Annotated in this window: 51 protein-coding genes and 1 pseudogene; 36 read left to right on the forward strand and 16 right to left on the reverse strand. The window is 55.6% G+C overall.

The annotated features are described in order from the left end of the window. Positions 1 to 137: 137 nt before the first annotated feature. The 8 genes and pseudogenes from ABU178_RS04585 to fhuB all read left to right on the forward strand — a co-directional run. Positions 138 to 311: pseudogene (locus ABU178_RS04585) on the forward strand (tyrosine-type recombinase/integrase); the annotation flags it as partial. A gap of 50 nt (positions 312 to 361) precedes the next feature. Continuing rightward, positions 362 to 640 (forward strand): CopG family ribbon-helix-helix protein, encoded by a 279-nt coding sequence (locus ABU178_RS04590; RefSeq protein WP_397212408.1) that lies wholly within the window; start codon positions 362 to 364, stop codon positions 638 to 640. Continuing rightward, positions 637 to 936 (forward strand): type II toxin-antitoxin system RelE/ParE family toxin, encoded by a 300-nt coding sequence (locus ABU178_RS04595; RefSeq protein ID WP_397212410.1) that lies wholly within the window; start codon positions 637 to 639, stop codon positions 934 to 936. Before ABU178_RS04590 ends, ABU178_RS04595 begins: the two co-directional genes overlap by 4 nt. Positions 937 to 1,370: 434 nt before the next feature. After that, positions 1,371 to 1,934, forward strand: a complete 564-nt coding sequence (locus ABU178_RS04600; RefSeq protein ID WP_397212531.1) for an Ail/Lom family outer membrane beta-barrel protein — start codon at positions 1,371 to 1,373, stop codon at positions 1,932 to 1,934. Between the two features lie 340 nt (positions 1,935 to 2,274). Further along, a complete protein-coding gene (gene fhuA / locus ABU178_RS04605) occupies positions 2,275 to 4,482 on the forward strand; it encodes a ferrichrome porin FhuA (protein WP_397212412.1) in 2,208 nt (735 codons plus the stop codon). Between the two features lie 42 nt (positions 4,483 to 4,524). After that, positions 4,525 to 5,319 (forward strand): Fe3+-hydroxamate ABC transporter ATP-binding protein FhuC, encoded by a 795-nt coding sequence (gene fhuC / locus ABU178_RS04610; protein WP_397212414.1) that lies wholly within the window; start codon positions 4,525 to 4,527, stop codon positions 5,317 to 5,319. Positions 5,320 to 5,329: 10 nt separating this feature from the next. After that, positions 5,330 to 6,208, forward strand: a complete 879-nt coding sequence (gene fhuD, locus ABU178_RS04615; RefSeq protein ID WP_397212416.1) for a Fe(3+)-hydroxamate ABC transporter substrate-binding protein FhuD — start codon at positions 5,330 to 5,332, stop codon at positions 6,206 to 6,208. Continuing rightward, positions 6,205 to 8,187, forward strand: a complete 1,983-nt coding sequence (fhuB, locus tag ABU178_RS04620; RefSeq protein WP_397212418.1) for a Fe(3+)-hydroxamate ABC transporter permease FhuB — start codon at positions 6,205 to 6,207, stop codon at positions 8,185 to 8,187. The genes fhuD and fhuB overlap by 4 nt, the downstream gene beginning before the upstream one ends. Positions 8,188 to 8,223: 36 nt before the next feature. Here fhuB and hemL read toward each other — a convergent pair whose 3' ends face one another. Beyond that, positions 8,224 to 9,504 carry a glutamate-1-semialdehyde 2,1-aminomutase gene (gene hemL / locus ABU178_RS04625; protein WP_397212420.1) on the reverse strand — a complete coding sequence of 427 codons (1,281 nt, stop codon included), beginning with the start codon at positions 9,502 to 9,504 and terminating at the stop codon, positions 8,224 to 8,226. A gap of 168 nt (positions 9,505 to 9,672) precedes the next feature. Here hemL and clcA point away from each other — a divergent pair, with 168 nt between their 5' ends. Then, positions 9,673 to 11,091, forward strand: coding sequence for a H(+)/Cl(-) exchange transporter ClcA (gene clcA / locus ABU178_RS04630; protein WP_397212422.1), 1,419 nt, complete (start codon positions 9,673 to 9,675; stop codon positions 11,089 to 11,091). 73 nt (positions 11,092 to 11,164) lie between these two features. Beyond that, positions 11,165 to 11,512, forward strand: a complete 348-nt coding sequence (gene erpA / locus ABU178_RS04635) for an iron-sulfur cluster insertion protein ErpA (protein WP_397212424.1) — start codon at positions 11,165 to 11,167, stop codon at positions 11,510 to 11,512. 30 nt (positions 11,513 to 11,542) lie between these two features. Here the strand turns inward: erpA and ABU178_RS04640 are convergent, their stop codons facing one another. The 3 genes from ABU178_RS04640 to mtnN form a co-directional block, all read right to left on the reverse strand. After that, a complete protein-coding gene (locus tag ABU178_RS04640; protein WP_397212426.1) occupies positions 11,543 to 11,800 on the reverse strand; it encodes a hypothetical protein in 258 nt (85 codons plus the stop codon). 130 nt (positions 11,801 to 11,930) lie between these two features. Next, positions 11,931 to 12,728 (reverse strand): vitamin B12 ABC transporter substrate-binding protein BtuF, encoded by a 798-nt coding sequence (gene btuF, locus ABU178_RS04645; RefSeq protein ID WP_397212428.1) that lies wholly within the window; start codon positions 12,726 to 12,728, stop codon positions 11,931 to 11,933. Then, the gene (mtnN, locus tag ABU178_RS04650; protein ID WP_397212430.1) at positions 12,721 to 13,419 is read right to left on the reverse strand and encodes a 5'-methylthioadenosine/S-adenosylhomocysteine nucleosidase; all 699 of its coding nucleotides are present in this window, start codon (positions 13,417 to 13,419) and stop codon (positions 12,721 to 12,723) included. The genes btuF and mtnN overlap by 8 nt, the downstream gene beginning before the upstream one ends. 98 nt (positions 13,420 to 13,517) lie before the next feature. Between mtnN and dgt the strand changes: the two genes are divergently transcribed. The 3 genes from dgt (at position 13,518) to ABU178_RS04665 (ending at position 17,937) form a co-directional block, all read left to right on the forward strand. Continuing rightward, positions 13,518 to 15,008 (forward strand): dGTPase, encoded by a 1,491-nt coding sequence (gene dgt / locus ABU178_RS04655; RefSeq protein ID WP_397212432.1) that lies wholly within the window; start codon positions 13,518 to 13,520, stop codon positions 15,006 to 15,008. A gap of 137 nt (positions 15,009 to 15,145) precedes the next feature. Further along, a complete protein-coding gene (gene degP, locus ABU178_RS04660) occupies positions 15,146 to 16,576 on the forward strand; it encodes a serine endoprotease DegP (RefSeq protein ID WP_397212434.1) in 1,431 nt (476 codons plus the stop codon). A 203-nt stretch (positions 16,577 to 16,779) separates the two neighbouring features. Then, positions 16,780 to 17,937: a CdaR family transcriptional regulator gene (locus ABU178_RS04665; protein WP_397212436.1), complete on the forward strand. Its 1,158-nt coding sequence runs from the start codon at positions 16,780 to 16,782 to the stop codon at positions 17,935 to 17,937. A gap of 37 nt (positions 17,938 to 17,974) precedes the next feature. Here the strand turns inward: ABU178_RS04665 and ABU178_RS04670 are convergent, their stop codons facing one another. The 4 genes from ABU178_RS04670 to map all read right to left on the reverse strand — a co-directional run bounded on the left by ABU178_RS04670 (position 17,975) and on the right by map (position 23,084). Further along, the gene (locus ABU178_RS04670; RefSeq protein WP_397212438.1) at positions 17,975 to 18,367 is read right to left on the reverse strand and encodes a DUF3461 family protein; all 393 of its coding nucleotides are present in this window, start codon (positions 18,365 to 18,367) and stop codon (positions 17,975 to 17,977) included. 257 nt (positions 18,368 to 18,624) lie between these two features. After that, entirely contained in the window at positions 18,625 to 19,449 is an 825-nt protein-coding gene (gene dapD, locus ABU178_RS04675; RefSeq protein ID WP_397212439.1) for a 2,3,4,5-tetrahydropyridine-2,6-dicarboxylate N-succinyltransferase, read from the reverse strand. A 117-nt stretch (positions 19,450 to 19,566) separates the two neighbouring features. Beyond that, positions 19,567 to 22,221 carry a bifunctional uridylyltransferase/uridylyl-removing protein GlnD gene (gene glnD / locus ABU178_RS04680; RefSeq protein WP_397212441.1) on the reverse strand — a complete coding sequence of 885 codons (2,655 nt, stop codon included), beginning with the start codon at positions 22,219 to 22,221 and terminating at the stop codon, positions 19,567 to 19,569. A 68-nt stretch (positions 22,222 to 22,289) separates the two neighbouring features. After that, positions 22,290 to 23,084: a type I methionyl aminopeptidase gene (gene map / locus ABU178_RS04685; RefSeq protein WP_397212443.1), complete on the reverse strand. Its 795-nt coding sequence runs from the start codon at positions 23,082 to 23,084 to the stop codon at positions 22,290 to 22,292. A gap of 314 nt (positions 23,085 to 23,398) precedes the next feature. On the opposite strand from map, the gene rpsB reads away from it, so the two are divergent. From rpsB to ABU178_RS04790, 21 genes are all read left to right on the forward strand, one after another. Beyond that, positions 23,399 to 24,124, forward strand: a complete 726-nt coding sequence (rpsB, locus tag ABU178_RS04690; RefSeq protein WP_397212445.1) for a 30S ribosomal protein S2 — start codon at positions 23,399 to 23,401, stop codon at positions 24,122 to 24,124. A gap of 181 nt (positions 24,125 to 24,305) precedes the next feature. Beyond that, a complete protein-coding gene (tsf, locus tag ABU178_RS04695) occupies positions 24,306 to 25,157 on the forward strand; it encodes a translation elongation factor Ts (RefSeq protein ID WP_397212447.1) in 852 nt (283 codons plus the stop codon). Positions 25,158 to 25,313: 156 nt separating this feature from the next. Beyond that, entirely contained in the window at positions 25,314 to 26,039 is a 726-nt protein-coding gene (gene pyrH, locus ABU178_RS04700; protein ID WP_397212449.1) for a UMP kinase, read from the forward strand. 143 nt (positions 26,040 to 26,182) lie between these two features. Beyond that, on the forward strand, positions 26,183 to 26,740 hold the full coding sequence (frr, locus tag ABU178_RS04705) for a ribosome recycling factor (RefSeq protein WP_397212451.1): 558 nt from the start codon (positions 26,183 to 26,185) through the stop codon (positions 26,738 to 26,740). Positions 26,741 to 26,878: 138 nt separating this feature from the next. Beyond that, complete coding sequence (gene ispC, locus ABU178_RS04710) at positions 26,879 to 28,081, forward strand: 1-deoxy-D-xylulose-5-phosphate reductoisomerase (protein WP_397212453.1); 1,203 nt, start codon at positions 26,879 to 26,881, stop codon at positions 28,079 to 28,081. A gap of 165 nt (positions 28,082 to 28,246) precedes the next feature. Further along, complete coding sequence (ispU, locus tag ABU178_RS04715) at positions 28,247 to 28,999, forward strand: (2E,6E)-farnesyl-diphosphate-specific ditrans,polycis-undecaprenyl-diphosphate synthase (protein ID WP_397212455.1); 753 nt, start codon at positions 28,247 to 28,249, stop codon at positions 28,997 to 28,999. An 18-nt stretch (positions 29,000 to 29,017) separates the two neighbouring features. Further along, positions 29,018 to 29,875, forward strand: a complete 858-nt coding sequence (gene cdsA, locus ABU178_RS04720) for a phosphatidate cytidylyltransferase (protein WP_397212457.1) — start codon at positions 29,018 to 29,020, stop codon at positions 29,873 to 29,875. A gap of 13 nt (positions 29,876 to 29,888) precedes the next feature. Continuing rightward, on the forward strand, positions 29,889 to 31,238 hold the full coding sequence (rseP, locus tag ABU178_RS04725) for a sigma E protease regulator RseP (RefSeq protein WP_397212459.1): 1,350 nt from the start codon (positions 29,889 to 29,891) through the stop codon (positions 31,236 to 31,238). A 51-nt stretch (positions 31,239 to 31,289) separates the two neighbouring features. Beyond that, a complete protein-coding gene (gene bamA, locus ABU178_RS04730; protein ID WP_397212461.1) occupies positions 31,290 to 33,695 on the forward strand; it encodes an outer membrane protein assembly factor BamA in 2,406 nt (801 codons plus the stop codon). A gap of 115 nt (positions 33,696 to 33,810) precedes the next feature. Further along, positions 33,811 to 34,308 carry a molecular chaperone Skp gene (gene skp, locus ABU178_RS04735; RefSeq protein ID WP_397212463.1) on the forward strand — a complete coding sequence of 166 codons (498 nt, stop codon included), beginning with the start codon at positions 33,811 to 33,813 and terminating at the stop codon, positions 34,306 to 34,308. A gap of 3 nt (positions 34,309 to 34,311) precedes the next feature. Continuing rightward, on the forward strand, positions 34,312 to 35,337 hold the full coding sequence (lpxD, locus tag ABU178_RS04740) for a UDP-3-O-(3-hydroxymyristoyl)glucosamine N-acyltransferase (protein WP_397212465.1): 1,026 nt from the start codon (positions 34,312 to 34,314) through the stop codon (positions 35,335 to 35,337). A 153-nt stretch (positions 35,338 to 35,490) separates the two neighbouring features. Next, positions 35,491 to 35,946, forward strand: a complete 456-nt coding sequence (gene fabZ / locus ABU178_RS04745) for a 3-hydroxyacyl-ACP dehydratase FabZ (protein ID WP_007893924.1) — start codon at positions 35,491 to 35,493, stop codon at positions 35,944 to 35,946. A 3-nt stretch (positions 35,947 to 35,949) separates the two neighbouring features. Continuing rightward, entirely contained in the window at positions 35,950 to 36,738 is a 789-nt protein-coding gene (lpxA, locus tag ABU178_RS04750; RefSeq protein ID WP_397212467.1) for an acyl-ACP--UDP-N-acetylglucosamine O-acyltransferase, read from the forward strand. Between the two features lie 3 nt (positions 36,739 to 36,741). Continuing rightward, on the forward strand, positions 36,742 to 37,890 hold the full coding sequence (lpxB, locus tag ABU178_RS04755; RefSeq protein WP_397212468.1) for a lipid-A-disaccharide synthase: 1,149 nt from the start codon (positions 36,742 to 36,744) through the stop codon (positions 37,888 to 37,890). After that, positions 37,883 to 38,509, forward strand: coding sequence for a ribonuclease HII (gene rnhB / locus ABU178_RS04760; RefSeq protein ID WP_397212470.1), 627 nt, complete (start codon positions 37,883 to 37,885; stop codon positions 38,507 to 38,509). Before lpxB ends, rnhB begins: the two co-directional genes overlap by 8 nt. 30 nt (positions 38,510 to 38,539) lie before the next feature. Continuing rightward, positions 38,540 to 42,022, forward strand: coding sequence for a DNA polymerase III subunit alpha (gene dnaE / locus ABU178_RS04765; RefSeq protein ID WP_397212472.1), 3,483 nt, complete (start codon positions 38,540 to 38,542; stop codon positions 42,020 to 42,022). A gap of 12 nt (positions 42,023 to 42,034) precedes the next feature. Further along, positions 42,035 to 42,994: an acetyl-CoA carboxylase carboxyl transferase subunit alpha gene (gene accA / locus ABU178_RS04770; RefSeq protein ID WP_397212474.1), complete on the forward strand. Its 960-nt coding sequence runs from the start codon at positions 42,035 to 42,037 to the stop codon at positions 42,992 to 42,994. 136 nt (positions 42,995 to 43,130) lie between these two features. After that, positions 43,131 to 45,287, forward strand: coding sequence for a lysine decarboxylase LdcC (locus ABU178_RS04775; RefSeq protein ID WP_397212476.1), 2,157 nt, complete (start codon positions 43,131 to 43,133; stop codon positions 45,285 to 45,287). 1,223 nt (positions 45,288 to 46,510) lie between these two features. Continuing rightward, positions 46,511 to 46,900, forward strand: a complete 390-nt coding sequence (locus tag ABU178_RS04780) for a VOC family protein (protein WP_397212478.1) — start codon at positions 46,511 to 46,513, stop codon at positions 46,898 to 46,900. Positions 46,901 to 46,953: 53 nt separating this feature from the next. Continuing rightward, complete coding sequence (tilS, locus tag ABU178_RS04785; protein ID WP_397212480.1) at positions 46,954 to 48,270, forward strand: tRNA lysidine(34) synthetase TilS; 1,317 nt, start codon at positions 46,954 to 46,956, stop codon at positions 48,268 to 48,270. Further along, a complete protein-coding gene (locus ABU178_RS04790; protein WP_397212533.1) occupies positions 48,270 to 48,578 on the forward strand; it encodes a c-type cytochrome in 309 nt (102 codons plus the stop codon). Before tilS ends, ABU178_RS04790 begins: the two co-directional genes overlap by 1 nt. Before the next feature lie 39 nt (positions 48,579 to 48,617). On the opposite strand, the gene rof is transcribed toward ABU178_RS04790, so the two are convergent. Both rof and ABU178_RS04800 read right to left on the reverse strand, forming a co-directional pair. Continuing rightward, positions 48,618 to 48,881 carry a Rho-binding antiterminator gene (gene rof, locus ABU178_RS04795; protein WP_397212482.1) on the reverse strand — a complete coding sequence of 88 codons (264 nt, stop codon included), beginning with the start codon at positions 48,879 to 48,881 and terminating at the stop codon, positions 48,618 to 48,620. After that, positions 48,868 to 49,068 carry a YaeP family protein gene (locus ABU178_RS04800; RefSeq protein WP_397212484.1) on the reverse strand — a complete coding sequence of 67 codons (201 nt, stop codon included), beginning with the start codon at positions 49,066 to 49,068 and terminating at the stop codon, positions 48,868 to 48,870. The genes rof and ABU178_RS04800 overlap by 14 nt, the downstream gene beginning before the upstream one ends. A gap of 217 nt (positions 49,069 to 49,285) precedes the next feature. Between ABU178_RS04800 and arfB the strand changes: the two genes are divergently transcribed. After that, positions 49,286 to 49,696, forward strand: coding sequence for an alternative ribosome rescue aminoacyl-tRNA hydrolase ArfB (gene arfB, locus ABU178_RS04805; protein WP_397212485.1), 411 nt, complete (start codon positions 49,286 to 49,288; stop codon positions 49,694 to 49,696). A gap of 48 nt (positions 49,697 to 49,744) precedes the next feature. Here the strand turns inward: arfB and proS are convergent, their stop codons facing one another. The 6 genes from proS to metN form a co-directional block, all read right to left on the reverse strand. Then, entirely contained in the window at positions 49,745 to 51,463 is a 1,719-nt protein-coding gene (gene proS / locus ABU178_RS04810; RefSeq protein ID WP_397212487.1) for a proline--tRNA ligase, read from the reverse strand. A 95-nt stretch (positions 51,464 to 51,558) separates the two neighbouring features. Further along, a complete protein-coding gene (gene tsaA, locus ABU178_RS04815) occupies positions 51,559 to 52,266 on the reverse strand; it encodes a tRNA (N6-threonylcarbamoyladenosine(37)-N6)-methyltransferase TrmO (protein WP_397212489.1) in 708 nt (235 codons plus the stop codon). Next, entirely contained in the window at positions 52,263 to 52,658 is a 396-nt protein-coding gene (rcsF, locus tag ABU178_RS04820) for an Rcs stress response system protein RcsF (RefSeq protein WP_397212491.1), read from the reverse strand. The genes tsaA and rcsF overlap by 4 nt, the downstream gene beginning before the upstream one ends. 129 nt (positions 52,659 to 52,787) lie before the next feature. Beyond that, positions 52,788 to 53,603 (reverse strand): MetQ/NlpA family lipoprotein, encoded by an 816-nt coding sequence (locus tag ABU178_RS04825; RefSeq protein ID WP_397212492.1) that lies wholly within the window; start codon positions 53,601 to 53,603, stop codon positions 52,788 to 52,790. Between the two features lie 30 nt (positions 53,604 to 53,633). Beyond that, positions 53,634 to 54,287 (reverse strand): methionine ABC transporter permease MetI, encoded by a 654-nt coding sequence (locus ABU178_RS04830; RefSeq protein ID WP_397212494.1) that lies wholly within the window; start codon positions 54,285 to 54,287, stop codon positions 53,634 to 53,636. After that, positions 54,280 to 55,311 (reverse strand): methionine ABC transporter ATP-binding protein MetN, encoded by a 1,032-nt coding sequence (gene metN, locus ABU178_RS04835; protein WP_397212496.1) that lies wholly within the window; start codon positions 55,309 to 55,311, stop codon positions 54,280 to 54,282. Before metN ends, ABU178_RS04830 begins: the two co-directional genes overlap by 8 nt. A 188-nt stretch (positions 55,312 to 55,499) precedes the next feature. On the opposite strand from metN, the gene gmhB reads away from it, so the two are divergent. After that, the gene (gene gmhB, locus ABU178_RS04840) at positions 55,500 to 56,060 is read left to right on the forward strand and encodes a D-glycero-beta-D-manno-heptose 1,7-bisphosphate 7-phosphatase (protein WP_397212498.1); all 561 of its coding nucleotides are present in this window, start codon (positions 55,500 to 55,502) and stop codon (positions 56,058 to 56,060) included. Positions 56,061 to 56,341 lie beyond the last annotated feature (281 nt).

The following is a 56,341-nucleotide window of genomic DNA, read 5'->3' on the forward strand; positions in this document are numbered from 1 at the left end:
CCCGTTCGCCAGCTTCCGCCCCCGCCCTGGCCTGTTACGGTCATGCAAAAGCAACCCCCGGTCAGGCAGGCGTGCCACAGGCGGGCTTCGCCAGCCCGCACCCGGCAGGCCCTTCGTCGGTCACAGTAAACTGTGACCTCCTGAACGGCGCAGACCTGCGCTGGATACAGGCGATGCTGGGGCACCGCAGCGTGGAGAGCACCCAGATATACACGCAGGTGAGTATCCGGGCGTTGCAGGCCGTGCATGCGTCAACCCATCCGGCGGAGCAGCGGGAGGAAAAGCACCCGGACAAAATGGAGAAAAAGTAATGATAAGGTATATACTTTGTCAGTACTCAGGCAGAAACGAGGAAATAATCATGCCGAAAGAAGCGGTGTTCACTATGAAACTGGAAAGCGCCCTGCGTGAGAGCTTTATCGCAGCGGCAAAAGCCAGCCACAGGCCAGCCTCTCAGGTAATGCGCGAACTAATGCGGGAGTATATCCAGCGCCAGGAGGACAGCCAGGCTTACGATGAATATGTTGCACAAAAAGTAGAGCGGGGTCGTCAGTCCATCCGTTCAGGTGCCGGAATGGATAATGAAGATGTCAAAAAGCTCTTCGCGGAACGTCGGGCAAAGCTGGCAGGTAAAATGTGAAAGGACGCTGGACAGATGAAGCACTACTGGATCGTCTTGCCATCTGGGAATATCTGGCAGAAAGAAATCCGACAGCGGCTGTTGAGCTGGATGAAAGGTTCGACACGTCAGCAGAGAGGCTGGCAAAACATCCGCGACTGGGTGTCGCCGGTCAGATAGCTGGCACCTGTGAACTGATACCACATGAACATTACCGGCTGGTATACGAACTGGATGAAGTGAGAGAAATCGTGTGGATAGTGGCGCTGATCCACACGGCACGTTGCTGGCCGCCGGTATCGCCTGGCAGCCCGTAAACCCTCTGTGAGCCGGGTTGTTCATGCACGGCACTGCGCGCCATCCGTGGCGCTTCCTGCCTTTATCCGCGCCAGTGCCGCGCGGGGTTAATGGCCGCGCAGCGGCACGGGCAAGCTACAATATATTATTCTACGAGGGTCATTTCCCGGCCATTAACCAGTCTCTGAAGGATAAATAAAGAATTCGAGACGTGTCTTATTATTGCCAGGCTGAGCTTGTTCATAATATAAACCATTCACTATTTACTTCAATCCTTGTTGGATATAATTCATTAGTAATTGAAATTAATGTCATTTGATGAGTCCAAAATTGCTGGCATGATACAGACATAAAGGTACTTTACAATATCTGTTATGCCGTACTTATGCTCAGGCAGGAAAGCCCTGCATAGAATTACAGGGAATTATTTTCTATTAAAAGGGAATAATAAATGATGAAAGTGAAAATTACCGCAGCAGCGTTATTCTGTGCGAACATGTTAACCAGCACCAGCCTGTTAGCTGATAACTATACAATGTCCATTGGTTATGCACAGAGCAAGGTTGAACATTTTAAAAATATTCGAGGGGTTAATCTTCAGTATCGCTATGAGTGGGATTCCCCACTCAGCGTTATCGGCTCGTTCAGCTATATGAGTGGCGACGAAAGTTATTCATACCGTAACTTCGATTTCGGTGAAATTGGCGGTTTTGATTATAAAACGGATCTGAAATATTACTCTCTTTTGGCTGGCCCTGCTTATCGCATCAATGATTATATCAGTCTTTATGCGCTTGCCGGTATAGCTCATACTCGAGTAAAAGATAAAGTAACTTATCTTTCGCACTATTCAGAAGATTTTAACAACAGTAAAACCTCTTTTGCTTACGGTACGGGGGTAGTTATTAATCCGACAAACGCTTTTTCCGTTAATGTCGGATATGAAGGCACCCGCGTAAAATATAACGATAATCTGGCAATAAATGGTTTTAACGTAGGTATTGGCTACCGCTTCTGATGTTATTTGATATAAAGCCCGGCCATTTAACCGGGCTTTATACTGTCGTTGAGAATAACGCGCTGTCGGGGAGCAAAGCCCGCGAAAGTGTCAAGCGGATCGCCGGGCAGATGACAGACCTGGTGCCGGAAACGTCGGGTGACGGCATACCATCGTCAATAGCGTTAACCATCCTGGCTTTTCGTCAATCTCGAAAACCAGCCAATCCCGCTCTGAACCCCACCCGGCAAGGGATTAAGCCTTGCAGAATTTGCTCAGTTTCGCATATTATCCAACCGTTATAATAATCATTCTCGTTTCCATTCTCTTGCTTGAATCCTTTACTTTTAGAGAACCTATTATGAATGCGCGAGTCACCTCTCCTTGTTACACCCGAAACCTGTCTGCCCGACGTCCGCTTTCGCTGATGATCGCTTTAGCCCTGAGTGGCATAAGCGCCAGCGCCTTTGCCGCAGAAACCATGGTCGTCTCGGCTGACAGCGCTACCGGCGCAGAGCAGGAGAGTGCCTGGGGACCGTCACCCACCATCGCGGCGAAAAAGAGCGCCACCGGTACTAAAACCGACACGCCTATTGAAAAGAATCCGCAGTCGGTCTCTGTCGTCACGGCGGAAGAAATGGAGATGCATAACGTCAGCAGCGTGAAGGAAGCCTTCGACTATTCACCTGGCGTATTTGCCGGTAACCGTGGCAGCTCGCAGGTAATTGATGCGCTCTCAATTCGTGGCTTCAGCGAAACCAACACCAACCAGTATCTCGATGGGCTGAAGCTGCAGGGTGACAACTACTCAGAATTCGCCATCGATCCTTATTTCCTTGAGCGCGCCGAACTGCTGCGCGGTCCGGTGTCGGTGCTGTATGGCAAAAGCAATCCGGGCGGTATTGTATCGCTGGTAAGCAAGCGTCCGGTACAGGAAACGCTGCGTGAAGTACAGTTCGAAATGGGCAGCGACAATCGGTTCTCTACCGGTTTCGATTTTGGCGGGGCGCTGGATGATGATGGCGTCTACAGCTATCGCCTGACCGGCCTGGCGCGCAGCCAGGATGCGCAGCAGGAGATGAACAAAGAGAAGCGATATACCATCGCGCCTTCCTTTAGCTGGCGGCCCGATGAGAATACCCGTTTCGACCTGCTGACTTATCTCCAGAACGAGCCGGAGACCGGCTATTACGGCTGGCTGCCGCGTCAGGGCACGGTGGTGCCGATGGTGGGTGCGAATGGTCAGCAATATAAGCTGCCGACCAACTTCGACGAAGGCGAGGACAGCAATAAAATCTCGCGCAATACCAAAATGGTCGGCTACAACTTTGAGCACAGCTTTAACGACACCTGGACGGTGCGTCAGAACCTGCGCTATGCCGATCTGCGTACCGATTACCGCAGCATTTACGGTAATGGATTCAATCCGCAGACGCTGGAGATCACGCGCGGCGCCGCTTTCTCAAATGAAAAGCTGAATCAGTTCGCGATAGATAATCAGGTACAGGCGAAATTCGCTACAGGTCAGGTTGACCATACGTTGCTGATGGGCGTCGATTTTCAGCGCACCCGTAACGACATTGATGGCCAGTTCGGCACCGCTTCGAATCTCAGCGCCGTCAATCCCCAATATGGCGATGACAGCTATACCCCCTTTGCCGATCCTTATCAGCATCTGAACAAGCAGCGCCAGACCGGCCTCTATGCCCAGGATCAGCTGGAGTGGAACCGCTGGGTGCTGACGCTGGGCGGGCGTTACGATTATGCGATGACCTCCACTTACGATCGCGTCACCAATTCGCTGGATAAGCAGAACGATCAGGCCTTTACCTGGCGCGGCGGCGTTAACTACGTCTTTGATAACGGCATCGCGCCTTATTTCAGCTACAGCGAGTCCTTTATTCCTACCTCTGGTTCAACGTGGGAAGGCCAGACCTTCGATCCGTCGCGTGCCAAACAGTACGAAGCGGGCGTGAAGTTTGTCCCGAAAGATCGTCCGATCGTGGTTACCGCTGCGGTCTATCAGCTGACCAAAACCAAAAACCTCACTGCCGATCCGAATCCTGAACACGCCTTCGCCAGCATCCAGAGTGGTGAAATTCGTTCGCGCGGCGTGGAGCTGGAGGCGAAAGCGGCGCTGAACGCCAACATCAACGTCACCGCCTCCTATACCTATACCGACGCGGAATATACGCACGATACAGCGCTGAAAGGCAAAACGCCGGTGCAGGTGCCGAAGCAGATGGCTTCTCTGTGGGGGGATTACACCTTCCACGAAACCGCACTCTCGGGTGTGACGGTGGGAGCCGGAGTGCGCTATACAGGGCAAAGCAAAGGTCTCTACAGCAGCGGCGATAACATCAACCAAAACTTCGACGTTTCAGGTTACACCACCGTTGACGCGGCGCTGAAATACGATCTGGGCCGCTTCGGCCTGCCAGGCTCAACCATTGGCGTCAATGTTAACAACCTGTTCGACCGCGAATATGTTGCCAGCTGTTATCGTGAGTACGCCTGCTACTGGGGCGCTGAACGTCAGATCGTCGGTACTGCTACCTTCCGCTTCTGAGTCATTGACCGGGCGCTGCGGCGCCCGTTAACAGGGATTACCATGCAGCATCCGCAAGCCGAAGAAACCACCTTCACTCTGGACAACGCCAGCTTTGATGTTCCGGGCCGTACCCTTTTGCATCCGCTGTCGTTAACCTTCCCGCCCGGCAAGGTCACCGCGCTCATCGGCCATAACGGCTCCGGCAAATCGACGCTGCTGAAAATGCTGGGTCGACATCACGCCGCCAGCACAGGGCGCGTGCTGCTGAACGGGCAGCCGGTAGAGAGCTGGAACAGCAAAGCTTTTGCACGTCAGGTGGCTTATCTGCCGCAGCAACTGCCTGCGGCGGAAGGAATGACGGTACGGGAGCTGGTGGCGATTGGCCGCTATCCCTGGCACGGCGCGCTGGGCCGCTTCGGACAGGAGGATCGCGATCGCGTGGAGGAGGCGATTGGGCTGGTGGGGCTAAAGCCGTTTGCCGCACGTCTGGTGGACAGCCTCTCCGGCGGCGAACGGCAGCGCGCCTGGCTGGCGATGCTGGTGGCGCAGAACAGCCGCTGCCTGCTGCTCGATGAGCCGACGTCTGCACTGGATATCGCTCATCAGGTCGATGTGCTGGCGCTGATCCAGCGTCTCAGCCAGCAACGTGGGCTGACGGTGATTGCCGTGCTGCATGATATCAACACGGCGGCGCGCTATTGCGACCATCTGGTGGCGCTGCGTGGCGGCGAGATGATTGCCGAAGGCGGCCCTGACGCGATCATGCAGGCCGACGTGCTGGCCGACATTTATGGAATTCCGATGGGTATTCTGCCGCATCCGCAGGGCGGGGCGCCCGTCAGCTTTGTTTATTGAGGCCAGGGAAATGCCGGATCACTTTCGTCGCCGTCTGTTGACGGCGCTGGCGCTATCGCCGCTGCTTTCCGCCTTTCCGCTGCGCGCGGCGCTGCCGGACAATCAACGCATCATTGCGCTTGAATGGCTGCCGACCGAGCTGCTGATGGCGCTGGGCGTGATGCCAATGGGCGTAGCGGATGTTTACAACTACCGCGTCTGGGTAGGCGAACCTGCGCTTCCGACCAGCACGGTGGATGTCGGGCTGCGCACCGAACCGAATCTGGAGTTGATGATTCAGCTTCAACCCTCGTTAATCCTTTACTCCAACGGCTACGGTCCGTCGCCCGATAAGCTGACGCGCATCGCGCCGGCGATGGGCTTCGATCTTAACAGCGGCGACGGCAAACCGTTGAGCACCGCGCGTCGTTCACTGCATCAGCTGGGCGCGCATATCGGGCGGGAAGCGCAGGCGCAGCAGCATCTGGATTACCTCGATGAGTCGCTGGCGCAGACGCGTCAGCGACTGGCAAACAGGGCAAAGCGGCCCATCCTGCTGATGACGCTGATCGACAGCCGTCACGCCATTGTTTTTGGTAAGAGCAGCCTGTTTCTTGAAGTGATGGAGGCGCTGGGGCTGGAGAGCGCATGGCATGGCGAGACCAATTTCTGGGGCAGCGCGGTAATCGGCCTGGAACGGCTGGCAGCGATCAAAGATGTCGATGTGCTCTGTTTCGATCATAACAACCAGAGCGCAATCCGCCAGGTCACCGAGAGCGCCCTGTGGCAGGCGCTGCCGTTTGTGCGGGCCGGACGCTTTCAGCGCGTGCCCGCCGTCTGGTATTACGGCGCGACGCTCTCGGCGCTGCGCTTTTGTCGCGTGCTGGAACACGCTCTGGAGGCGCAATGAAGCGCAAACACCTTTTCTCCGTGCTGCTGCTCAGCGCGCTGTTTCTGCTGGCGCTGCTGCTGACCTTGATTAATTTGCAGCACGCGCTGCCGCCGGGGCAGTGGGCGCAGGCGCTGACCCGGCCAGATGTGAACAATATCGATCAGGTGGTTTTCCACTACAGCCTGCTGTCGCGCCTGGCGTTGGCGCTGCTGGTCGGTGCCGGATTAGGGCTGGCGGGCCTGCTGTTTCAACAGGTGCTGCGCAATCCGCTGGCGGAGCCGACCACGCTCGGCGTTTCATCCGGCGCACAGCTTGGATTGACGGTCGCCACCTTGTGGAACCTGCCGGGCGGCGCGCTGACGCAGCAGTTTGCGGCGATGGGCGGCGCGCTGCTGGTGGGTGCGCTGGTGTTCGGCGTCTCCTGGGGGAAACGGCTTTCGCCGGTCACGCTGATTCTGGCGGGGCTGGTGCTGAGTCTTTACAGCGGCGCGGTGAATCAGATCTTCGCCATCTTCAATCACGATCAGCTGCAAAACATGTTTCTCTGGAGCACCGGCGCGCTCAACCAGCTTGACTGGCAAAACGTGCAGCAGCTCTGGCCGCGCCTTCTGCTCGCTTTTGTACTGGCGCTGGCGCTGCTGCGCCCGCTGACGCTGATGGGGCTGGATGATGGCGTGGCGAAAAATCTTGGCCTGGCGCTGTCGCTGGCGCGGCTTGCGGGACTGCTGCTGGCGATTGTGCTCAGCGCGCAGCTGGTGAACGTGGCGGGCATTATCGGCTTTATTGGCCTGTTTGCGCCGCTGCTGGCGAGAATTCTGGGGGCGCGTCGTCTGCGCAGCCGGATGCTGCTGGCGCCGGTTATCGGTGCGCTGCTGCTCTGGCTGGCGGATACGTGCGTGATCTGGCTGACCAACCACTGGCGCGAGCTTTCTACCGGCACGGCGACAGCGCTGATCGGCGTGCCGATTCTGCTCTGGCTGCTGCCGCGCCTGCGTACCGGCTCGGTGCCGCCGCCGCTCGATCAGGGCGATAAGGTGCCGGCGGAACGTCATCGCGTGCTGCGCTGGGCGCTGCTGGGCCTCGGCATCCTGGCGTTGCTCTCCCTGTGCGCAATCGCCTTTGGCCGCGACGCTCACGGTTGGCGCTGGGCAACCGGCGAGCTGTGGCAGCAGCTGCTGCCCTGGCGTGGGCCGCGGCTGCTGGCGGCGCTGGTAGTGGGGATGATGCTGGGTGTGGCGGGCAGCGTAATCCAGCGGCTTACCGGCAATCCGATGGCCAGCCCGGAAGTGCTGGGCATCAGCTCGGGCGCGGCGTTTGGCGTGGTGATCATGCTGTTTTTCGTCCCCGGCGATGCGGTCGCCTGGCTGCTGCCCGCAGGCAGCCTCGGCGCGGCGATGACCTTGCTGATCATTATGCTGGTCGCCAGCCGTGGCGGCTTTTCGCCGGAGCGTATGCTGCTGGCGGGCATGGCGCTGAACAGCGCCTTCGTCACGCTGCTGATGCTTTTGATGGCCAGCGGCGATCCGCGTATGGCCGGACTGCTGACCTGGATCTCCGGCTCCACCTATAACGTCAGCGCTTCTCAGGCGCTGCACAGCGCAATCTGCGCCCTGATCCTGATCCCGCTTGCGCCACTCGCCAGCCGCTGGTTAACGCTGCTGCCGCTCGGCAGCGCCACCGCGCGTTCGGCGGGCATGTCGCTCACCGCGTCGCGTCTCTGCCTGTTGTTGCTCGCCGCCGCGCTCACCGCTGCGGCAACCCTGACCATCGGGCCGTTAAGCTTTATTGGCCTGATGGCACCGCATATAGCGCGCATGCTCGGCTTTCGCCGTGCGCTGCCGCAGATTTTGCTGGCTGGATTGCTGGGCGCGGGACTGATGACGTTTGCTGACTGGTGCGGACGTATGCTGGCGTTTCCGGATCAGATTCCGGCGGGGCTGATGGCGACCTTTTTCGGTGCGCCTTACTTTATTTATCTGCTGCGGCGCTCGCGCTAGCGGAGGGCGGACCGGCTGAACGCCGGTCCGCCAGGATTACAGCTTGGCGAAGCAGCGGCGCGCGGCATCCACGGTGCGTTGAATATCTTCCGCGCTGTGGGCCAGCGACATAAAGCCCGCTTCAAACGCCGACGGCGCCAGATACACGCCTTCTTCCAGCATCAGATGGAAGAAAGTTTTGAAGCGCGCCACATCGCATTTCGTCACGTCTGCATAGCAGGTGACCTGTTCGGCATCGGTAAAGAACAGGCCGAACATGCCGCCAACATGGTTGATCACCAGCGGAATATTCTCCGCCTGCGCCGCGGCGCGCAGGCCGTTAGCCAGCTGCGCGGTAAGGTCGCTCAGCGTCTCGTGGGTGCCCGGCTGGGCAATCTGCGTCAGGCAGGCGAAACCGGCGGCCATAGCGATCGGGTTGCCGGAGAGCGTGCCCGCCTGGTAGACCGGACCGGTCGGCGCCAGCGCTTCCATCACCTCGCGACGGCCGCCAAAGGCGCCCACCGGCATGCCGCCGCCGATGATTTTGCCGAGGCAGGTGAGATCGGGCGTCACGTTGTAATACGCCTGTGCGCCGCCGAGCGCCACGCGGAAGCCGGTCATCACTTCATCGATAATCAGTAGCGCGCCAAACTCATCGCACAGGGCGCGCAGGCCCGGCAAAAACGCTGGCTGCGGCGGAATGCAGTTCATGTTGCCCGCTACCGGCTCGACAATAATACAGGCGACTTCATGGGGATACTGCTCAAAGGCCGCGCGCACCGAATCGAGATCGTTATAGGTGCAGGTCAGGGTATGTTTGGCGAAATCGCCCGGCACGCCTGGCGAGTTGGGCTGGCCCAGCGTTAGCGCGCCGGAGCCCGCTTTCACCAGCAGGCAGTCGGCATGGCCGTGATAGCAGCCTTCAAACTTGATGATTTTATCGCGCCCGGTGAAGCCGCGCGCCAGGCGGATGGCGCTCATCGTCGCCTCGGTGCCGGAGTTCACCATGCGCACCATATCCATGCTCGGCACCAGCTCGCACACCAGCTCCGCCATTTTCACTTCCATTTCGGTCGGCGCGCCAAAGCTCAGACCGCGTGACGCCGCTTCAATCACCGCGTTGCGGATGGTGGCGTTGTTGTGGCCCAGCACCATCGGACCCCAGGAGCCGACGTAATCGATATAGGCTTTGCCGTCGGCATCATACAGGTAAGCGCCGTCGGCGCGCTCAATAAACAGCGGCACGCCGCCAACGCCGGTAAAAGCGCGTACCGGAGAGTTCACACCGCCGGGGATCAGGCGCTGCGCTTCGGCAAAAAGGTTTTCTGACTTACTCATGTTTCAGCTCCAGCTGTTCTCAGAAAATATCGAACCATTCTACGGGAACTTTCCGAGCGGATGAAAGGCGAGAAGAGCGATTGCAACAATTCGCCAGGTTTTTTAGCAACATGTGCGGGCCCGATCGGCGTATCATGCCTGTCCCGATTCATTTTCGCTGAAATTAAGATGAACGAAACTCCTCAATCTGCCGAGCAATTGCCGGTCGTGCCGATCCGGCGCGGCGATTTCCTCCGTCTGCTGTTACGTCGTGATAAAACGCCCGTCGCCATTCTGATTGTCGCGGGTATTGTGGGCACCCTTGCCGGCCTGGTGGGCGTGGCGTTTGAAAAAGCGGTGAGCTGGGTGCAGGCCGAACGCCTGAGTATGCTGGCCTATCCGCCGGGCTGGATCGCCTGGCCGCTGGCCTTTGTGCTCTCTGCGCTGCTGGCGGTGATCGGTTACTGGCTGGTAAGGCGCTTTGCGCCGGAAGCGGCCGGATCGGGCATTCCGGAAATTGAAGGGGCGCTGGAAGAGCTGCGCCCGGTGCGCTGGTGGCGCGTCATTCCGGTAAAATTTATCGGCGGTATGGGAACGCTGGGCGCGGGCATGGTGCTGGGGCGTGAAGGACCCACGGTGCAGCTGGGCGGCAATATCGGCCGCATGGTTCTCGATCTGTTTCGTATGCGCAGCACTGAAGCGCGCCACTCGTTGCTGGCGACCGGCGCAGCGGCAGGACTCTCAGCGGCCTTTAACGCGCCGCTGGCGGGGATTCTTTTTATCATTGAAGAGATGCGCCTGCAGTTTCGCTACAGCCTGATCTCCATTAAGGCGGTATTTATCGGCGTGATCATGTCGAGCATTGTGTTTCGCCTGTTTAACGGCGAGCATGCGGTGATCGAGGTGGGCAAGCTGACCATCGCGCCGGTCAATACTCTCTGGCTTTATTTGCTGTTGGGGATGCTGTTTGGCGCGGTAGGCGTCGCCTTTAACAGCCTGATCTTTAAAACCCAGGATTTATTTCAGAAACTGCATGGCGGCGTGATGAAAAAAGCGCTGCTAATCGGCGCATTGCTCGGCGGCCTGTGCGGCATACTGGGGATGATCGTGCCGGAAGCGGCAGGCGGCGGCTTTAATCTGATTCCGATCGCGGCGGCGGGCAACTACGGTCCGGGTATTCTGCTGTTTATCTTTGTCGCGCGCGTGGTGACCACGTTGCTCTGCTTTGGCTCCGGCGCGCCGGGCGGCATCTTTGCCCCGATGCTGGCGCTCGGTACGCTGCTCGGCACCGCCTTTGGCATGGTCAGCGCGGCGCTGTTTCCTGCTTACCACCTGGAGGCGGGCACCTTCGCCATCGCCGGGATGGGGGCGCTGTTCGCCGCCTCGGTGCGTGCGCCGCTGACCGGTATCGTGCTGGTGCTGGAGATGACCAATAACTATCAGCTGATTCTGGCGATGATCATCACCTGCCTGGGCGCAACGCTGATGGCGCAGTTTCTCGGCGGTAAGCCGCTATACTCTTCGTTACTGGCGCGTACGCTGGCGAAACAGCAACAACAACAGGATGCGCAGGCCAGCGGGGCACAGAGTGCAAAGCAGGGCGCTTGATTGCATTAACCGGCTGGCGGATAATAACGAAATTGAGGTCGTTTTCTGACCTGGACGTTTACCGGAGTGAAAGATGAGTGAAGATTTAGCAGCACTGCCGCTGCAATTTACCGACGCGGCAGCCAGTAAGGTAAAAAACCTGATCGCTGATGAAGAGAACCCGGAGCTGAAGCTGCGTGTGTATATCACCGGCGGCGGTTGCAGCGGTTTCCAGTATGGCTTTACCTTTGACGACAAAATGAACGACGGCGACATGACCATTGAGAAACAGGGCGTCTCGCTGGTGGTTGACCCTATGAGCCTGCAATATCTGGTAGGCGGTTCGGTTGATTATACCGAAGGGCTGGAGGGTTCACGTTTCATCGTGACCAATCCCAACGCCAAAACCACCTGCGGCTGCGGCTCTTCCTTCAGTATCTGAGGGCACTGGCCGCCTGACGGCGGCCGTCCCTTACCACTCTATCGTTACCAGCTTCGCTACCGTTTTGCGTGTGCTCTGATCGGTGACATTGCTCTGCGTCACGCGCGGCTGCGCGCTGAAATGACGGCCACAGTCGATCGCGGTTACGGCGTTTTGGTTCCCCCCCTGCTCAATTTTACAGCGGGAAAAGATCGTGAGCTTTACGGCAATGGAGCCGGTGGTTGACGCGTCGGCAACGGGGCCAGCGACCATCAACAGCCCCAAAGCCAGCAAAATGGCCCGGGTCATAATAAATTCCTGGTGTTGTCAAAAATGCATAACGCATTAAAAAACGGACAAAGAGCATACGTGTACTCAATGTCTCGTTAGTGGATTAACGGCAAATTCTGCTTTTTCTTTAATCCGTATTGATGATTTATTATTCAGGGTGGAGCGCGACACACAGTTGCTGTGCGGCTAACAGTAGACGCGGCCCTGGGCGGCTGAGCCAATCATCGTTAATGGCAATCACCCGAGCCTTAAGCTGCGGCTGCCAGAATTGCGCGACGCTGGCGGCCTGCGCGGCGCTGCCGCCGATCACAATCGCCTGCGGCTGGCGCGCTAATACCTGCTCACGGCTCACCTGCGGCCAGGGCACGACGCTGGCGGCAAAGATATTCTCACCGCCACACAGTGAAATAATCTCGTTCTGTAAGGTCGCTTTCGCTGCGGTAAAAAGCGGCTGCTGACCAAACTGCAAGAAAACAGGAATTTTGCGCTGCTGGCTGTAGCGCTGGCGCAATGAAGTTTCCTGCTGCTGCAGTTTCTCTGCGTTTTGCTGCGCCAGAGCAGGCTGCGGGCTCCATTTTCCCAGGCTGCGCAGGGCGGCGATCATTCCGTCGATGTTGACCGGATCGATCCACTCCACCTGAATCCCCAGCCGCTGTAGCTGATCGATCTGCCGCTGCGGATTGCCGCCGCGCCAGGCGAGCACCAGATCGGGCTTCAGCGCGAGAATGCGTTCAACCTTGATTCCCTGCCAGTTGGCGACCTGCTCAAGCTTTTTCGCTTCAGGCGGATAGTCGGAAAAGGCGCTGACCGCGACGGGCGTGATGCCCGCGGCGAAAGCGAGTTCGGTAAGGTGCGGAGAGAGCGTAATCACGCGCGGGGCGGCGGCAAACAGGCTGCCGCTGAACAGCAGCAGCCAGAGCGCCAGCCGCCGGAGGAATTTAACCACGCGCCAGGCGGGCCAGCAGGTTTTCGACCAGCAGCGATGATTGCTTCGCCGCAACGGTGAGAAACTCTTCAAAACTCAGGTGAGATTCCTGATCCGCCACGTCGGAAATAGCGCGCACCACCACGAAGGGCACTTTGAACTGATTACAGACGTGACCAATCGCCGTGGCTTCCATCTCAACGGCAATCGCCTGCGGGAAGGTGTGGCGAATGCGCGCCAGCGGTTCCGCGCCGTTGATAAAGGCATCGCCGCTCACCACCAGGCCGCGAACCGCATTCAGATCCAGCTGTTGAATGCAGGTTTCCGCCGCCGCAATCAGCGCTTTATCCGCAACAAAGGCTTCCGGGCAGCCTGCCATCTGGCCCGGCGCATAACCGAACGCGGTGACATCCGCATCGTGGTAGCGCACTTCCTCAGACACCACGATATCGCCCACTTTCAGCGTGGGCGCCAGACCGCCCGCCGAGCCGGTGTTGATCACCAGGTCCGGCTTGCAGATCTCAAGCAACAGCGTGGTGCCGAGCGCGGCCGCCGTTTTACCAATGCCCGACTTCAGCAGGGCAACCTCAACGCCGTTCAGCGTGCCGGTGTAAATTTCACAGCCAGCCAGCGTAAGCGTTTGACGGTTTTCAATTTTGTCACGCAGCAGAGTGACTTCCTGCTCCATTGCGCCAATAATGCCTGCTTTCATAGAGAGTCTCGCTAATGTTGTGGAATTAATCGTCGAAAGTGAGGCATAGTCTATCATGGCTGTCAGGGGATTAATTCAGGTAAAAATAAGGGGTAATGATGGCGACGATCAATTTCAGGACGAAGATCAGCTTCTCCCGACCCTATACCAGCCGTAAGGATCCCGAAGGCGAATATTTTATTACCCGCCATTTTGAAAGCGATCGCGGACGTATTATCAACTCTGCGGCGATCCGCCGTTTACAGCAAAAAACCCAGGTCTTCCCTCTGGAACGCAACGCGGCCGTGCGTTCGCGCCTGACCCATTCGCTGGAAGTGCAGCAGACCGGTCGCTATATCGCGAAAGAGATCCTTCAAACGCTGAAAAGCCGCGGCGGGCTGGCGCAGTATGGCCTCGATGAGCTAGAAGGGGCGTTTGAAAGCCTGGTGGAGATGTCCTGCCTGCTGCATGACGTCGGCAATCCGCCCTTTGGTCATTTCGGCGAGGCGGCGATTAACGACTGGTTCGAGGATAACCTGCCGCCAGAGCTGGTCGACCCGGTGGTGGCGGGGGTAGCGGATGATTCACAGCAGGCTGATTTTGATTGCCTGAACGCGATGATTCGTCAGGATCTCTGTCATTTCGAAGGCAATGCCCAGGCGATTCGTATGGTGCATACGCTGTTGCAGCTTAATCTCAGTTATTCACAGGTCGCCTGCATTTTAAAATATACCGCTCCCGCCTGGTGGCAGGGCGAAAAGCCCGCGCAATTTAGCGCGCTGATGAAAAAGCCGGGCTTCTATTTGTCTGAGCGGGAATACATTGCCGAGCTGCGCCAGGAAACAGATTTGGCGGAACATCATCGTTTTCCGCTGACCTATATTATGGAAGCGGCGGACGACATTTCCTACTGTATTGCCGATCTTGATGATGCGGTGGAAAAGGCGATATTTAAAGTCGAGGCTTTGTATGAATTTCTTTCACAGGCGTGGGGAACCATCCGACCCGGCGATGCGTTCAGCCGTACAATAGGCGAAGCCTGGCGTGAAGCCTGTAATAAGAAACGTCGCAGCAAGAGCGACCAGTTCTTTATGTCGCTGCGGGTGAATGTGCAGAGCGTTCTGGTGACCTATGCAGTAAAAAGATTTGTCGAAAATTTGCCAGCCATTTTCAACGGAGATTTCAATCACGCGTTATTAGAGGATGAAGGTGAAGAAGGGCGACTGCTGCATTTATTTAAAACGGTTGCCCGACAGCACGTATTTAACCACTCTGAAGTCGAACAGCTGGAATTGCAGGGTTACCGGGTGATCAAAGGATTGCTGGAAATCTACCAACCGCTGATGAAGCTTAGCTACGAGGACTTTAGCTGCTTGATCAGTGAGGATTTTCTCAAAGGACATCCGATTGAGACGCGTCTGTTTCACAAGCTCTCCGGCAAGCACCGTAAAGCCTATCAGCATAAAATGCGCTCGCTGAATATCGGGCATAAATATGAGCGTTTGTTATGGGAACGTTATTATCGTTTCCGTTTGATTCAGGACTATATCAGCGGTATGACCGATCTCTATGCATGGGATGAGTATCGCCGTTTGATGGCAGTAGAATAACAGGAGATTTGTAAAGAGGCGGAATAAATTTTTACCTTTGGCTAAAACTTCTTTAGGAACTTCGCGCTAAAAAATTAATCTCAACCTCATGACTACAGCAATGGTCTGGACATATTTCTTTAATGAGACAACGACAAATGAAAAAAACGACTTTAGTGTTGAGCGCGCTGGCGCTTAGCCTTGGCATGGCTTTGGCTCCTGTCACTGTTTCTGCTGCCGAAACGGCCTCTTCTTCCAACCAGCAACTGCCCAGTCTTGCCCCGATGCTGGAAAAAGTGATGCCTTCGGTCGTCAGTATCAGCGTAGAAGGCAGCACCACCGTTAAAAACCCGCGTCTGCCGCAGCAGTTCCAGCAATTTTTTGGCGATAATTCGCCTTTCTGTCAGGATGGCTCGCCTTTCCAGAGCTCGCCGATGTGTCAGGACGGTGCCAGCCCGGACGGCGGCAATACCCAGCAGGAAAAATTCCGCGCGCTCGGTTCCGGTGTGATCATCAACGCCGATAAAGGCTATGTGGTGACCAACAACCACGTTGTGGATAACGCCACGAAAATTCAGGTGCAACTGAGCGACGGTCGTCGTTACGATGCCAAGGTGATCGGTAAAGATCCGCGTTCCGATATCGCGCTGATCCAGCTGAGCGAGGCGAAAAACCTGACCGCGATTAAAATCGCGGATTCCGACAGCCTGCGCGTCGGCGACTATACCGTGGCTATCGGCAACCCGTACGGTCTCGGCGAAACGGTTACCTCCGGCATCGTTTCCGCGCTGGGCCGCAGCGGACTGAACGTGGAAAATTATGAAAACTTTATTCAGACTGATGCGGCGATTAACCGCGGCAACTCTGGCGGGGCGTTGGTGAACCTGAACGGCGAACTGATCGGTATCAATACGGCGATCCTGGCGCCGGACGGCGGCAATATCGGTATCGGCTTCGCGATTCCGAGCAACATGGTGAAAAACCTGACCGCGCAGATGGTGGAATATGGTCAGGTGAAACGTGGCGAGCTGGGCGTGATGGGCACCGAGCTTAACTCTGAGCTGGCAAAAGCGATGAAGGTGGACGCCCAGCGCGGCGCCTTTGTCAGCCAGGTACTGCCGAACTCAGCGGCGGCAAAAGCGGGCATCCAGGCTGGCGACGTGATCGTCTCGCTGAACAATAAACCGCTGAGCAGCTTCGCGGCGCTGCGCGCTGAAGTCGGCTCGCTGCCGATTGGCACCAAAATGGAGCTGGGCCTGCTGCGTGACGGCAAGCCGGTGAAAGTGACCGTGGAATTAATGCAGAGCACCCAGGATAAAGTGCAGTCCGCCACCATTTATACCGGCATCGAAGGCGCCGATCTCAGCAACAACGATGCTGGCGGCGTGAAAGGCGTGAAGGTTGATAACGTGAAGGCGGGCAGTGCGGCCGCGCGTATTGGCCTGAAAAAAGGCGATGTGATTCTGGGTGTTAACCAGCAGCGTATTAACAACCTCGGCGAGCTGCGCAAGCTGCTCGATACCAAGCCGTCGGTGCTGGCGCTCAACGTGAAACGCGGCGACAGCAGCATCTATCTGCTGATGCAGTAAGCTTAGCCGTTAGCACGATTTTTCAGGCGGGCGCAGGCCCGCCTTTTCTTTGTCCCGCTACAGCCCATCTCCGTTACGCTGGCCATGAAGTGTGACGCCAGACGCAATTCTGCGCTTCCCTGCCGCCCTCTGTGCAGCTGCACAATGTCAGCGGGCAAACAGGCGCGTATTCTTTATCTCCTTATCCTTTGCAGGAGTTTTTCATGGCCACTTATCATCTGGACGCCCGGCTGGCGCAGGATATTGTTGCGCGCACCATGAAAATTATTGACAGCAATGTCAACGTAATGGATGCCAGAGGACGCATTATCGGCAGCGGCGATCGGGAGCGCATTGGTGAATTGCACGAAGGTGCGCTGCTGGTGCTCTCTCAGGGACGGGTCGTGGACATTGACGACGCGGTGGCGAAACATCTGCACGGCGTGCGGCCCGGCATTAATCTTCCGCTGCGCATCGATGGCGACATCATCGGCGTGATTGGCCTGACCGGCGAGCCGGTTACGCTGCGTCATTACGGCGAGCTGGTCTGCATGACGGCAGAGATGATGTTGGAGCAGACGCGCCTGCTGCATATGCTGGCGCAGGACAGTCGCCTGCGCGAAGAGCTGGTGCTGAATCTGATCCGCAGCGAAACGCTGCCGCCAACGCTGAGCGAATGGGCGCAACGGCTGGGCATCGATCTCAATCAGCCGCGCGTGGTGGCGGTGGTGGAGGTGGACAGCGGGCAGCTGGGCGTAGACAGCGCGATGGCGGAGCTCCAGCAGTTACAAACGCTGCTGACCACGCCCGAGCGCGACAATCTGATCGCCATCGTTTCCCTCACCGAAATGGTGGTGCTCAAGCCCGCCCTCAATGCGCACGGACGTTACGATCGGGACGATCACCGCAAGCGCGTCGAGCAGCTGCTGCAACGTATGAAACAGAGCGGCAATCTGCGTATGCGTATCGCGCTGGGCAACTATTTTACCGGGCCGGGAAGCATTGCGCGTTCTTATCGCACCGCCCATACCACCATGATGGTGGGCAAACAGCGTATGCCTGATCAGCGCAGCTATTTTTATCAGGATCTGGTGCTGCCGGTGCTGCTGGATAGCCTGCGCGGCGGCTGGCAGGCCAACGAACTGGCGCGCCCGCTGGCGAAGCTGAAAAGTATGGACAATAACGGTCTGTTGCGTCGCACGCTGGTCGCCTGGTTTAGCCATAACGTGCAGCCATCAGCCACGGCAAAAGCGCTGTTTATTCACCGCAATACGCTGGAGTACCGGCTCAATCGCATTTCGGAGCTGACCGGTCTGAATCTGAGTAATTTTGACGATCGACTGCTGCTCTATGTGGCGCTGCAGCTGGATGAACAGGGGTAAGAAGGGGTGAAATAGTTCACCCCGACAGGAAGAGTGATTAGCGACTGTTGCGGGTCAGCTTATCGAGGTCCGCTTCGATTTCAGTGATCTTGTGAGAAACCACACTTTCCAGATGACGCAGGTCGTCAAGAATTTTACGCTTCAGATCGACTTCTACCTGATCGCGCTGACAAATTTGATCCAGTTCGTCGATGACATAGCGCAGGTTGGGACTGATCTCCTGCACTTCTTTATAACCCTGGCCGATATGGTCCGCTACTACGGTTTTACGCTGGCGCGGATATTTAAACTTCACGCTTTTGGCAAAAAATTCACCTTTATCCTTGCGGAAGTAAATTTTCAGAATGTCATTGTTCGCTTCCTGACGCAGGCTGTAGCGGTCGATATCGTCAGGGTTGCTGATGCCTAAGCTTTTGAGATTGTCATACATAGCTTTCGTTCCAATAGCAGAGTGGGAAGCGCGCAATTACCCTTATCTTTCCAGTTACAACTGGCTTTTTTTCAGGGAATACTTAAACAACTTTAGACTCAAAACCCAGGATGGACATTGCGCGGCCTGATTAAACTGGCGCGGATTATGAACTGAATGAAAAGTAAACGCACCTGTTAATTCGCGCTGCGAAACAGGAAATTTCGTATGAACTGTAAAGAAAAGATGACGGGCCGTCAGCAACGGCCCGAAAAGGATTAATCGATGGTGCGCAGCAGTTCGTTGATGCCGACTTTACCGCGGGTTTTCGCGTCCACTTTTTTCACGATCACCGCACAGTAGAGACTGTAGCTGCCATCTTTGGACGGCAGGTTGCCGGAAACCACCACCGAGCCAGCCGGAACGCGGCCATAATGCACTTCGCCAGTTTCACGGTCATAAATTTTGGTGCTCTGGCCGAGGTAAACGCCCATAGAGATAACAGAGCCTTCTTCCACGATCACGCCTTCAACCACTTCAGAACGTGCGCCGATAAAGCAGTTATCTTCAATGATGGTTGGATTAGCCTGCAGCGGCTCAAGCACGCCGCCGATGCCAACGCCGCCAGAGAGGTGAACGTTTTTACCAATCTGCGCGCAGGAGCCTACGGTCGCCCAGGTATCAACCATGGTGCCTTCGTCAACGAATGCGCCGATGTTGACGTAGGAGGGCATCAGCACGGTATTGCGCGCGATGAACGCACCCTGACGCACGGCGGCCGGCGGCACCACGCGAAAGCCCTCTTTTTTGAAGCGCGCGTCGTCGTAGTTGGCGAATTTCATCGGCACTTTGTCGTAGAAACGCGTCTCTGCGCCTTCCATTACCTGGTTGTCATTGATGCGGAAGGAGAGCAGAACGGCCTTTTTCAGCCACTGATGCGTTACCCATTCACCGTCGATTTTTTCTGCGACGCGCAACGCACCGCTGTCCAACAGCGCGATAACCTGATTGATTGCTTCACGGGTTACGGTGTCGACGCTGGTCGGAGTAATGTCGGCGCGGCGCTCGAAGGCGGATTCAATAACACTCTGTAGCTGTTGCATAATTTTTCCTGATTCTGTCATGTCCGGTGCAGGGAGTAAGAAATCGCCCCGGTTATCGGCGCTATCACCGTCATCCCTGCGCATTTAACTTTCAATAGGATGATAAAGCGATTTCGGTCACACTTTATCGTTTGGATTAAGGGCTTCTGTCAACCGTTCTTGCAACACATTGCGCATTTCAGCATCAAGCGCGCGACGCTCGCTGTTGGCCAGAATAAATAAGTCCTCTACGCGTTCGCCAATGGTGCTGATACGGGCGCCATGCAGCGAAACGCCGAGATCGGCAAACACTTCACCGATGCGCGCCAGCAGGCCGGGCTGATCGAGCGCCACCAGTTCCAGGTAGCTGCGGCGTTCGGTATGGGTCGGCAGAAATTTTACCTGCGTCTCTACGCTGAAGTGCTTCAGTTTCGACGACTGACGGCGGGTGCGTGGTGGGACCCATTCGGTTTGCGTGATCGCCTGTTTCAGCGCCTGAATGATCATCGCATGACGATCCGGCGCCAGCGGGCTGCCATCCGGCTCCAGCACGATAAACGTATCCATCGCCATGCCGTCGCGGCTGGTGAAAATCTGCGCGTCGTGTACGCTCAGATTGCGGCGATCCAGTTCACCCGCCACGGTAGCAAACAGATGCGGACGATCGGGACTCCAGATAAATATCTCCGTGCCGCCGCGCGTCGCCTGCGGACTCACCAGCACCAGCGGTTTGCTGAGATCGTGCGTGATAAGGTGGCGGGCATGCCAGGCGAGCTGATTAGGCGTGTGGCGCAGGAAATAGTCGGCCCGGCAGCGGCTCCAGATATGATGCAGCCGCTCCTCGTCGAGATTGTCCATACGCAGCAGCGCCAGCGCCAGCAGGCGGTGGTGACGCACACGCTCGCGCAGATCCGGACTGTTTTCCATCCCGCGCCGCAGCTGTTTCTCGGTGGCGAAAAAAAGCTCGCGCAACAGGCTCTGCTTCCAGCTGTTCCACAGGCTTTCGTTGGTGGCGCAGATATCCGCCACCGTCAGGCAGACCAGATAGCGCAGACGATTTTCATTCTGCATCACTTCGGCAAACTGCTGGATAACCGTCGGGTCCTGAATATCACGCCGCTGTGCGGTCACTGACATCAGCAGATGGTGGCGCACCAGCCAGGCGACCAGCTGGCTTTCACGCGAGTTAAGCCCGTGCAGCTCGGCAAACTCCAGCACATCCTGCGCGCCCAGTATCGAGTGGTCACCGCCGCGCCCTTTAGCGATATCGTGAAACAGCGCGGCCATCAGCATCAGCTCCAGCTGCGGCAGACGCGGCCACAGCTCGACGCAGAGTGGGTGTTTCGGCCGCGTCGCCTCATCGGCGAAGCTCTCCAGTTTCTGCAGCACGCGGATCGTATGCTCATCCACCGTGTAGGCGTGGAACAGGTCAAACTGCATCTGGCCGACAATGGTTCCCCACTGCGGCGTATAGGCCCATAACACGCTGTGGCGGTGCATCGGCACCAGCGCGCGGCTGACCGCGCCGGGATGGCGCAGAATCGACATGAAATAGCGGCGCGCTTCCGGGATCTGACAGAGCGGCTGTTTCAGGTTGCGGCGCGCGTAGCGCAGCTGGCGCAGCGTGGTGGAGTAGATGCCTTTAATGTTCTCGTTGCGCACCATGACATAAAACATGCGCAAAATGGCCTGCGGCTCGCGTTCGAATAGCGTTTCATCGCGCAGATCGATCAGGTTGCCGCGCAGCTGAAAGTCATCATCGATCATGCGCGGCTTTTCGGTAGCGGGGAGCGCCAGAATCGCTTCATCAAACAGCTGCAGCAGCATCTGATTCAGCTCGCCGATGCGGTGCATGACGCGATAGAAATCCTTCATCATGCGTTCAACCGGTTCGTTGCCTTCGCCCTGATAGTTCAGGCGCTGTGCCACGGTGAGTTGACGATCAAACAGCAGGCGGTTGTCATAACGGGTCAGCGTCAGGTGCAGCGCGAAACGGATGCGCCAGAGAAACGCCTGACATTCGTTCAGTTCGTTACGCTCGGCCTCGGTTAAAAAGCCAAAGCCGACCATTTCATCCAGCGAAGTGGCGCCAAAATGGCGGCGCGCCACCCACAGCAACGTATGAATATCGCGCAGGCCGCCGGGGCTGCTTTTGATGTCCGGCTCCAGGTTGTAGCTGGTGCCGTGATAGCGCTGATGCCGCTCCTGCTGCTCTTCAATTTTGGCGGCGTAAAAGCGTGCCGAGGGCCAGAAGCCATCGCTGAAGATATTCTTCTGCATCTCCAGAAACAGCGCCACGTCGCCGGTGAGCATCCGTGATTCGATGAGGTTGGTGGCGACGGTAAGATCGGATAACCCCTCCAGCAGAGACTCTTCCAGCGTGCGCACGCTATGGCCCACCTCCAGCTTCAGGTCCCACATCAGGGTCAGCAGCTCGCTGGCGCGCTGCGCCGCCTGCTCATCCAGCGTCTGGCGGCTCAGGATCAGAATGTCGATATCGGAGAGCGGATGAAGTTCGCCACGGCCATAGCCACCGACGGCCACCAGCGCAATGTCGCTCATCGCGTCAAAGCCGTAGAAGCGCCACAGGCGGCGCAGCAGGCGATCGATATAGCGCGTGCGCGCCTTGACCAGCTTTTCCGCCGTTTCGCCAGCGTCAAAAGCCGCGGCCAGCTGTTGATTAAAACTCTCCAGACGCTGTTTGAGGTTTTCACGGGTTAACGCATCGTCATCCCAGTTTGCCGGGGAGTCCTTCAGGCTGTTTTTTACTGCATCCGTCACGCTACCACTCATCGACTCGTTCTCTTCATTGGTGACATAAAAAAGCCGGCCTGGCGCCGGCTCTTTATGATTTCGCTTTTTTACCCTTCGTTGACCAGCACGGCAGGAATGGTGTCGTCTTGACGCAGGGTTAAAATCTCACAGCCGTTTTCCGTCACCACAATAGTATGCTCATACTGCGCGGACAAGCTGCGATCTTTGGTTTTCACCGTCCAGCCATCTTTCATGGTGCGGATACGGTAGTCGCCAGCGTTGACCATCGGCTCAACGGTAAAGGTCATGCCAGCCTGCAGCACAACGCCGCCGTCATCCGCATCGTAATGCAGCACCTGCGGCTCTTCATGGAAGCCTTTGCCGATGCCGTGGCCGCAATATTCACGCACCACGGAGAAGTCGTTGGCTTCCACATATTTCTGGATTTCGCGTCCCAGAGCGCGTAAACGGATGCCCGGCTTGATCATGCGCAGCGACAGGTAGAGGCTCTCCTGCGTTACGCGGCACAGACGCTCGCCGAGAATAGTCGGCTTGCCGACGATAAACATCTTCGAGGTATCGCCGTGATACTCATCTTTGATCACCGTGACGTCGATATTGATGATATCGCCATCCTTCAACAGGCGATCGTCGCTGGGAATGCCGTGGCACACCACCTCGTTAACCGAGATGCAGACCGATTTCGGGAAGCCGTGATAGCCGAGGCTGGCGGAAATCGCTTTCTGCTGGTTCGTGATGTGATCGTGGCAAATGCGATCCAGCTCGCCGGTCGAAACGCCCGGCTTGACGTGCGGTTCGATCATTTCCAGCACCTCGGCGGCGAGACGGCCCGCGACGCGCATTTTTTCGATTTCTTCAGGGGTTTTGATTGATATTGCCATTAAATTTATCCGCAGTTGCCGAATTTTTCGGCAATAATGAACTCTGTGCTGTCATGTTAGCAGTCGGCAAAACGCCTGCCAAATAGAGAACGTCCGGGACGTGGCAGACAACAATTATTGGCTTCGAACCCTGCTTTATGGTATAAAGCGCGCCGACGATTCTCTGTACGGCTGTAAAGCTGGCAGGAAACGCATAAATCTCATTATGTGTAATAAAACACACATGTATCGACACATACTCCGGGGTGCTTCGCAAGAGGTCGGTGGTATGGGATACATGGAGGCTCAACCCCAATCAAAACCCAGAGGTAATCATGGCAACTGTTTCCATGCGCGACATGCTCAAGGCCGGCGTACACTTCGGTCACCAGACCCGTTACTGGAACCCGAAAATGAAGCCGTTCATCTTCGGTGCGCGTAACAAAGTTCACATCATCAACCTTGAGCAAACTGTACCGATGTTCAACGACGCTCTGGCTGAGTTGAAAAAGATCTCCTCTCATAAAGGCAAGATCCTGTTCGTTGGTACCAAGCGCGCTGCAAGCGAAGCGATTAAAGAATCTGCGCTGAGCTGCGACCAGTTCTTCGTTAACCACCGCTGGCTGGGTGGCATGCTGACTAACTGGAAAACTGTTCGTCAGTCTATCAAACGTCTGAAAGATCTTGAGACTCAGTCTCAGGACGGCACCTTCGACAAACTGACCAAAAAAGAAGCGCTGATGCGCGCTCGTGAACTGGCCAAGCTGGAAAACAGCCTGGGCGGTATCAAAGATATGGGCGGTCTGCCGGACGCGCTGTTTGTGATCGATGCCGACCACGAACACATCGCAATCAAAGAAGCAAACAACCTGGGTATTCCGGTATTTGCTATCGTTGATACCAACTCTGATCCGGACGGCGTTGATTACGTTATCCCGGGTAACGACGATGCGATCCGTGCTGTAAGCCTGTACCTGTCTGCCGTCGCCGCTACCGTGCGCGAAGGTCGTTCTCAGGATCTGGCTGAGCAGGCTGAAGATACGTCTTTAGAGAACGCCTAATAAGGTTTGCTCTTTTACAGAGCCCTTAGACATCAGATGTGATCTGTAAGGGGCCTGACAGGGCCCCTTTATTTTATCCAAGTCTGTTACGCCCCCGTTCGGGCTGGCGGGACAGAGTAAATTTTCCGCAACAGGTGCCTGCTGGTGTGAAAGCATACAGGTACGAACCGAGGATTCTGGAATGGCTGAAATTACCGCTGCACTGGTAAAAGAACTGCGCGAGCGTACTGGCGCAGGCATGATGGACTGCAAAAAAGCGCTGACCGAAGCGAACGGCGACATCGAGCTGGCAATCGACAACATGCGTAAGTCTGGCCAGGCGAAAGCTGCGAAGAAAGCAGGCAACGTTGCTGCTGACGGCGTAATCAAAACCAAAATCGTTGGCAACTACGGCGTGATTCTGGAAGTAAACTGCCAGACCGACTTCGTGGCGAAAGACGGCGGTTTCCAGGCATTTGCTGATGAAGTTCTGGAAGTGGCTGCTGCCGATCGCATCACTGACGTTGACGTGCTGAAAGCGAAATTCGAAGATCAGCGCGTTGCGCTGGTAGCGAAAATCGGCGAGAACATCAACATTCGTCGCGTTGCAGTACTGGAAGGCGAAGAGCTGGGCAGCTACCTGCACGGCGCGCGTATCGGCGTACTGGTTTCTGCCAAAGGCGCTAACGAAGAGCTGATCAAACAGGTTGCTATGCACGTTGCTGCCAGCAAGCCGGAATACGTGAAGCCGGAAGATGTGTCTGCGGAAGTGGTTGCGCGCGAGCACCAGATCCAGCTGGACATCGCCATGCAGTCTGGCAAGCCGAAAGAGATCGCAGAGAAAATGGTTGAAGGCCGTATGAAGAAATTCACCGGTGAAGTTTCTCTGACCGGTCAGAACTTCGTTATCGACCCGAGCAAAACCGTTGGCCAGGCTCTGAAAGAGCAGGGCGCTGACGTGATTAATTTTATCCGCTTCGAAGTGGGTGAAGGCATCGAGAAAGTTGAAAGCGACTTCGCTGCTGAAGTAGCGGCAATGTCCAAACAGTCTTAATGCTCTGAAAGAACCGCCAGAAGGCGGTTCTTTTTTGTCTGCTGTGTGCTGTAAACACTTTTTTCAGTCTCATCCCAATAGCTATTATCTGGCACTAAGCGGATGATCGATCAGATTTAACTTTTCACTCATCACATCTTCCAGGAAGAAATGACCATGGCGACCAACGCAAAACCTGTTTATCAACGTATCCTGCTGAAACTGAGTGGCGAAGCCCTGCAAGGCGCCGAAGGTTTTGGTATCGACGCGAGCGTGCTTGACCGCATGGCGCAAGAGGTGAAAGAGCTGGTCGAATTAGGTATCCAGGTTGGTGTGGTCATTGGCGGCGGTAACCTGTTTCGCGGCGCGGGTCTGGCGCAGGCGGGCATGAACCGCGTAGTGGGCGACCATATGGGCATGCTGGCGACCGTAATGAACGGCCTGGCGATGCGCGATGCGCTGCACCGTGCCTACGTCAATGCGCGCTTGATGTCCGCCATTCCGCTTAACGGCGTGTGCGATAACTACAGCTGGGCTGAGGCGATCAGCCTGCTGCGTAACAACCGCGTAGTGATCTTCTCTGCCGGTACCGGCAACCCATTCTTTACCACCGACTCAGCGGCCTGTCTGCGCGGCATTGAGATCGAAGCGGACGTAGTGCTGAAAGCGACCAAAGTCGACGGCGTTTACTCTGCCGATCCGGTAAAAAACCCGGATGCCACGCTCTATGAGCAGTTAAGCTATCAGGATGTGCTTGAACGCGAACTGAAAGTGATGGATCTGGCCGCCTTTACCCTGGCGCGCGACCATCAGCTGCCCATTCGCGTGTTCAATATGAACAAACCTGGCGCACTGCGTCGCGTGGTGATGGGTGAAAAAGAAGGCACCCTGATTACGCATTAATACCCGACGCGGCATAAAATAGGGTATATTCTGTCTGCGCGGCGGCAAGCTGCTGCGCACCATTCAGGATTATCGATGATTATCGACACCGTTTCCGGTGCTGCCGGAAGTGGCCAGGTCAAACCGAATCCAAGGGTTTCAACGTGATTAACGACATCAAAAAAGATGCTGAGACGCGCATGGATAAATGCGTTGAAGCGTTCAAAAACACCATCAGTAAAGTACGCACCGGTCGTGCTTCTCCTTCGCTGCTTGACGGCATCGTTGTGGAATATTACGGCGCGCCGACGCCGCTGCGTCAGCTGGCCAGCGTCACCGTAGAAGATTCTCGCACGCTGAAAATCAACGTGTTCGACCGTTCCCTGGGACCGGCTGTAGAGAAAGCGATCATGGCTTCCGATCTCGGCCTGAACCCCAGCTCAGCAGGCAGCGACATCCGCGTTCCTTTGCCGGCGCTGACCGAAGAGCGTCGTAAAGATCTGATCAAAGTCGTGCGTGGCGAAGCTGAACAGGGCCGCGTCGCTGTGCGCAACGTCCGTCGCGACGCGAACGATAAAATCAAAGCGCTGCTGAAAGACAAAGCCATTGGCGAAGATGAAGAGCGCCGCGCGCAGGATGAAGTACAGAAAATGACAGATGTGCACATCAAAAAAGTGGATGCTGCCCTGGCTGATAAAGAAACGGAACTGATGGATTTCTAATCCCATCACCGTCTGAAAAACGCCGTACAGAGAGGTATTCTTTTGGAATGCGTTATCTTGCGGCGTTTTATATTTTGACCTGTTCCTGGCGCGCATCCCTCTTTACGCGCATGTTTACGACTTCACACGGATAGCCTTATGAAGCGATTAACCCTGCTGGGTTCTACTGGTTCAATTGGTGTCAGCACGCTGGCGGTGATACGCGAAAATCCCGAGCAGTATCAGGTTACGGCGCTGGTCGCGGGCCAGAACGCCATGTTAATGGCGGAGCAGTGCGCGCATTTCCGGCCGCGCTATGCCGCGATGGCGGATGAGGCGTCGGCGGCGACGCTGCGTGAGCGACTGAGAGCACTCAAGGTGGATACTGAAGTGCTCTCCGGCGTTCAGGCCGCGTGCGAACTGGCCGCGCTGGATGAGGTGGATCAGGTGATGGCCGCGATTGTCGGCGCGTCCGGATTGCTGCCGACGCTGGCCGCTATCCGCGCCGGTAAAACCGTTTTGCTGGCCAATAAAGAATCGCTTGTCACGTGCGGCCGTTTGTTTATGGAGGCGGTGCGCGATCACCATGCGCAATTGCTGCCGGTCGACAGCGAGCACAACGCCATTTTTCAGAGTTTACCCGCTTCCATCCAGCATCAGTTAGGTTACGCTGACCTGCGGAAAAACGGCATTGAGTCGATTATCCTCACGGGATCGGGTGGTCCTTTTCGTGACGCGCCTCTCGGCTATCTGGCGGCAATGACCCCGGAACAAGCCTGTGCGCATCCGAACTGGTCGATGGGGCGTAAAATCTCCGTAGATTCGGCCACCATGATGAATAAAGGTCTTGAATACATTGAAGCCCGTTGGTTGTTTAACGCCAGCGACGCGCAGATGGAAGTGATACTGCATCCGCAATCGGTTATTCACTCCATGGTGCGCTATTGCGACGGCAGCGTTCTCGCCCAGCTGGGTTCGCCAGATATGCGAACGCCTATTGCGCACAGCATGGCCTGGCCAGCGCGCGTTCCGGCTGGCGTGACGCCGCTTGATTTTACGCGCATGGGCGCGTTGACGTTCGCAGAACCTGACTTTGCCCGCTATCCTTGCCTGAAGCTGGCGATCGACGCCTGTGCCGCAGGGCAGGCGGCCACAACCACGTTGAACGCCGCTAATGAAGTCGCCGTGGCGGCCTTTCTGAATCAGCAAATCCGCTTTACGGATATTGCCGCCGTGAATACGGCTGTGCTTTCATCGCTTTACTGTGCGGAGCCGGAAAGTGTCGAAGCGGTGATGGATATCGATCAGCAAGCGCGTGCGGCGGCGACAGGCATGTTGTCGCGCTTCACGTTGCCGGTCTGATCGCGCCCTGCTATTTGTTCGATTCAGGCGGAAATGGTATAGTCGCTCGCGTTTAACGGTCTGGCACCGAATTCGGTGCAACCCGGCTCTTCAGGCCGGGATTTTACCGGGCGCAATGTATTCAGAAACCACAGCATTTCTGATTAAAGGAATTGATTACGCGTTATGTCGTCTAACAATCACAACAAAACCGATGACCAACACGGAACCGGGCCGCGCCATGTGGCCATCATTATGGATGGCAATGGCCGTTGGGCAAAGAATCAGGGAAAGCTGCGTATTTCCGGCCATAAAGCGGGCGTGAAATCGGTGCGTCGCGCCGTCAGCTTTGCGGTAAGCCATCATCTTGACGCGCTGACGCTTTATGCGTTCAGCAGCGAAAACTGGAGCCGTCCGGCGCAGGAGGTGACGGCGCTGATGGAGTTGTTTGTCTGGGCGCTCGACAGTGAAGTAAAAAGCCTGCATAAACACAATGTGCGATTACGCGTGATTGGCGATACCAGCCGCTTCAGCGCCCGAATTCAGGAGCGTATTCGTCGCGCAGAGGAACTGACTCAGCAAAATAGTCGACTGACGCTCAACATTGCCGCCAATTATGGCGGCCGTTGGGATATTATCCAGGGAGCCAGAAAACTGGCTGAACAGGTGCAGGAAGGTTTATTGCGTCCTGACCAGATAACCGAAGAAAGCCTGGCTTCGCAGCTCTGTCTGCAGGAGCTGGCGCCGGTGGATTTAGTGATAAGGACCGGGGGAGAGCATCGGATTAGCAACTTCCTGCTGTGGCAGGTCGCCTATGCTGAGTTTTATTTTACCGATGTTCTCTGGCCTGATTTTGATGAACACGTTTTTGAAGGTGCACTGAATGCTTTCTCTCTGCGGGAGCGTCGCTATGGCGGCGCTGCACCAGGCGGCGCCTGAGCAACCTGGGGGTAACCTTTGCTGAAGTCTCGTCTGATTACCGCGTTGATTTTGATTCCGCTGGTGATTGCTGCGCTGTTCTGGTTACCGCCCGTTGGCTTTGCGATTACAACTATCATTATCTGTATGCTTGCCGCCTGGGAATGGGGGCAGCTGGCGGGCATGGCGTCCCGTCCGCAACGCATTTGGCTGGCCGTGCTCTGCGGCCTGCTGCTCGCCCTCATGCTTTTTACGCTGCCGCCCTATCAACACGATGTTCATCTGCCGCAAATCGCTACGTCGCTTTGGGCGTCGCTCTGCTGGTGGATCGCCGCGCTGTTGCTGGTGCTCTTTTACCCGGCCTCAGCGGCGTTGTGGCGTAATTCACGTCCGCTGAAATTGCTGTTTGGTATTCTGACGATTATCCCGTTTTTCTGGGGCATGATGGCGCTGCGTCAGTACCATTATGAAACCGATCACTTTGCCGGCTCATGGTGGCTGCTGTTCGTGATGCTGCTGGTTTGGGGCGCAGATTCCGGCGCTTATATGTTCGGCCGGCTGTTCGGCAAACATAAGCTGGCGCCGAAAGTCTCGCCTGGTAAAACCTGGGAAGGCTTTTTAGGCGGCCTGGTCTCCTCGGCGATTATCGCCTGGCTTTTCGCGCTGCTGGCGCCGCTTTCAGTGGCAACCGGCACGTTGGTTGTCTGCGCCGTGATTGCCGCACTGGCCTCGGTGCTGGGCGACCTGACGGAAAGTATGTTCAAACGTGAAGCCGGTATTAAAGACAGCGGTAATTTGATCCCTGGTCACGGCGGCATCCTCGATCGTATCGATAGCCTCACCGCTGCCGTTCCGGTGTTTGCCTGCCTGCTGCTGCTGGTGTTCCGCACCCTCTGAGGACACGCGAAAGATGTTGAACATACTCTGGAGTTTCTTCGCGTTTATCGTCGCGCTCGGCGTGCTGATCACCGTTCATGAATTTGGTCATTTTTGGGTTGCCCGCCGCTGCGGCGTCAAAGTAGAGCGCTTCTCCATCGGTTTCGGCAAAGCGCTCTGGCGCCGTCGCGACCGTCAGGGCACCGAATATGTCATCGCGCTTATTCCTCTTGGCGGCTATGTCAAAATGCTGGACGAACGCGTCGAAAGCGTCCCGGCAGAGCTGCGTCATCAGGCCTTCAACAACAAAGCCATCTGGCAACGCGCCGCTATTATCGCGGCCGGTCCTGTTGCTAACTTCATTTTTGCCGTGTTTGCTTACTGGGCCGTTTTTATCCATGGCGTGCCGGGCGTGCGCCCGGTGGTTGGCGAAATTCTGAACGGTTCGGTCGCTGCCGAGGGGCAAATTGCGCCTGGCATGGAACTTAAAGCTGTAGATGGTATCGAAACGCCTGATTGGGATGCGGTGCGCATGGCGCTGATCGGCAAAATCGGCGACAGCGAAACCACGATGACGGTTTCCCGCTTTGGGGAAAACGCGACCCAGCAGAAGCGGCTCGATCTGCGCCAATGGCAGTTTGAGCCGGACAAGCAGGATCCGGTTATCGCGTTGGGCATCCGCCCGCGCGGCCCGCAGATTGAAACGACGCTGGATAACGTGCAGGCAAATTCACCTGCCAGCGCAGCCGGTTTGCAAGCCGGCGACAGGATCGTTAAAGTCGATGGTCAGCCTTTAACGCAATGGCAGGCGTTTGTGGTTCAGGTGCGGGACAATCCCGGCAAAGAGATGGCCCTTGAGGTAGAACGCAAGGGTGAGATGATTCAGCTTACGCTGACGCCTGAAGCGAGGCAGGGCAGTGCGGCGGAAGGGTTCGCCGGAGTAATACCGCGCGTAATACCGCTGCCGGATGAGTATAAAACGTTAAAACAGTATGGGCCTTTTGAGGCGATCGGCGTGGCCAGCGTGAAAACCTGGCAACTGATGAAACTGACGGTCTCTATGCTGGGCAAGTTAGTAACCGGTGACGTTAAGTTGAATAACCTGAGCGGGCCAATTTCGATTGCGCAAGGTGCAGGCATGTCAGCGGAATATGGGTTGATTTACTATCTGATGTTTCTGGCGTTGATTAGCGTCAATCTGGGCATCATCAACCTGTTTCCTCTGCCGGTTTTAGATGGTGGGCATCTGCTTTTTCTGGCGATCGAAAAGATCAAAGGAGGACCGGTGTCCGAGCGAGTTCAGGACTTCAGTTATCGCATTGGCTCGATTCTGCTGGTGTTGTTAATGGGGCTTGCACTTTTCAATGATTTCTCACGTCTGTGATAGCTGGAACGCTGGCTGACGAGGGATGTGTTAGGAAAACGCATAATAACGATGGCGATGAAAAAGTTGCTCATAGCGTCGCTGCTGTTTAGCAGCGCCACCGTTTACGGTGCAGACGATTTCGTGGTGAAAGACATTCATTTCGAAGGGTTGCAGCGAGTCGCCGTCGGCGCGGCTCTGCTGAGTATGCCGGTACGTGTTGGCGATAAGGTGGATGATGACGACATCAGAAATACCATTCGCTCTCTGTTTGCGACCGGTAACTTTGAAGATGTGCAGGTCCTGCGCGACGGTGAAACCCTGATTGTTCAGGTGAAAGAGCGTCCCACGATTGCCAGCATCACTTTCTCCGGCAACAAAGCGGTGAAAGAGGAACAGCTGAAGCAGAACCTCGAAGCCTCAGGCGTGCGCGTCGGCGAAGCGCTTGACCGCACCACCATCTCTTCCATTGAGAAAGGGCTGGAAGATTTCTACTACAGCGTAGGTAAATATACCGCCAGCGTTAAAGCCGTTGTGACGCCGCTGCCGCGTAACCGTGTCGACCTGAAATTGGTTTTCACGGAAGGCGTATCGGCGAAAATCCAGCAGATCAATATCGTCGGCAACAAAGCCTTCAGCTCTGATGAGCTGATTTCCCGCTTCCAGCTGCGTGATGAAGTGCCATGGTGGAACGTGGTCGGCGATCGCAAATACCAGAAACAAAAACTGGCTGGCGATCTGGAAACGCTGCGCAGCTTCTATCTCGATCGCGGCTATGCCCGTTTCAACATCGATTCCACGCAGGTCAGCCTGACGCCAGATAAAAAAGGCATCTACATCACGGTGAACATCACCGAAGGCGATCAGTACAAGATTGCCGGCGTGATTGTGAACGGCAGCATGGCAGGCCACTCGGCGGAAATTGAACATCTGACCAAAATCCCTGCTGGCGAGCTGTACAACGGCACCAAAGTCACGCAGATGGAAGATGAGATTAAAAAGCTGCTGGGACGCTATGGCTATGCCTATCCGCGTGTCGCCACGCAGCCGGAAATCAATGACGCCGACAAGACGGTGAAGCTGCATATCAACGTGGATGCTGGCAACCGTTATTACGTGCGTAAAGTTCGCTTCGAAGGCAACGACACCTCGAAAGATTCCGTGCTGCGCCGTGAAATGCGTCAGATGGAAGGCGCCTGGCTGGGCAGCGATTTGGTGGATCAGGGCAAAGAGCGCCTGAACCGCACCGGCTATTTCGAAACCGTGGATGTAGATACCCAGCGCGTGCCCGGCTCGCCTGATCAGGTCGATGTGGTCTATAAGGTTAAAGAGCGCAACACCGGTACCTTCAACTTCGGCGTAGGCTTCGGTACGGAAAGCGGCGTCAGCTTCCAGGTCGGCGTGACCCAGGATAACTGGCTGGGTACGGGTAACACCGTGAGTATCAGCGGTACCAAGAACGATTATCAGACCTATGCTGAATTCGCGCTGACCGATCCTTACTTCACCGTTGACGGCGTCAGCCTCGGTGGTCGTATCTTCTATAACGACTTTAAAGCCGATGATGCGGATCTTTCCGACTACACCAATAAAAGTTACGGTACGGAAGGCACGCTTGGCTTCCCGATTAACGAGAATAACACCCTGCGCGTTGGTTTAGGCTACGTGCATAACGATCTGTCTGACATGCAGCCGCAGATCGCGATGTGGCGTTATCTCAATTCGGTCGGCAAACCGCAGCAGCTGAATAACGATGGCGATTTCTCTGCTGACGATTTCACCTTCAACTACGGCTGGACTTACAACACGCTGGACCGCGGTTTCTTCCCGACCTCGGGTAACCGTACCAACCTGAACGGTAAAATTACCATTCCAGGCTCGGACAACGAGTTCTATAAAGTGACGCTGGATTCGCAGCAGTATGTGCCGCTGAACAAGGATCGCACCTGGGTGATGTTGGGACGTGGCCGCGTCGGTTACGGTGATGGTCTGGGCGGCAAAGAGATGCCGTTCTATGAGAACTTTTACGCCGGTGGTTCGAGCACGGTGCGTGGTTTCCGCTCCAATACCATTGGTCCGAAAGCGGCATACTACAACGACAACTCGTCTGACTGCTCCGGCAGTAATGCGATCTGTTCATCGAGCGATGCGGTGGGCGGGAACGCCATGGCAGTGGCCAGTCTGGAGCTGATCACGCCGACGCCGTTCCTGAGCGAAAAATATGCCAACTCGGTGCGGACCTCCCTGTTCGTTGATGGCGGTACCGTATGGGATACCAAGTGGGAAAATACCGCAGAAACGCGCGCGGCAGGCGTGCCTGACTACAGCGATCCGAGTAATTTCCGCGTCTCCAGCGGCATTGCACTGCAGTGGATGTCGCCGCTTGGCCCGCTGGTCTTCTCCTATGCGCAGCCGATCAAGAAATATGATGGAGATAAGGCAGAACAGTTCCAGTTTAACATCGGTAAAACCTGGTAAGGTTCTGGGCAGGGAAGCGTAAGCAAAGTATTGCGCCGGGACGGAGCGTTCAGCGATCCGTCTTATGTGCAAAAACTGTGTCGCAGACACAAACGTTGATGGTAAGGAGTTTATAGTGAAAAAGTTGTTGTGTGCCGCAGGTCTGGGTCTCGCTTTAGCGGTCTCCGCGGGCGTTCAGGCTGCTGATAAAATTGCAGTGGTAAACGTGTCCAGCATTTTCCAACAGTTACCGCAGCGTGCGACCGTTGCTAAACAGCTGGAGAACGAGTTCAAAGGCCGTGCGACCGATCTGCAAAGCCAGGAACGCGATCTGCAAACCAAAATGCAGCGTCTGCAGCGCGATGCTTCTACCATGAAGGCCAGCGAGCGCAGCCGTATGGAAAAAGACATTATGTCGCAGCGTGAAGCTTTCTCCTCTAAAGCCCAGGCTTTCGAGCAGGACAACCGTCGTCGTCAGACGGAAGAGCGTAACAAACTGCTGAGCCGCATTCAGGACGCCGTGAAGAAAGTGGCTGCCGATGAGGGATATGACGTGGTGATCGACGCCAACGCCGTGGCTTACGCAGCAAACGCGAAAGACATTACTGCAGACGTGCTGAAACAGGTTAAATAATCAATGTCATCTATTCGACTGGCTGATTTAGCCCAGCAGTTGGATGCAGAATTGCACGGAGATGGCGAGATCGCCATCTCCGGCATTGCTTCTATGCAATCCTCCCAGGCAGGCCAGATCACATTTCTTGCCAACAGCCGCTACCGCGAGCAGCTCGCCCAGTGTCAGGCATCGGCCGTGGTGCTGACGGAAGCGGATCTGGAGTGGTGTCATTCGGCCGCGCTGGTAGTGAAAAACCCCTATCTGACCTATGCGCGCATGGCGCAGATTCTGGATACTACCCCACAGCCTGCGCAAAACATCGCGCCGAGCGCGGTGATCGATCCCGGCGCAAAATTGGGTAATAACGTCTCGATAGGCGCAAATGCGGTGATCGAGTCCGGCGTGGAGCTGGGCGATAACGTGATTATCGGCGCCGGCTGCTTTATTGGTAAGCAGACGCGTATCGGCCAGGGCACACGCCTGTGGGCCAACGTCACGATTTATCATGAAATTGAGATTGGTCAGGATTGTCTGATTCAATCCGGCACCGTTATCGGGGCAGATGGCTTCGGTTACGCCAACGATCGCGGCAACTGGGTGAAAATCCCGCAGTTAGGCGCGGTAATTATTGGCGATCGCGTTGAAATTGGCGCCTGTACCACCATCGATCGCGGTGCGCTGGATAACACTCTGATCGGCAATGGTGTTATCATAGACAACCAGTGTCAAATCGCACACAACGTGGTGATTGGTGATAATACGGCCGTTGCTGGCGGTGTGATCATGGCGGGTAGCCTCAGGATTGGTCGTTATTGTATGATTGGCGGCGCCAGCGTCATTAACGGCCATATGGAAATTTGTGACAAGGTGACCGTGACCGGAATGGGAATGGTGATGCGCCCAATCACAGAACCTGGGGTATACTCTTCGGGCATTCCGCTGCAACCCAACAAAACCTGGCGTAAAACTGCAGCGCTGGTGATGAATATTGATGACATAAGCAAACGCTTAAAAGCCATCGAACGTAAAGTCGGCAAGGACGACTGAACGCATCCCGAGACTGAACCGGCTTTCATAAAAAAATGCTAAGCAGGGAAAGCCAGGTGCCAACGAACCGATTTGCGGCCTGCAGAAGATCGTTTTGATCGATGCAGGCCGTGTTATTGATGCCATCAGATTTTTTAGGACAGGAAGAGTATTTTGACTACTGAAACGCATACTCTGAAGATTGAAGAGATTTTAGAACTTTTGCCGCACCGCTACCCGTTTTTGCTGGTTGACCGCGTGCTGGATTTTGAAGAGCACAAATATCTGCGTGCGGTGAAGAATGTTTCGGTAAACGAACCGTTTTTCCAGGGACATTTCCCTGGTAAACCGATTTTCCCGGGCGTTCTGATTCTGGAAGCGATGGCGCAGGCAACAGGCATTCTGGCGTTTAAAAGCGTAGGAAAGCTCGAGCCGGGCGAACTGTACTATTTCGCCGGTATCGACGAAGCCCGTTTCAAGCGTCCGGTTGTACCGGGCGATCAGATGATTATGGAAGTGACATTTGAAAAAACCCGTCGCGGGCTGACGCGCTTTAAAGGCGTAGCAACCGTTGACGGCAAAATTGTCTGCGAAGCAACCATGATGTGTGCCCGTAGCCGGGAGGCATAATTAGTGATTGATCAAACCGCCAACATCCATCCCAGTTCTGTTATTGAAGAAGGGGCCATTATTGGCCCTAACGTGCACATTGGCCCGTTTTGCTTTATTGGTGCCAACGTCGAGATCGGTGAAGGAACGGTATTGAAGTCGCACGTGGTGGTGAATGGCCACACGCGTATCGGCAAAGATAACCAGATTTACCAGTTCGCTTCTATTGGTGAAGTGAATCAGGATCTGAAATACGCGGGCGAACCGACGCGTGTCGAGATTGGCGATCGTAACCGCATCCGCGAAAGCGTCACCATCCATCGCGGAACCTCTCAGGGCGGCGGCGTGACCACTGTCGGCAGTGATAATCTGCTGATGATTAATGCCCATATCGCGCATGACTGCGTAGTGGGTAACCGCTGTATTTTCGCCAACAACGCCACGCTGGGTGGACATGTTACCGTTGACGATTTCGCCATTATTGGCGGCATGACGGCGGTGCATCAGTGGTGCATTATCGGTGCGCACGTAATGGTTGGCGGCTGCTCCGGCGTCGCGCAGGACGTACCGCCCTATGTGATTGCTCAAGGCAACCACGCCACGCCGTTCGGTATCAACATCGAAGGGTTGAAGCGTCGCGGCTTCAGTAAAGAGGCGCTGCACGCCATTCGCAACGCGTATAAACTGCTCTACCGCAGCGGAAGAACCCTCGATGACGTGAAGCCGGAAATCGAAGCGCTGGCCCAACAGCACAGCGAAGTCAAGCCGTTCTACGATTTCTTCGCCCGTTCTACCCGCGGAATCATTCGTTAACAGATGTCAGCGCGTCCCTTAACGATTGCCCTGGTCGCCGGAGAAACCTCCGGCGATATTCTTGGTGCCGGTCTCATTCGTGCTCTGAAAGCCAACTATCCCGATGCGCATTTTGTGGGCGTTGCGGGTCCGCTTATGCAGGCTGAAGGGTGCGAAGCCTGGTATGAGATGGAAGAGCTGGCGGTGATGGGCGTGGTGGAAGTGGTGGAGCGTTTGCCGCGCCTGCTGAAAATCCGCCGCGATCTTACGCAGCGTTTCATTAGACTAAAACCCGACGTATTTGTCGGTATCGACGCGCCCGACTTCAACATCACGCTGGAAGGTCGTCTGAAGCGCGCCGGTATCCGCACTATCCATTATGTCAGCCCGTCAGTCTGGGCATGGCGACAAAAGCGCGTTTTTAAAATTGGCCGTAACACCGATCTGGTATTGGCCTTTCTGCCTTTTGAAAAAGCATTTTACGATCGCTTCGACGTTCCCTGCCGCTTTATCGGCCATACAATGGCGGATGCCATGCCGTTGCAGCCGGATAAGCTGGCCGCACGGCACGAGCTGGGGATTGCCGCCGATGCGCTGTGTCTGGCGTTGCTGCCTGGCAGCCGAAATGCGGAAGTCGAGATGCTAAGCGCCGATTTCCTCAAAACCGCTCAACTGCTGCACGTGCGTTATCCAGCGCTGGAGATTGTGGTGCCGCTGGTGAACGCCAAACGGCGCGCGCAGTTTGAGCGCATCAAAGCCGAAGTGGCCCCTGAACTGCCGATGCACCTGCTGGATGGCCAAGGCCGCGCGGCGATGATTGCCAGTGATGCGGCATTGCTGGCATCCGGCACCGCCGCGCTGGAATGTATGCTGGCGAAATGTCCGATGGTGGTGGGGTATCGCATGAAGCCCTTCACCTTCTGGCTGGCGAAGCGGCTGGTGAAAACACCTTACGTCTCGCTGCCGAATCTGCTGGCAGGCCGTGAAATCGTCAGAGAACTGTTGCAGGAAGAGTGTCAGCCTGAGGCGCTGGCGGCTGCGCTTGAGCCGCTGCTGCATGCAGGTCCGGCGCGCGATACGCTGTTGACTACCTTCCATCAGTTACATGAGCAAATCCGCTGGAACGCCGATGAACAGGCGGCCCAGGCGGTACTGGAGTTAGCCCGTGGCTGAATTTATCTATCCTGATGCCCGCCTGATCGCAGGCGTGGACGAAGTAGGGCGCGGACCGCTGGTCGGCGCCGTGGTCACTGCCGCGGTGATCCTCGATCCGGCGAATCCGATTAGCGGCCTGGCCGATTCGAAAAAGCTGTCGGAAAAGCGCCGTCTGGCGCTGTATGACGAAATCACCGTGAAGGCGCTGGCCTGGAGTCTGGGACGCGCCGAACCGGAAGAGATCGACCAGCTTAATATTCTGCATGCCACCATGCTGGCGATGCAGCGTGCGGTAGCGGGCCTGGCTATTCTGCCGGACTATGTGCTGATTGACGGCAATCGCTGTCCGGCGCTGCCAATGCCCGCACAGGCGGTAGTAAAAGGCGACAGTCTGGTAGCGGAAATCAGCGCGGCCTCAATTCTGGCGAAGGTCACGCGCGATCGGGAGATGGCTGAGCTGGATCGCCTGTTTCCCGACTATGGCTTTGCCCAACATAAAGGTTATCCTACCGCCCTGCATCTGCAAAAACTGACGCAGCACGGCGCAACGCCACATCATCGTCGCAGCTTTGCGCCGGTGCGCAATAGCCTGATCGATGCCGACGTTCTGGTCGCCCGCCAGCCCGCTGCGCTTTAATAGCCTGACGCTGTTTAACCGGAAACTGATATGGCTGAACCTCGTTTTATACATCTGCGCGTACACAGCGATTACTCCATGGTGGATGGGCTGGCGAAAACCGGCCCGCTGGTGAAGAAAGCCGCTGCGCTTGGTATGCCAGCGCTGGCGATCACCGATTTCACCAACCTCTGTGGTCTGGTAAAATTTTACGGCACCGCGCACGGCGCCGGCATCAAGCCGATCATCGGCGCGGATTTCAACGTTGCCAGCGAGCTGATGGGCGACGAACTGACGCAGCTGACGGTGCTGGCGGCCAACAATACGGGCTACCAAAACCTGACGCTGCTGATTTCACGCGCCTATCAGCGCGGTTACGGCATTAATGGCCCGACCATTGAGCGCGACTGGCTGATTGAGTACCAGGAAGGGCTGATCATTCTTTCCGGCGGCCGCCGTGGCGACGTGGGCCGCAGCCTGCTGCGCGGCAACAGCGCACTGGTGGCGCAATGTCTGGCGTTCTGGCAGCAGCATTTCGGCGATCGATATTATCTGGAGCTGACCCGTACTGGCCGCCCGGATGAAGAGAGTTACCTGCACGCAGCGGTTGAGCTGGCGATTGCGGAAGGCATCCCGGTTGTCGCCACCAACGAAGTCTGTTTCCTGAACGAAGAAGATTTCGACGCGCACGAAATTCGCGTGGCGATCCACGACGGCTATACGCTGGACGATCCCAAACGTCCGCGCAACTACAGTCCTCAGCAATATATGCGCAGCATCGATGAGATGTGCGAGCTGTTCTCGGATATCCCGGAAGCGCTGGAAAACAGCGTGGAGATTGCCAAGCGTTGTAATGTCACGGTGCGCCTCGGCGAATATTTCCTGCCGCAGTTCCCTACCGGCGAGATGAGCACCGAAGATTTTCTGGTGGCGAAATCGCGCGAAGGGCTGGAAGAGCGTCTGGAGTTCCTTTTCCCCGATCCTGAAGAACGCGCGCAAAAGCGCCCGGAATATGACGAGCGTCTGGAGATTGAGCTTAACGTCATCAACCAGATGGGCTTTCCCGGCTACTTCCTGATCGTAATGGAGTTTATCCAGTGGTCGAAGGATAACGGCGTGCCGGTTGGGCCCGGTCGTGGTTCTGGCGCGGGTTCGCTGGTGGCCTATGCGCTGAAAATTACCGATCTCGATCCGCTGGAATTCGACCTGCTGTTTGAACGCTTCCTTAACCCGGAACGTGTTTCCATGCCCGACTTCGATGTCGACTTCTGCATGGAGAAACGCGACCAGGTGATTGATCATGTGGCGGAGATGTATGGCCGCGATGCGGTGTCACAGATTATCACCTTCGGCACCATGGCCGCGAAAGCGGTGATCCGCGACGTGGGCCGCGTGCTGGGGCATCCTTACGGTTTCGTCGATCGCATTTCAAAACTGATTCCGCCCGATCCCGGCATGACGCTGGAAAAAGCCTTTGTTGCGGAACCGCAGCTGCCGACGATGTATGAGGCGGATGAAGAGGTCAAAGCGCTGATCGATATGGCGCGCAAGCTTGAAGGGGTGACGCGTAACGCCGGTAAGCATGCTGGCGGCGTGGTCATTGCGCCAACCAAAATTACCGATTTCGCGCCGCTGTACTGCGATGAAAACGGCAATCATCCGGTTACCCAGTTTGATAAGAACGACGTGGAATATGCCGGGCTGGTGAAGTTCGACTTCCTCGGTCTGCGTACGCTCACCATCATCAACTGGGCGCTGGAGATGATCAACGCCCGTCGCGCGAAGCAGGGCGAAGCGCCGATCGATATCGCAGCGATCCCGCTTGAAGATCAGAAAAGCTTCGACATGCTGCAACGCGCGGAAACCACCGCGGTATTCCAGCTGGAATCGCGCGGCATGAAAGATTTGATCAAGCGTCTGAAGCCCGACTGCTTCGAAGATATGATCGCCCTGGTGGCGCTGTTCCGCCCGGGACCGCTGCAGTCCGGCATGGTGGATAACTTTATCGACCGTAAGCATGGCCGTGAAGCGATCTCTTACCCCGATATTGAGTGGCAGCATGAAACGCTGAAGCCGGTGCTGGAGCCGACTTACGGCATCATTCTCTACCAGGAACAGGTGATGCAGATCGCCCAGGTTCTGGCCGGTTATACCCTGGGCGGCGCAGATATGCTGCGTCGCGCCATGGGGAAAAAGAAACCGGAAGAGATGGCCAAACAGCGCTCGGTGTTCAAGGATGGCGCGGAGAGCATCGGCGTCAACGGCGAGCTGGCGATGAAGATTTTCGACCTGGTGGAGAAATTCGCCGGTTATGGCTTCAACAAATCGCACTCGGCAGCCTACGCGCTGGTCTCCTATCAAACGCTGTGGCTGAAGGCGCACTATCCGGCAGAGTTTATGGCGGCGGTAATGACGGCCGATATGGATAACACCGAGAAGGTGGTAGGGCTGGTGGATGAGTGCTGGCGTATGGGGCTGAAGGTGCTGCCGCCGGATATCAACTCCGGGCTGTATCAGTTCCATGTCAACGATGACGGCGAGATCGTCTACGGCATCGGCGCGATCAAAGGCGTCGGCGAAGGGCCGATCGAGGCGATCATCGATGCGCGTAATCAGGACGGCTATTTCAAAGAGCTGTTCGATCTCTGCGCCCGCACCGATACCAAAAAGATCAACCGGCGCGTGATGGAAAAACTGATCATGTCTGGCGCATTCGATCGCCTCGGCCCGCACCGCGCGGCGCTGATGAGCGCTCTCGGCGATGCGCTCAAGGCAGCGGATCAGCATGCCAAAGCGGAAGCGATTGGTCAGGCGGATATGTTTGGCGTGCTGGCGGAAGAGCCGGAACAGGTGGAAAAATCCTACGCCAGCGTGACCCCGTGGCCGGAGCAGATTCGGCTCGACGGCGAACGGGAAACGCTGGGGCTGTATCTTACTGGCCACCCGATCAACCAGTATATAAAAGAAATTGAGCGCTACGTTGGCGGGGTGCGGCTGAAAGATATGCATCCCACCGACCGGGGGAAAACCACCGTCGCAGCCGGGCTGGTAATCGCGGCGCGCGTGATGGTGACCAAGCGCGGCAACCGAATTGGTATCTGTACTCTGGACGATCGTTCCGGTCGTCTTGAGGTGATGTTATTTACCGATGCGTTAGAGAAGTATCAGCAGCTGCTGGAAAAAGACCGTATCCTGATCGTTAGCGGACAGGTCAGCTTTGATGACTTCAGCGGCGGCCTTAAAATGACCGCCCGCGAAGTGATGGATATCGATGAAGCTCGTGAAAAATACGCGCGCGGACTTGCTATCTCGCTGACGGACAGGCAAATTGATGACCAGCTTTTAAACCGTCTCCGTCAGTCCCTGGAACCTTATCGATCGGGGACCATTCCGGTGCATCTCTACTACCAGAGAGCGGATGCGCGGGCGAAGCTGCGCTTTGGTGCAGCGTGGCGAATTTCGCCCAGCGATCGTTTACTCAACGATTTACGGTCGTTGATTGGATCGGAGCAGGTGGAACTGGAGTTTGACTAAAACAGGAACATTATGAGTCTTAATTACCTGGATTTTGAACAGCCGATTGCAGAACTGGAAGCGAAAATTGATTCGCTCAAATCGATTGGCCGTCAGGATGAAAAACACGATATTAATCTGGATGAAGAAGTGCAGCGCCTGCGCGAAAAAAGCGTCGAGCTGACCCGTAAAATCTTCTCCGATTTGGGCGCATGGCAGATCGCACAGTTGGCTCGCCATCCTTTGCGTCCTTACACGCTGGACTATGTCCGTAACGCCTTTGATGAGTTCGACGAACTGGCTGGCGATCGCGCTTATGCTGATGACAAAGCGATCGTTGGCGGCATTGCCCGTCTCGATGGGCGTCCGGTGATGATCATTGGTCATCAGAAGGGACGTGAAACCAAGGAGAAAATCCGCCGTAACTTCGGCATGCCGGCACCTGAAGGCTACCGCAAAGCGCTGCGTCTGATGGAGATGGCGGAACGCTTTAAAATGCCGATCATCACCTTTATCGACACGCCGGGCGCCTATCCGGGCGTCGGCGCGGAAGAGCGCGGTCAGTCTGAGGCCATCGCACGCAACCTGCGTGAAATGTCCGGGTTGAAAGTGCCGGTAATCTGCACCGTGATCGGCGAAGGCGGTTCCGGCGGCGCGCTGGCGATCGGCGTGGGCGACAAGGTAAACATGCTGCAGTACAGCACCTATTCTGTCATTTCGCCGGAAGGCTGCGCCTCTATTCTGTGGAAAAGCGCCGACAAGGCGCCGCTGGCCGCTGAAGCGATGGGCATCACTGCCGATCGTCTGAAAGAGCTGAAGCTGGTCGACTCGGTGATCCCGGAGCCGTTGGGCGGCGCACATCGTCATCCTGTCGATATGGCGGCGAACCTGAAGCAACAGCTGCTGGCCGATCTGGCCGATCTCGACGTGCTGAGCACTGAAGAGCTGCTCAACCGTCGCTATCAGCGCCTGATGAGCTACGGCTACGCCTGATCGTAACAAACCCTTTAAAAAGGCGGACCTTGCGTCCGCTTTTTTTATGCCCGCAGAACAGCAGAACAATCCGACTCAGCTCACGTCAGCTTTTCGCTATCCTTATTCAGTGCCACAACAACACTGGAGGTGAGCATTGAATATTATTGCGATCATGGGACCGCATGGCGCTTTCTATAAAGACGAGCCGATTCGCGAACTGAGTACGGCATTAAGCCAGCAGGGTTTCCAGCTCATCTATCCAAAAAATGCCAACGATTTGCTGAAGCTGATTGAACATAATCCCCGCATCTGCGGCGTCATCTTCGACTGGGATGAGTACAGCATGGAGCTGTGCCGCGAGATTAACCAGCTGAATGAGTATCTGCCGCTCTACGCATTTATCAACACCCATTCGCAAATGGATGTCAGCATCAATGAAATGCGCATGGCGCTGCGTTTCTTCGAGTATGCGCTGAGCGCCGCTGACGATATTGCGCTGCATATTCGCCAGTACACCGATGAATACATCGATACCATTACGCCGCCGCTAACCAGAGCGCTTTTTACCTACGTGAAAGAGGGAAAGTACACCTTCTGTACGCCAGGCCATATGGCGGGCACCGCATTCCAGAAAAGCCCGGTGGGCAGCCTGTTTTACGATTTTTTCGGCGGCAATACGCTCAAGGCGGATATTTCGATTTCCGTCACCGAGCTGGGATCGCTGCTCGATCACACCGGGCCGCATCTGGAGGCGGAAGAGTACGTGGCGCGCACCTTTGGCGCTGAACAGAGCTATATGGTGACCAATGGCACCTCAACTTCTAATAAAATCGTCGGCATGTATGCCGCGCCGGCAGGCAGCACGGTATTGATTGATCGCAACTGCCACAAATCCCTGACGCACCTGCTGATGATGAGCGACATCATTCCCATCTGGCTGAAGCCGACGCGTAACGCACTGGGCATTCTGGGCGGCATACCGAAACGCGAGTTTACCCGCGACAGCATTGAGCGTAAGGTCGCGCAAACGCCGCGCGCCGCTTGGCCAGTGCATGCGGTAATCACAAACTCCACCTATGACGGCCTGCTCTATAACACGCAGTACATCAAAGAGACGCTGGAGGTGCCGTCGATTCACTTCGATTCCGCCTGGGTGCCTTACACTAACTTTCATCCTATCTATGCCGGAAAAAGCGGCATGAGCGGCGAGCGTATTCCCGGCAAGGTTTTTTATGAAACCCAGTCGACGCACAAGCTGCTGGCGGCCTTTTCTCAGGCATCGCTGATCCACATTAAAGGCGACTACGACGAACACACCTTCAATGAAGCCTACATGATGCACACCACCACTTCGCCGAACTATGCGATCGTCGCCTCGATTGAAACCGCGGCGGCGATGCTGCGCGGCAATCCGGGCAGACGCTTGATTAATCGCTCAGTGGAACGTGCGCTTCATTTCCGGCGCGAGATCCAGCGGCTGCGTGAAGAATCAGATAGCTGGTTCTTTGATATCTGGCAGCCGGAACATGTGGATGAGGCGGAGTGCTGGCCGATTCAACCCGGCGAAGAGGAGTGGCACGGCTTCACCCAGGCCGATCGCGACCATATGTATCTGGATCCGATCAAAGTCACCATTCTGACGCCAGGCATGAGCGAACTCGGCAAGATGGCGGAAGAGGGGATCCCGGCGGCGCTGGTGGCGAAGTTCCTCGACGAACGCGGCGTGGTGGTAGAGAAAACCGGGCCTTATAACCTGCTATTTCTCTTCAGCATCGGCATTGATAAAACCAAGGCGATGAGCGTGCTGCGCGGCCTGACCGAGTTCAAACGCGCCTACGATCTCAACCTGCGAGTGAAGAATATGCTGCCGGATCTCTACGCGGAGGATCCCGATTTCTACCGTAATATGCGTATTCAGACGCTGGCGCAGGGGATCCATCAGTTGATCCGGCAACACGATCTGCCGCGCCTGATGCTAAAAGCTTTCGATGTGTTGCCTGAAATGCGCATGACGCCGCACCAGGCGTTTCAACAGCAGGTCAAAGGCAATGTTGAAACGGTGGATATCAGCGACATGGTTGGCCGCGTTTCCGCCAATATGATCCTGCCTTATCCACCCGGCGTGCCGCTGGTGATGCCGGGCGAGGTGATCACCCAAGAAGGACGAGCGGTGCTCGATTTCCTGCTGATGCTTTGCACTATCGGGCGTCACTATCCCGGTTTCGAAACGGATATTCACGGAGCGACCTTAACGGAAGATAACCGTTATCTGGTGCGGGTATTAAAACAGGATGAAACTAAAGCAACTTAGTTGAAACAGGCCGAATAAATTCTGTCCTGCCCGATGAGTTATAGCGGCAGGACAGATTAACAGTCGTTAAGCTATGGCGTTAAAAACGGAGGCCTGCGCCAATTACCCAGGTTCCATATGGATGTTGACGGGCATAAGCATATTCATACCCTGTATCGAGCAACAGGTTTTTCCCGGGACATCACCTGTAATCCCAGACCTGCAACAACGCCAGCTTTGGAAGAGACTTTATCCACTTTATAAGTTTTTTTACCGCTTTTTTAAAGTACTTTTTTTGGGTTCTTCTTTTTTCCTCCGAGAGTGTGGTATAGCTTAAACCAGTAGTAGCATAGAGCAAAAATAATTATTAAACTGCCAGACTGGTCCGACAGAAAAAGCTAAGTGGCTTAATTTATCTTTCCTTATTCTTTTTCGATTTGCAGCCTGGCGACTGAACGTGTCGGTGACCGATGCAATCATTCCAATTCTACTGTCGTTTTCTATCTTATATTTCAGGTTAAATCCGTGAAGTGTGTTGTCATAAATGCTGCTCTTTTTATTTTCGATACTTTCTGAAAGAACAGAAGATTGCGCAAAGCCTGATGTCAGTGTGTCAGAAAAAGCAGGCAGGCTAATCAGGCATAACAAAGCGCATGTCACAGAAAAGAAATATTATTTCATATTTAAATCCTTTTATGGATGGCAGCCCGAACGGGCAACCACCGATGATTAAAAAGTCATGTATCCGTCATGCTCGCCATAAAATTGAGCGTAAGGTTAATCCTTTTTGTAGTTAATAATTTCTCCTGGCTGGCAGTTAAGCTACTTACTTATCTCGTTTAAGGTAGTGAAACGAATTGACCTGGCTTTACCACGTTGAAAAGAGACAAGTTAGCTTTCGTTAGTTAAATCGGCGGGAAATAAAAATGATTACGGTTTCCTTGAATATCAATCCCGGTAGCAGGACCGGAAGCTGTTTCGGCTAACAGCGGCAAAAGATCTCAATTTTGCGATCGTTCAATAAGGCAGTACGAAAAATTTAATCCCATTGCAAAAACAGACTAAGCCTGGTTAATTCTTTGTACTGTTTGCTGTAAATTACTCCATGGTCATACATGTGAAACTCCCTTTGATGTTATCGGTTATCAATAATAAACTTGCGTTATTGAAACTCAATAATTTTTCATGATGGGAGAGTTAGGGTTTATCTTTCTGACTAATCAACTGAAAACTAAGGGTAAGCTATGCTGAAATTAAGGGGTATTCACCATATCGCTATCATTGCGTCTGACTACGCTCGTAGCAAAGCCTTTTACTGCGATGTGCTTGGTTTTACCCTGACGGGGGAATTTTACCGTGAGGCGCGCGACTCCTGGAAAGGCGATCTGGCGCTGAACGGTCAATATACCATTGAGCTATTTTCCTTTCCGGAGCCGCCCGCACGCGTCAGCCATCCGGAAGCATGCGGCCTGCGTCATCTGGCGTTTAGCGTCGAGGATGTTGACGCGGCCTGTGCGTTGCTGGCGAAAAAAGGCATTGTCTGCGAGCCGGTGCGTATCGATCCGCTGACCAATAAGCGCTGCACTTTCTTTGCCGATCCTGACGGTTTGCCGCTGGAGCTTTATCAGGCGTAAAATGTGTGCTCTGTGGGCCGCACCCGGCGGCCCGTATTATCACGGATCGCACCATGTCTTTGTCTCATCTGGAATCGCTGTTGGCTCCCGACGCTTCGCTGGTGATAGCATTCAGTGGCGGCCTTGATTCCACGGTGCTACTGCATCAGCTGGTGTGCTGGCAGCAGCGACATCCTGCGGCAACCTTGCGCGCGCTGCATGTTCATCATGGTTTAAGTCCACATGCTGAGGGCTGGGCTGCGCATTGTCTGGCCGTTTGCAAGCAGTGGCAGATACGCTGCGACATCCTGCGCGTTCAGGTTGACAGCCACGGACAGGGCATTGAGGCCGCTGCCCGTCAGGTACGCTATCAGGCGCTGCGACATCATCTGCGTCCCGGCGATATGCTGCTCACCGCCCAACATCTCGACGATCAGTGTGAAACTCTGCTGCTGGCGCTGAAGCGCGGCAGCGGACCTGCCGGTCTGGCCGCGATGCCGCAGCAGCTGATGCTCGGCGAAAATCCTTTGCTGCGTCCATTATTAAACTGCACGCGTCAGCAGCTGGAGGCCTGGGCGGCGGAATATCAACTGCAATGGATTGAAGACGAAAGCAATCTGGACACGCGCTACGATCGCAACTTTCTGCGCCAGCAGGTGCTGCCGCTGCTGCTGGCGCGCTGGCCCCATTTTGCCGCCGCCGTCGCACGCAGCGCAGCGCTTTGTGGCGAACAGGAGCAGCTGTTGGATGAGCTGCTGGCAGAACAGCTTGCCCTGCTGATCAAGCCGGATGGCAGCCTGCTGATGACGCCGCTGTTAACCATGAGCGAAGCGCGCCGCAATGCGCTGGTGCGACGCTGGATTGCCGGGCAGGGCGGGGCGATGCCGTCGCGTGAGATGCTAACGCGCCTTTGGCAAGAGGTGATGCTGAGTCGTGAAGACGCCGGGCCGCGCCTGCGTCTGGGGCCGCATGAAATACGGCGTTACCGTCAGCAGCTCTACTGGCTGCCAGTATGGCCTTCGCTGCGCGACTCTGTTATTCCCTGGCAAGATCTCGCCCGGCCACTGACGTTGCCGCAGAATTTAGGCGTGCTGTTGGCAGAGCGTCAGACAACAGGCGGCCTGCGTTTGCCGCTTCCCGATGAGCAGGTCAGCGTGCGTTTTCAGGCGCAGGGCCATTTTCATCTGGTTGGGCGTGCCGGCGGGCGTGAAATGAAAAAGCTGTGGCAGGAAAAAGGCGTGCCGCCGTGGCAGCGGGAGCGTATACCGCTGATTTACTATAACCAGACGCTGATAAGCGCACCCGGACTGTTTGTTACCCGTGAAGGCGATGCGGGCGAGGCGCCGGGCTGGCAGGCGCACTGGCATAACGATAAAAGTGGAGAACAATGATGGACAAATGGATAGCTGTGGTGCTGATGACGGCAAGTTTATCCGCGCTGGCTGACGGTAATATCAAAGCAGGCGAGGCGAAATCTGCCGCCTGTACCGCCTGTCACGGTCAACAAGGGAAGGCCTCGGCGCCGCTTTACCCTGACCTGGCCGGGCAGAATGCGCCCTATCTGAACCATGCGCTGCAGGCTTACAAAAAGGGCGAGCGCAGCGGCGGGCAGGCGGAAGTGATGAAAGCTTTTGTGGCGGGATTGAGTGATGAAGATATGGCTGATTTAAGCGCGTATTATGCGTCGCTGACGCCGTAACGAAAGTGGGCGGGAACCTCGTTTCCCGCCCGTCGCAGATCAATCGTCTTCACTCATGATGACGGTACCCAGCTCCGGGTGAATGAAGCTGGCGATATGGTCAAGACGAAGCTCGCGTGTTTCACCGGAAAGATCCACCGCCAGATATTCGACTTTTTTACGCATCACCATATCCACTGCTTTCGCCTTTAGCTGTTCGCCATTTTTCAGCGTCAGCGTTAACATCCAGTTTTTTTGGCAGGCGAGTTCCAGGTTGTCGTAGTCATCGCAGTTGATGGGTTTGTAGGCTTCATTCGTCAACATAGTCACTCACCAATAAGTTTGCAGCAGCAAAAGCTGCCTGTTCCCTGACAGAAGAGTTTAGCGCAGAATTGGCGGCAATATCATTGAGCGCTTTCAGCGCGCAACCGATAGCATCCGGCACATATCCCAGTTCACCGCCGCCAATGGCAGCATATTTCTGGCGAACTAACTCACAATATTTTTGCACAGGCACCTCCTCAGCAGAGCGTAACTACTCTGGTTGATAGGTGACTATATCACAGACATTTCCTGGAAATCAGCCAGACGAAATGGGCAAAGCAAGAGGGAAAGGGCGGAGAGCTAAAGAATCCGCTGGCCTTCGCGCTTTTTCCGGCAGCACAGAAAGTTAAATTAATGTTAATAAGTGACGGGCAGCCGCTGCCCGCTAACGGAGCAGGAGAGAGATGATTGTTTTGTCACAGAACGTCGTGATTCCTGACAGCGAAATTGAACTCAGCGCAATCCGCGCCCAGGGCGCGGGCGGCCAACACGTTAACAAAAACGCCACGGCAATCCATTTACGCTTCGATATTGCCGCCTCATCACTGCCAGAATTTTATAAAGCGCGCCTGCTGGCCGCCAGCCATCATCTGATCACGGCAGAAGGAGTGGTGATCATTAAATCTCAGGAGCATCGCAGTCAGGAGCTTAATCGTGAAGCGGCATTACAACGACTGGCAAATATGATCCGTGAACTGACGACGCCAGAGAAAAAACGGCGGCCAACGCGGCCTACACGCGCCTCAAAAGAGCGGCGGCTGGAAGGAAAAGCGCGGCGCAGCGGGACAAAAGCATTACGCGGTAAGATAAGGTAAAGGAAAGAAAGCGGTCGCCTCTGCGCAGCGCAAAGGCGACCGACGGGCTTATTTATTCAGCGCCTTCACGAGGAAATCCACAATCTCGCTCTGCTTGATCATCTCTTTCTCGCCAGCGCGACGCGCTTTGTATTCGATCTCCTGATTATCGAGGTTGCGATCGCCAATCACGATGGTGTGCGGAACGCCAATCAGCTCCATATCGGCAAACATCACGCCCGGACGTTCTTTACGGTCGTCGAGGATGACGTCGATGCCTTTGGCGCGCAGCGTATGATAAAGCTCTTCCGCCACTTCCTTCACGCGGAAGGATTTATGCATATTCATCGGCAGAATCGCCACTTCGAACGGCGCCAGCGCCGCAGGCCAGATAATGCCGCGCTCGTCATGATTCTGCTCGATAGCCGCCGCCACCACGCGGGTGATGCCGATACCGTAACAGCCCATGGTCAGCATTTGGTTACGGCCATCTTCGCCCTGGACTGACGCCTTCATGGCATCGGAATATTTGGTGCCAAGCTGGAAAATATGGCCCACTTCGATACCGCGTTTGATCTGCAGCGTGCCTTTCCCGTCCGGGCTGGGATCGCCTTCAACCACGTTGCGGATATCCATCACGCGCGGCAAAGGCAGATCGCGCTCCCAGTTGATGCCGATGTAGTGCTTGCCATCGAGGTTAGCGCCAGCGCTGAAATCGCTCATCTTCGCCACGCTACGGTCAGCCACGATCGGCAGGGTCAGGCCGACCGGCCCCAGCGAGCCAGGACCGGCGCCAACAGCAGCGCGAATCTCTTCTTCAGTGGCGAAAACCAGCGGCGCGGCAACGATATCAATTTTTTCCGCTTTCACTTCGTTCAGCTCGTGATCGCCACGCACCAGCAGGGCAACCAGCTGATAGCCGCTCTCTTCAGCTGCTTTAACGATCAGCGTCTTAACGGTTTTCTCGATCGGCAGATTGAACTGCTCAACCAGCTCGGCGATGGTTTTGGCATTCGGCGTGTCGATCTGACTCATCGCCTGACCAGGCTGCGCGCGTTCGCCAGCTGGCTCAACCGCTTCAGCCAGCTCGATGTTGGCAGCGTAGTCGGACTCGGTAGAGAAGATCACATCATCTTCACCGTTCTGCGCCAGCACCTGGAACTCGTGAGAAGCGCTGCCGCCGATAGAACCGGTATCCGCCTGCACGGCGCGAAAATCCAGGCCCATACGCGTAAAGCTCTGGCTGTAAGCGCGGTACATGGCGTCATAGGTTTCCTGCAGCGACTCCTGCGTGGTATGAAAAGAGTAGGCGTCTTTCATAATGAACTCACGCGAGCGCATCACGCCAAAACGCGGGCGAACTTCATCGCGGAATTTAGTCTGGATCTGGAACAGATTAAGCGGCAGCTGCTTGTAGGAGCTGAGTTCGTTACGGATCAGGTCAGTGATCACTTCTTCATGGGTCGGGCCGAGCACAAAGGGGCGTTCGTTACGATCGCTGATGCGCAGCAGCTCAGGGCCATATTGCTCCCAACGGCCGCTCTCCTGCCACAGATCGGCGGGCTGCACCACCGGCATTGAGATTTCAATGGCACCAGCATTGTTCATCTCTTCGCGTACAATGTTTTCAACTTTTTTCAGCACGCGCACACCGGTGGGTAACCAGGTATAGAGACCTGAAGCCAGCTTGCGGATCATCCCGGCGCGCAGCATCAACTGATGGCTGATCACTTCGGCGTCGGACGGCGTCTCTTTCTGAGTGGAGAGCAGATATTGAGTAGTACGCATTGATTAGGGTTCCAGTTAGACAGAAAGTCTGAATAGTGACAAAAATTTAGCTGGCGGCTAGTGTACCAGCGAGCTCACAACGCCAAAAGTGAGTTTTAACGTGGATCAAGGGCGACGACTTCCGTGCCTTTGGCGTCGATGCGCCAGCGAACATTAAAATCGAGCAGCCAGGCGGCATATTCCCGATCCTCTGTTTCCCCTTTGCGATAGGCGGGACGCGGGTCCTGCGCCAGCACATCACGGATAAAACGCTCCAGATAAGGAAAATGGCGCAATTGCTGTTGCAGTTGCTGCTGTGCATGCAGAGAAAAGCGTACCGGCATATCTGCCTCGGGCGCTGTCTGCGCAAAACCGGCGCGCGCATTGGGCAGCGCTTCGGCAAACGGCAGGTAGGGCTTAATATCCACCACCGGCGTGCCGTCGACCAGATCGAGACTGCCCAATTGCAAAATAACCTGCTGTTTTTCACAGCGGATGCCTTTCAGCTCCACCAGCGACATTCCCAGCGGATTGGGACGAAAGGTGGAACGGGTAGCAAAGACGCCCATACGCGCATTGCCGCCGAGGCGCGGCGGCCGCACCGTAGGACGCCAGCCGCCCGCCATGGTCTGATGAAAGACAAACAGTACCCAGAGATGACTGAAGGCTTCCAGCCCGCGTACCGCTTCAGGCTGGTTATAGGGCGGCAGCAAATGCAGCTCGCCGCCGCCATCCTGCACCAGACCCGGCTGACGCGGCACAGCAAACTTCTCTTTCCATGGGGAACGAATCACCCCAATTTGGCTAAAGGCGAAGTCGCTCATTGATTAGAAACTTTCAGCGCCGATCCCTGACAGATGGCCTGACGGTAGCAACCTGCATTACCGCTGACGATTTCACATTTATGCAGCAGTACCGCGTTGGCTTTCAGGTAAGAGGCTTTAACCTGCATGCGTTTACGGGCGGTATTGATATTAGGCGGGGAATCTTTGCTGCTGCTCTGGCAATCATCGCCAGCGACTTCGCCCAGATCGCGGAAAGGCTTGCTCACCAGATCGGTGGCATTGGTGTAGAGTTTCACCGGTGCAGGGCGCGGCGCAGGCTTACGAACGGGTTCGCTGGGCTGCGGATGTAGCGGAGCGCGACTTATCGGGTGATATTCATGTACGCACCCGGTCAGCGTCAATGCCAACAAGCAGAGCGGTAAAAAACGCATGGCAACATCCTCATGTTCTTAAAAGTGGCGATATTGAAACAAGGACCAGAATAAATAACAAGTCGGTCAGGGTAATAGCAAAAGAAAGGGCGACCCAATGGCCGCCCCGTTTCTCAACGCAATGCGTGATTACCAACCTTTCACAGCACCGCCGTTAAAGATTTTATTCGCGGCGTCGTTTACTTCGTCAGACTGGTAAGCCTGAACGAATTTCTTCACGTTCTCCGCATCTTTATTATCTTCACGCGCTACGATCAGGTTAACGTACGGAGAATCTTTATCTTCAACAAAGATGCCGTCTTTTGCTGGCGTCAGGCCGATCTGGCTGGCGTAGGTGGTATTGATAACCGCCAGCGCGATCTGCTCATCGTCCAGTGAACGCGGCAGCTGCGGCGCTTCCAGCTCAACAATCTTCAGCTTTTTCGGGTTCTCAACGATATCCAGCGAAGTCGGCAGCAGGCCGACGCCTTCCTTCAGTTTGATCAGACCCACTTTCTGTAGCAGCAGCAGGGTGCGGCCCAGGTTAGTAGGATCGTTAGGGATAGCGATCTGCGCGCCTTCCTGCAGCTCATCCAGCGATTTGATTTTCTTCGAGTAACCGGCAATTGGGTAAACAAAGGTATTGCCGACCGGAACCAGCTTGTAGCCGCGATCTTTGATCTGCTGATCCAGATAAGGCTTGTGCTGGAAGGCGTTGGCGTCGATGTCGCCTTTGCTCAGCGCTTCGTTTGGCAGTACGTAGTCGTTAAAGGTGACCAGTTCTACGTCGAGGCCATATTTTTCCTTCGCAACTTTCTGCGCGACTTCAGCAACCTGCTGTTCAGCGCCAACAATCACGCCCACTTTAATGTGGTTTGGATCTTTCTCTTTCTGATCGCATCCGGCCAGCGCGATTGCGCCAATCAGCGCGCCCACAGCGGCAATTTTTTTAAATGTAAAAGACATATCCCTTCCTTAATCGAGAGCTTCGCTTGTTTACTTATGGCTAACCGCACGCACGATGCGGTCGCCACAGAACTGGATTAAATACACCAGAATCACCAATAAGACTAATACCGTATTCATCACCGTAGCGTTGTAACCGATATAACCATACTGATAACCAATTTGACCCAGACCGCCGGCACCGACGGCGCCGCCCATCGCGGAATAACCTACCAGGGTAATCAGGGTAATAGTGGCGGCGTTTACCAGACCCGGCAGCGCTTCCGGCAGCAAGACCTTGCGCACAATCTGCATCGGCGTAGCGCCCATGGCGCGTGACGCTTCAATCAGTCCGGTCGGCAACTCCAGCAGGGCGTTTTCCACCATGCGGGCAATAAAGGGTGCAGCGCCCACCGTCAGCGGCACAATCGCCGCCTGTAAGCCAATAGAAGTACCCACGATCATGCGGGTAAAAGGAATCATCCACACCAACAGAATAATGAAAGGAATAGAACGGAAGATATTTACCGCGGCCGAGAGAACCCGATAGAGGCTGTTATTCGCCAAAATCTGACCCGGACGCGTCACATAAAGCAGAACGCCAACCGGGAGGCCGAGCACGAAGCCGAAAAAGCCGGAGACAAAGGTCATCATCAGCGTTTCCCAGACGCCACGGCCCAGTAACCACATCATCGCTTCAGACATAACCCAGTACCTCAACTTTTACATGGTGTTCCTGCAGCCAGGCGATGGCTGTTTTAGCATCAGCTTCCGTGCCGCTCATTTCGGCCAGCATGATGCCGAATTTAACCCCGCCCGCATAATCCATCTGCGCGCTGATAATATTGTTGTTCACGTTAAAGCGGCGAGCCGCTTCGGAAAGCAGCGGCGCATCCACCGATTGACCGGTAAACTCCAGACGCAGCAGCGGCACGCTACCGTTTTTCGCTTCGGCAGAGAGACGCGCCTGATAGTCGTCCGGAATATCGAGATGCAGCGTAGACTGAATAAACTGCTGCGCCAGCGGCGTTTTTGGATGGGAAAAGACTTCGCTGACGCTGTCATTTTCAATCAGCTCGCCTTGGCTGATCACCGCAACCTGATCGCAGATGCGTTTTACCACATCCATTTCGTGCGTGATGAGCAGAATGGTCAGGCCGAGACGACGGTTAATATCTTTCAGCAGCTCCAGAATGGAGCGGGTAGTTGCCGGATCCAGCGCGCTGGTGGCTTCATCACATAACAGCACCTTGGGATTGCTGGCCAGCGCGCGGGCAATGGCGACGCGCTGTTTCTGACCGCCGGAGAGATTGGCGGGCCAGGCATCCTGTTTGTCCGCCAGACCAACCAGCGCCAGCAGTTCCGTGACGCGACGTGTGATTTCTTCGCGCGACAGGTTGCCCAGCTCCAGCGGCAGCGCGACGTTGCCGAATACGGTGCGGGAATTGAGCAGATTAAAGTGCTGGAAAATCATGCCGATCTGGCGACGCGCCTGGGTCAGCTGACGCTCAGAAAGGACGGTAAGATCCTGACCGTCAACCAGCACGCGGCCCGAAGAGGGACGCTCGAGCAAATTAACGCAACGGATAAGCGTACTTTTACCGGCGCCGGAGGAACCGATAACGCCGTAAATCTGTCCGGCAGGCACATGCAGGCTGACGTTTGAAAGCGCCTGAATCGTGCGGGTGCCCTGCTGGAACACTTTGGTAATATTTTCTAGTTTAATCATTAGGTTAATTATTATCGTCTGGCATTGTCCGTGGTGTTTCCGCTTCGCCACTGCCTGGCAGTGCGAATTCTGGACGGATGGTAAGGCATCCAGACGTCTAAATCAATCAAAGTCATTCAATCTGTCGTTCTCTCTGAAAGCGCAATCATGCGATACTGAACAGTAAATTTTGTAGCAGGAGTTTCTACGTGGCGAATAAAGTCCCGGCAATCTTTCTTGATCGTGATGGTACGTTGAATGTCGATCACGGCTATGTTCACGAAATCGATAATTTCCAATTTATCGATGGCGTTATTGAGGCGATGCGTGAGCTAAAAAACATGGGCTTTGCTCTGGTGCTGGTGACCAACCAGTCGGGCATCGCGCGCGGCATGTTTACAGAAGATCAGTTTATGCAGCTGACGGAGTGGATGGACTGGTCTCTGGCCGACCGCGATGTCGATCTCGACGGCATCTATTATTGTCCGCATCATCCGGAAGGCAGCGTGGCGGAATATCGTCAGGAGTGCGATTGCCGTAAGCCGCAGCCCGGTATGCTGCTGTCAGCACAGAAGGAGCTGCATATTGATATGGCCGCTTCTTATATAGTAGGTGACAAGCCGGACGATATGCATGCAGGCGCGGCGGCAGGGGTAGGGACCAAAGTACTGGTCAAAACCGGTAAGCCTGTGACGTTGGAAGGCGAAGCGGTAGCGGATTGGGTGATTAATAGCCTTGCGGACCTGCCTGCGCGTATCAAACAGCGCTAAAAGTAGACGGATTGCATAAAAATAAGCCAGACGGCAAAAAAGTTAAAATTAACCCTTGTCAGTAAGAATTAACTCCCTATAATGCGCCTCCACTGACACGGAACAACGGCTTCACAGCCACCGGGTCAGAGGTTCAGGAAACGCTGAACCGCCGGAGAAAATCGCTGAAAAAAGTGATTGACTCTGAGGGAGGAAAGCGTAATATACGCCACCTCGCGACAGACGGTTAACCCGCTGGTCGCACCGCTCTTTAACAATTTATCAGACAATCTGTGTGGGCA

This window comes from Pantoea osteomyelitidis (assembly GCF_044342975.1).
Taxonomy (GTDB): Bacteria; Pseudomonadota; Gammaproteobacteria; order Enterobacterales; family Enterobacteriaceae; genus Pantoea; species Pantoea osteomyelitidis.

Excerpts from the sequence above, each read along its gene's own strand:
- ABU178_RS04670 (WP_397212438.1), bottom strand. The coding sequence starts at position 18,367 with ATGTATGACAATCTCAAAAGCTTAGGCATCAGCAACCCTGACGATATC.
- tilS (WP_397212480.1), top strand. The coding sequence starts at position 46,954 with ATGTCTTTGTCTCATCTGGAATCGCTGTTGGCTCCCGACGCTTCGCTG.
- ABU178_RS04600 (WP_397212531.1), top strand. The coding sequence starts at position 1,371 with ATGAAAGTGAAAATTACCGCAGCAGCGTTATTCTGTGCGAACATGTTA.
- arfB (WP_397212485.1), top strand. The coding sequence starts at position 49,286 with ATGATTGTTTTGTCACAGAACGTCGTGATTCCTGACAGCGAAATTGAA.
- mtnN (WP_397212430.1), bottom strand. The coding sequence starts at position 13,419 with ATGAAAGCAGGCATTATTGGCGCAATGGAGCAGGAAGTCACTCTGCTG.
- lpxB (WP_397212468.1), top strand. The coding sequence starts at position 36,742 with ATGTCAGCGCGTCCCTTAACGATTGCCCTGGTCGCCGGAGAAACCTCC.
- fhuD (WP_397212416.1), top strand. The coding sequence starts at position 5,330 with ATGCCGGATCACTTTCGTCGCCGTCTGTTGACGGCGCTGGCGCTATCG.
- ABU178_RS04825 (WP_397212492.1), bottom strand. The coding sequence starts at position 53,603 with ATGTCTTTTACATTTAAAAAAATTGCCGCTGTGGGCGCGCTGATTGGC.
- fhuA (WP_397212412.1), top strand. The coding sequence starts at position 2,275 with ATGAATGCGCGAGTCACCTCTCCTTGTTACACCCGAAACCTGTCTGCC.
- fhuB (WP_397212418.1), top strand. The coding sequence starts at position 6,205 with ATGAAGCGCAAACACCTTTTCTCCGTGCTGCTGCTCAGCGCGCTGTTT.
- tsaA (WP_397212489.1), bottom strand. The coding sequence starts at position 52,266 with ATGAGCGACTTCGCCTTTAGCCAAATTGGGGTGATTCGTTCCCCATGG.
- accA (WP_397212474.1), top strand. The coding sequence starts at position 42,035 with ATGAGTCTTAATTACCTGGATTTTGAACAGCCGATTGCAGAACTGGAA.
- rof (WP_397212482.1), bottom strand. The coding sequence starts at position 48,881 with ATGTTGACGAATGAAGCCTACAAACCCATCAACTGCGATGACTACGAC.
- fhuC (WP_397212414.1), top strand. The coding sequence starts at position 4,525 with ATGCAGCATCCGCAAGCCGAAGAAACCACCTTCACTCTGGACAACGCC.
- ABU178_RS04640 (WP_397212426.1), bottom strand. The coding sequence starts at position 11,800 with ATGACCCGGGCCATTTTGCTGGCTTTGGGGCTGTTGATGGTCGCTGGC.
- rcsF (WP_397212491.1), bottom strand. The coding sequence starts at position 52,658 with ATGCGTTTTTTACCGCTCTGCTTGTTGGCATTGACGCTGACCGGGTGC.
- ispC (WP_397212453.1), top strand. The coding sequence starts at position 26,879 with ATGAAGCGATTAACCCTGCTGGGTTCTACTGGTTCAATTGGTGTCAGC.
- degP (WP_397212434.1), top strand. The coding sequence starts at position 15,146 with ATGAAAAAAACGACTTTAGTGTTGAGCGCGCTGGCGCTTAGCCTTGGC.
- map (WP_397212443.1), bottom strand. The coding sequence starts at position 23,084 with ATGGCAATATCAATCAAAACCCCTGAAGAAATCGAAAAAATGCGCGTC.
- hemL (WP_397212420.1), bottom strand. The coding sequence starts at position 9,504 with ATGAGTAAGTCAGAAAACCTTTTTGCCGAAGCGCAGCGCCTGATCCCC.
- dapD (WP_397212439.1), bottom strand. The coding sequence starts at position 19,449 with ATGCAACAGCTACAGAGTGTTATTGAATCCGCCTTCGAGCGCCGCGCC.
- clcA (WP_397212422.1), top strand. The coding sequence starts at position 9,673 with ATGAACGAAACTCCTCAATCTGCCGAGCAATTGCCGGTCGTGCCGATC.
- pyrH (WP_397212449.1), top strand. The coding sequence starts at position 25,314 with ATGGCGACCAACGCAAAACCTGTTTATCAACGTATCCTGCTGAAACTG.
- ispU (WP_397212455.1), top strand. The coding sequence starts at position 28,247 with ATGTCGTCTAACAATCACAACAAAACCGATGACCAACACGGAACCGGG.
- ABU178_RS04790 (WP_397212533.1), top strand. The coding sequence starts at position 48,270 with ATGGACAAATGGATAGCTGTGGTGCTGATGACGGCAAGTTTATCCGCG.
- proS (WP_397212487.1), bottom strand. The coding sequence starts at position 51,463 with ATGCGTACTACTCAATATCTGCTCTCCACTCAGAAAGAGACGCCGTCC.
- ABU178_RS04590 (WP_397212408.1), top strand. The coding sequence starts at position 362 with ATGCCGAAAGAAGCGGTGTTCACTATGAAACTGGAAAGCGCCCTGCGT.
- ABU178_RS04665 (WP_397212436.1), top strand. The coding sequence starts at position 16,780 with ATGGCCACTTATCATCTGGACGCCCGGCTGGCGCAGGATATTGTTGCG.
- rseP (WP_397212459.1), top strand. The coding sequence starts at position 29,889 with ATGTTGAACATACTCTGGAGTTTCTTCGCGTTTATCGTCGCGCTCGGC.
- ABU178_RS04830 (WP_397212494.1), bottom strand. The coding sequence starts at position 54,287 with ATGTCTGAAGCGATGATGTGGTTACTGGGCCGTGGCGTCTGGGAAACG.
- erpA (WP_397212424.1), top strand. The coding sequence starts at position 11,165 with ATGAGTGAAGATTTAGCAGCACTGCCGCTGCAATTTACCGACGCGGCA.
- bamA (WP_397212461.1), top strand. The coding sequence starts at position 31,290 with ATGGCGATGAAAAAGTTGCTCATAGCGTCGCTGCTGTTTAGCAGCGCC.
- rpsB (WP_397212445.1), top strand. The coding sequence starts at position 23,399 with ATGGCAACTGTTTCCATGCGCGACATGCTCAAGGCCGGCGTACACTTC.
- tsf (WP_397212447.1), top strand. The coding sequence starts at position 24,306 with ATGGCTGAAATTACCGCTGCACTGGTAAAAGAACTGCGCGAGCGTACT.
- lpxD (WP_397212465.1), top strand. The coding sequence starts at position 34,312 with ATGTCATCTATTCGACTGGCTGATTTAGCCCAGCAGTTGGATGCAGAA.
- dnaE (WP_397212472.1), top strand. The coding sequence starts at position 38,540 with ATGGCTGAACCTCGTTTTATACATCTGCGCGTACACAGCGATTACTCC.
- metN (WP_397212496.1), bottom strand. The coding sequence starts at position 55,311 with ATGATTAAACTAGAAAATATTACCAAAGTGTTCCAGCAGGGCACCCGC.
- glnD (WP_397212441.1), bottom strand. The coding sequence starts at position 22,221 with ATGAGTGGTAGCGTGACGGATGCAGTAAAAAACAGCCTGAAGGACTCC.
- dgt (WP_397212432.1), top strand. The coding sequence starts at position 13,518 with ATGGCGACGATCAATTTCAGGACGAAGATCAGCTTCTCCCGACCCTAT.
- ABU178_RS04780 (WP_397212478.1), top strand. The coding sequence starts at position 46,511 with ATGCTGAAATTAAGGGGTATTCACCATATCGCTATCATTGCGTCTGAC.